Raw genomic sequence first — 57,671 nt, forward strand, 5'->3', positions numbered from 1 at the left:
TGGCCCGCATTCGAGTAGCGCTACGCCAGCGCATTTCTAGTCCGCGAACCAGAGAGCAGCGCTCATTTCGCTTTGGGGCCTGGAAGCTCAGCGTGAAGCAGCGGCGACTGATCTGTGCGGAGCGTGGCGAGGTCAAGCTTACCGCATGTGAGTTCAATCTCTTGATCGCATTTCTGGAGAACCCCCGCAACGTGCTATCCAGAGAACGGCTTTTGCTCGCGAGCCGTGTGCGTGGAGAAGAGGTGTACGATCGAAGTATCGATGTCCTAATCATGCGCTTGCGCCGAAAGCTGGAGGCTGATGCGGCCAACCCTCGCCTGGTCAAAACATCCCGTGGCGCAGGGTACTTCTTCAACGCTGACGTGGATGTTAGCTACGGAGGCACGTTNGCTGGAGGCTGATGCGGCCAACCCTCGCCTGGTCAAAACATCCCGTGGCGCAGGGTACTTCTTCAACGCTGACGTGGATGTTAGCTACGGAGGCACGTTGGCCGCGTGACAGTGAGCTATGCTGGAGATTGGGGTGACGAGGCTGATCAAGCCTTCCAACAGTACCAGCCTGATCAATTACAGCGAGAGCTACCGGTCCGGAGATCGCATCAGCCCCTCTGTCGTCAAGAGAGCTGTTCTGCTTGACCCCAGCCATGGAGCTCAACGCCCCGCGTCGGAGCGCTCCCTGCTTCTGAAGGAAGCCATTAGGTCCGCTCGGGCTTGATCGGAGGCTTGGCTGATGGACGTCGTGGTTGCTTCGCTCAGTTGCCGCCCCATGGCGCGGCTTTGCGGATTATCAGTCCTCTGCCTCTTCGCCGGTCTCAACAGCGCTGTGTAATGTTCATTGTTTATGATGACGCCCCCGCTGTTCACGAGGTTGCTCCTGTCAAGTGTACTCGTCAGTCCGTCCTGGGCCTCACGCTTCTTGCCCAAGTGCCGTTCAAACGGCGCTGGCGCGACTTGTTGAGCTCGAGAGATGGGTCCCTGCTCTCCTGCGTGGCCATGAGCTTGTGCCGCCGTCTGCGCAGCGGCGTCCCCAATGGCACGAGCCTCCATGCCGACTGCGTCTTCCGGACGAGCAGCAAGGGCAATTTCNCAGCGGCGTCCCCAATGGCACGAGCCTCCATGCCGACTGCGTCTTCCGGACGAGCAGCAAGGGCAATTTCGCGCCCGAGTGCGAACTTCCGGACATGAGTTAGTGCACTGATGTCAGCGGTTTTCATATAGCGCTTGGCATCTTCATCCAGCGACCCCTCGTGAAGCCGATCCGCAATCCCCGGCTTTTTGTTTTCAACCAGGCATTGACTGAAACGTCTAAGAGCAGACCCATAGACCTCAACGGTACGGGGTTTCGGCCCGGTCGGCGCTGCCTCGTACGCTTTGATGAGAGCCGCTGTGTACTCTCTGATGAGCACGGCGTCGGCAGGGTGGGGATTCAGGGCAGGGCGGCCCACCACTGGCGCTCCGCCCGCCCACGTCTTGAGACGACCCAGTGACCCAGCCACGGCCGAGGGGCCGCCACCCCAGATCTCGTACTCCTTGCGATCCCGATCCAGCGACGAATCGTGAAGCCGATCCGCAATCCCCGGCTTGTTATTTTCAACGAGCCAATGACCAAAGCCGAAAAGAATATCTACATGGCGCTTGACCGTGATCTCCCCGACATTACCGGCATAGAGTGCTGACCTCAGCCCTTCGACAAGGGTCGCATCGTTGGAATAAAGAGGACCCTTGTCGGGACCGGAGACCACTTTTGGGCGATCTGGCTGCACCGCCGCCGGCACAGAACGAGCATGGTCACGCAACTCGGACGGTGCGGGGGGATTCAGATCAACCACTGACGAATCCGNATGATGGCGCGCCGTTGAGTGACCCGGCTGCAGCACCGAGGCACCCAGCATCGACCCACTGCCTCCGGCGTACGGCGCCGCGGCGTGTTCTTGTCCGCTCCCTTGCATCATGGGCTGCGCCTCCCATGGCAATGCACCCAGTTGATGGGTGGGGGCCTGCATCAGCACGCGAGCGCCTGAATTGCCGATCTCGCTCAGCTGCGGCTCAGTGGCAACGTCCTGCAGACGACTGTTCGGGGTCCTTTGCCTCTTCGCTGGTCTCAACTCCGCTGTATCATGCTCACGGTTGATGAGGACCTCCTCGCTTGGTAGCTGGTTGCTCCTGTCCTGTGCAGCGATCCGCTCGTCCGGCGCGCGCTGGTCGCCGTCGCGCCAGCTCAGGGGACGAAAGGACCCTGCGGGATCCGAGGCTTGGTGATGGGGCCCAGTTGGCACGAAAGACGATGCCAGAACAGCGTCGTCTTCATTAGCTTTCCCAGGGGGGAGATACTCTGGCCAACTGTATTCCTCCTGCGGCCCGCTGCGCTGCGCAGCGGCGTCCCCCTTGCTCTCAAGACTTTGAAATTTAAATGGGTCCCCGGGAGCAACGTCTGGCGCTGACTGGCCGAGCCGCTTGATCTGCTGGTGAAACGTCCCAACGGGGCTTTCCTTAACCGCGTCTCGGGCCTGTCGGTCCATGAGTTCAAAGTTCGTAAGATTATTTGCCGTTCCGAATGTATTGTCACCCCTGAGGCGGGTTTGTAGTGCCTGCCGATTGACGACGAGGTTGTTGAGGTTCAGGTTATCTGGCTGCGATTGCAATCGCCCAACCAGCGCCCGCGTGCCGTCCACCACGTAGACTCCGCAATCCACCACGTTGCTCTGCTGGGCGATGCGGGATACGCCCACGCGGGTCTCCAGGCTGGCGCCCAGATTTTCTGCGAGCTCTTTTGCAAGCGTGTCATTGCATCCGTTGTAGGAGTCATAATGATAGGCAACCGGCCGTTCCCGGTCGCTGCGATCAACGAACAGCAGCGACCAATGGGTGCCGCGCTCCGCAAGAGTCTTACCGCCATCGCTCACTGGCACGAACAGGAAGTCGGCTGTGTCGTTACCGTTCTGATNGCTCCGCAAGAGTCTTACCGCCATCGCTCACTGGCACGAACAGGAAGTCGGCTGTGTCGTTACCGTTCTGATGGACGATGCGCTGGAATGCGCTTAGCTTGTCGCTCTCGGAGCCCAAGCGCAGATGATAATTGGCTACGAGGGGATCCACGAACCGCGTCCGGGCGGCGAGATCTGGATTGTTCCCCTGCAACTCCTGCTCCAGGAGTTGGTAATCCCTCTGGATATGTTCGTCGCCTAGCCATTCCAATGCGCCGAGCACCCGCCCGTCTTTAGCTTTCCCAGGGGGCCTCTCTGGCCGACCCAATGCCTCCTGCGTCCCGCTGCGCTGCGCAGCGGCGTCCCCAATGGCACGAGCCTCCATGCCGACTGCGTCTTCCGGACGAGCAGCAAGGGCAATTTNCAGCGGCGTCCCCAATGGCACGAGCCTCCATGCCGACTGCGTCTTCCGGACGAGCAGCAAGGGCAATTTCGCGCCCGGGTGCGAACTTCCGGAGATGAGCTAGTGCACTGATCCTCCGGTTACCACCGGAGTTCACATAGCGCTTGGCATCTTCATCCAGCGACCCCTCGTGAAGCCGATCCGCAATCCCCGGCTTTTTGTTTTCATGCAGGTATTCACTGAAACGTATAAGAGTAGATCCATAGACCTGAATGGTACCGCGATTCGGCCCGGTCGCAGGCGCTTCTTTGTACTCTTTGATGAGAGCCGCTGTGTAATCTCTGATGAGCGCGGCGTCGGCAGGGTAGGGATTCCGGACAGGGCGGTCGACCACTGGCGCTCCGCCCGCCAACGTCTTGAGACGACCCAGTGCTCTAGCCACGATCGAGGGGCCACCCCTGCTCTCGTACTCCGAGGGGCCACCCCTGCTCTCGTACTCCTTGCGATCCTGATCCAGCGACGATTCGTCAAGCCGAGCAGCAAATCCCGGCCTGTTATTGTCAAAGAGCCAACGACCAAAGCCGAGAAGAGAATTTACATGGCGCTTGACCGTGCTCTCCTTGACCTTACCCGCGTAAGCTGACCTCAGCCCTTCGACAACGGTCGCATCGTTGGAATAGAGGGGACCCTTGTCGCGACCGGAGACCCCTATTGGAGGATCTGGCTGCACCGCCGCCGGCACAGAACGAGCATGGTCACGCAACTCGGACGGTGCGGGGGGATTCAGATCAACCACTGACGAATCCGGCGCATNCACAGAACGAGCATGGTCACGCAACTCGGACGGTGCGGGGGGATTCAGATCAACCACTGACGAATCCGGCGCATGATGATGGCGCGCCGTTGAGTGACCCGGCTGCAGCACCGAGGCACCCAGCATCGACCCACTGCCTCCGGCATACGGCGCCGCGGCGTGTTCTTGTCCGCTCCCTTGCATCATGGGCTGCGCCTCCCATGGCAATGCACCCACTTGATGGGTGGGGGCCTGCATCAGCACGCGAGCGCCNGCATCATGGGCTGCGCCTCCCATGGCAATGCACCCACTTGATGGGTGGGGGCCTGCATCAGCACGCGAGCGCCTGAATTGCCGATCTCGCTCAGCTGCGGCTCAGTGGCAACGTCCTGCAGACGACTGTTCAGGGGCCTTTGCCTCTTCGCTGGTCTCAACTCCGCTGTATCATGCTCACGGTTGATGAGGACCTCCTCGCTTGGTAGCTGGTTGCTCCTGTCCTGTGCAGCGACCCGCTCGTCCGGCGCGCGCTGGTCGCCGTCGCGCCAGATCAGGGGACGAAAGGACCCTGCGGGATCCGAGGCTTGGTGATGGGGCCCAGTTGGCACGAAAGACAATGGCAGAACAGCGTCGTCTTCATTAGCTTTCCCAGGGAGCTCGCGCCCGAGTTCGGACTTCCGGAGATGAGCTAGTGCACTGATCCCACCGGAGTTGTTATAGCGCTTGGCATCTTCATCCAGCGACCCCTCGTGAAGCCGAGCCGCAATCCCCGGCTTTTTGTTTTCAACCAGGTATTCACTGAAACGTCTAGGAGCAGATCCATAGGTCTGAATGGTAGCGGGATTCGGCCCGGTCGGCGCTGCCTTGTACTCTTTGATGGGAGCCGCTGTGTAATCTCTGATGAGCGCGGCGTCGGCAGGGTCGGGATTATTCAGGACAGCGGCGCGGTCCAGCACTGGCGCTCCGCCCGCCCACGTCTTGAGATGACCCACTGCTCTAGCCACGTCCGAGGAGCCACTCTTGCTCTCGTACTCCTTGAGATCCGGATCCAGCGACTCCTCGTGAAGCCGAGCAGCAAAGCCCGGCCTGTTATTATCAAAGAGCCAACGACCAAAGCCGAGAAGAGAATTTACATGGCGCTTGACCGTGCTCTCCAATGCTGACCTCAGCCCTTCGACAATGGTCGCATCGTTGGAATAGAGAGGACCCTTGTCGCGACCGGAGACCCCTATTGGAGGATCTGGCTGCACCGCCGGCGGCACAGAACGAGCATGGTCACGCAACTCGGACGGTGCGGGGGGATTCAGATCAACCACTGACGAATCCGGCGCATCATGATGGCGCGCCGTTGAGTGACCCGGCTGCAGCACCGAGGCACCTAGCCTCGACCCACTGTCTCCGGCGTAGGGCGCCGCGGCGTGTTCTTGTCCGCTCCCTTGCACCATGAGTTGCGCCTCCCATGGCGATGTATCCACTTGAGGGCCGGGATCATGCACTGGTTCGTCCATTTGCTTTTGCAACCGAGCCCACCTTTCGGCCACCGCGGCCTCGCCAACCGCGGAGGGCGTCTCCTCAGCCCTGGCGAACGCTGGCCCGGCAGGCGCCGCCGGCACAGAACGAGCATGGTCACGCAACTCGAACGGTGAGNTCAGCCCTGGCGAACGCTGGCCCGGCAGGCGCCGCCGGCACAGAACGAGCATGGTCACGCAACTCGAACGGTGAGGGGGGATTCAGATCAACCACTGACGAATCCGGCGCATCATGATGGCGCGCCCTTGAGTGACCCGGCTGCAGCACCGAGGCACCCAGCATCGACCCACTGCCTCCGGTATGCGGTGCCAGGTGCTCGTCCCCCAGCATCATGGGCTGCGCCTCCCATGGCAATGCACCCACTTGATGGGTGGGGGCCTGCATCAGCACGCGAGCGCCTGAATTGCCGATCTCGCTCAGCTGCTTAGCTTTCCCAGGGAGCTTCTCTGGCCGACCCAATGCCTTCTGCGGCCCGCTGTGCTGCGCAGCGGCGTCCCCAATGGCACGAGCCTCCATGCCGACTGCGTCTTCCGGACGAGCAGCAAGGGNCAGCGGCGTCCCCAATGGCACGAGCCTCCATGCCGACTGCGTCTTCCGGACGAGCAGCAAGGGCAATTTCGCGCCCGAGTGCGGCGTACGGCGGGAACTTCCGGAGATGAGCTAGTGCACTGATCCACCGGTTACCACTGGAGTCCAAATAACGCCTGGCATCTTCATCCAGCGACCCCTCGTAAAGCCGAGCCGCAATCCCCGGCCTGTTGTTTTCATGCAGGTATTGACTGAAACGTCTAAGAGTAGCCGCATAGTCCTGAGTGGTTTTGGGATTCGGCCCGGTCGCAGGCTCTGCCTCGTACTTTTTGATGAGAGCCGCTTTGTAATCTCTGATGAGCTCGGCGTCGACAGGGTCGGGATTCAGGGCAGCGCGGCCCACCATTGGCGCTCCGCCCGCCGACTCTTTGAGACGACCCAGTGCTCTAGCCACGTTCGAGGAGCCACTCTCGCGCTGGTACTCCTTGAGATCCTGATCCAGCAACGGATCGTCAAGCCGAGCAGCAAATCCCGGCTTGTTATTATCAAAGAGCCAACGACCAAAGCCGAGAAGAGAGTTTACATGGTCCGTGACCGTGCGCTCCCCGATCTTACCGGCATAGAGTGCTGACCGCAGCCCTTCGACAACGGTCGCATCGTTGGAATAAAGAGGACGCTTGTCGCGACCGGAGACCACTACTGGAGGATCTGGCTGCACCGCCGCCGGCATAGAACGAGCATGGTCACGCAACTCGAACGGTGCGGGGGGATTCAGATCAACCACTGACGAATCCGGCGCATGATGATGGCGTGTTTCCCCGGGAACAACGTCCCGTACGAACACCGAGTCTGGGTTGCCTTGGTCCGGCGCGACTGGAGCCAGGGCTCTGTCGTGTAACGCTCGCGCTGACTGGCCGAGCCGCTTGATCCGCTGGTGAAACGTCCCAACGGGGCTTTCCTTAACCGCGTCTCGCGCCTGTCGGTCCATGAGTTCAAAGTTCGTGAGATAATTTGCCGTTCCAGATGTATCGTCACCCATGAGTCGGGTTTGTAGTGCCTGCCGATTGACGACGAGGTTGTTGAGGTTCAGGTCTGGCAGGTCTGCCAGGTCTGGCTGCCATCTTTGCAATCGCCCAACCAGCGCCCGCGTGCCGTCCACCACGTAGACTCCGCAATCCCACTCGTTGCTCTGCTGGGCGATGCGGGGTAAGTCCACGCGGGTCTCCAGGCTGGCGCCCAGCCTTTCTGCGAGGTGTTTTGCAAGCTTGTCATGCCATCCGCTGACGGAGTCATAATGATAGGCAACCGGCCGTTCCCGGTCGCTGCGATCAACGAACAGCAGCGACCAATGTTTGCCGCGCTCCGCAAGAGTCTTACCGCCATCGCTCACTGGCACGAACAGGAAGTCGGCTGTGTCGTTACCGTTCTGATTATGGACGATGCGCTGGAATGCGCTTAGCTTGTCGCTCTCGGAGCCCAAGCGCAGATGATAATTGGCTACGAGGGGATCCACGAACCGCGTCCGGGCGGCGAGTTCTGGATTGTTCCCCTGCAACTCCTGCTCCAGGAGCTGGTAATCCCTGTGGATATGTTCGTCGCCTAGCAATTGCAATGCGCCGAGCACCCGCCCGCTGGGGTCGCCGAAAACACCAAAAAACCCTTCGACCGCGGGGGACATCCCCTCAGGAAAGAGCTCTGGCGAGGCGGAATTCCCCGCCCGCAAGCTGGGCGGAGCGAATTCCGGTGGCCTCAGTGGCACCTCCTCGCTTGGTAGCAGGTTGCTCCTGTCCTGTGCAGCGATCCGCTCGTCCGGCGCGCGCTGGTCGCCGTCGCGCCAGATCAGGGGACGAAAGGACTCTGCGGGATCCGAGGCTTGGTGATGGTGCCCAGTTGGTACGAAAGACGATGGCAGAACAGCGGCGTCTTCATTAGCTTCCCCAGGGAGCTTCTCTGGCCGACCCAATGCCTTCTGCGGCCCGCGGTGCTGCGCAGCGGCGTCCCCAATGGCACGAGCCTCCATGCCGACTGCGTCTTCCGGACGAGCAGCAAGGGCAATTTCGCGCCCGNCCCAATGGCACGAGCCTCCATGCCGACTGCGTCTTCCGGACGAGCAGCAAGGGCAATTTCGCGCCCGAGTGCGGCGGACGGCAGGAACTTCCGGAGTTGAGCTAGTGCAATGATCCTCCGGTCACCACTGGAGTCCTTATAGCGCTTGGCATCTTCATCCAGCGACTCCTCGTGAAGCCGAGCCGCAATCCCCGGCTTGTTGTTTTCAACCAGGTATTCACTGAAACGTCTAAGAGTAGCTCCATAGTCGTGAATGGTTTGGCGATTCGGCCCGGTCGCAGGCGCTCCCTTGTACTCTTTGATGAGAGCCGCTTTGTACTCTTTGATGAGCACGGCGTCGGCAGGGTCGGGATTCAGGACAGCGCGGCCCACCATTGGCACTCCGCCCGCCGACTCTCTGAGACGACGCATTGCCACAGCCACAGTCGAGGAGCCACCACTGCTCTCGTACTCCTTGAGATCTTCATCCAGCGACTCCTCGTGAAGCCGAGCAGCAAATCCCGGCTTGTTATTTTTAAAGAGCCAACGACCAAAGCCGTAAAGAGAATTTACATGGCGCTTGACCGTTTCCTCCTTGGCCTTACCCGCGTAGAGTGACCTCAGCCCTTCGACAACGGTCGCATCGTTGGAATAAAGAGGACGCTTGCAGCCGCGACCGTCGGAGACCACTACTGGAGGATCTGGCTGCACCGCCGCCGGCACGGGGGAACGAGCATGGTCACGCAACTCGAACGGTGCGGAAGGATTCAGATCACCCACTGACGAATCCGGCGCATGATGATGGCGCGCCGTTGAGTGACCCGGCTGCAGCACCGAGGCACCTAGCATCGACCCACTGCCTCCGGCGTACGGCGCCGCGGCGTGTTCTTGTCCGCTCCCTTGCATCATGGGCTGCGCNAGCATCGACCCACTGCCTCCGGCGTACGGCGCCGCGGCGTGTTCTTGTCCGCTCCCTTGCATCATGGGCTGCGCTTCCCATGGGGCCGCGCCTTCGATGAGGCTCAGGTCTCCCTGAGACGGATGAGGATGGAACGGGTCTGGCAGAGCCGGAACGCCGGGGGCGGGAATTTGGGCAGCGGCTTGGCGCGCCTCGCCCGAGCGCTGCTCAAAGCCCTCTTGCCCGGCCTGTGCCGCTTGCTCTTGAGATGCCGGGGGCTGCACCTGCCGCCAACCTGTTACATTGGATAGGTCAAATTTGTGCCGGTTCACGCTAGCCTCACGTCCACAGATCAGCTGAGCAACCTACTCGGGCATACTTACGAGAAGCTGACGAGGTCCGCGGTCCCGGAGCGGGTAGGCCTAATTTTCTGCGCGCCGATTGCGCTGGCGCGACGTAGCCCGGCCTTTTGCCAGCTCGGCAGCTACGGCTCGCAAAGAGCGTCGTAAGGCTTGCGGAGCCGCCCCTCAGCTCCCGTCGAGGAGCAATCCACAATTCACATATTTGGAGATGGCTCGCTGGTTTACCGGTCTGCGAGCCCCTGCAAGCCCATGCTTCAGATGCCGCCCGTGCAGAGGTATTTCATTTCGAGGTAGTCCTCGAGGCAATGGCGGGAACCCTCCCGCCCGATGCCGGACTGCTTCACTCGGCCGAAAGGCGCGGCTTCGGACGACATGCGTCCCGTGTTCATACCACTATGCCATATTCCAAGGCCTCGGCCACACGCAAAACACGCTTCCGTTTGAGGCACAAATGTGGGGGAAGGCCTTAGATCGTGTCGTTGGCCTCATGCACGACCTATCCGCATCGAAGCAATCACAGGCGCCAGCCGCCCGAATGTCTCTTTCTTGCGCGATGGTCATCTCGCTGGAGACAGGACCGATAGTTCGACGTGCCATTCGCGCGATGCGTTTGCCCCCGCATCGAATTCTGCGGCCTTTCGCGACGGTATTGGCGATATGGGATTCGATTTTGGCCAGAGCCTGCCTGTCGATCAGCGCACCGATCGCCACTCCGGAGCAAAGCCCTCGCCAACGATAAGTGGCGGACTTTCTCCACGAACTCTCGACAAACACCTTCGTGAACGCCTGACTGGACGGGGGTAGCCATGCCGAACAGGTCGCATAACCACGCCATCGTTCGGCGACTGCAGCCGCGAAGCGTCTCGAACACATCGGCTCGATGCGGTTGCGTCCAGAATGCATCAGCGAGCGGCGGGAGTCTTCGCTATATTCGCCCCCGACATCCCGAGGTCCACCAGCTTGCCTGCCAAAAGGGGTGTTGCATGAAAAGACCCGCTTTCGTCGCCGTCAGCCGCGTGCCCAGGAGGACGACAGCCTCCATAGCAAGAATGCGAGATGATCATCGTATTCAGCGGCAGCGTGCCGGCCAAATTGGGTTTTCGGCAAGCCAAATAGGGCGATGCAGAAGGATGGTGAGGATTTCGCGTCCGCCACTGCGATGCATAGAGCCACCCTTCGGAACCGACCAGCGCAACAAAGCTCGTTATGCGGCGCGTAGGTTCGTAGACGCTTATCCAGTATCGAGATAACAACGCCGCTGCGCAGGAACGAACTCTGAGAGCGCACCCTGCGAGAGGTTGCGCTTGCTGACGCGCTGTGGAAGAAGCAGGGGCTCGCGCCGAAGCGCATGATCACCGACTAGCTTCGCTCGTATGGAGCGGCAAAGCGACAGATGATGCCGGACGTCGAGCACCGGTCGCACAAGGGGTTGAACAACAGAGCGGAGAATTCCCAGCGCCGCGAAAACGGGAGCGGATGATGCAGGGGTCCGATCGCCGGGAGGCCTGCAACGCTTCGTCTCGACCTTGTCAGCCGTCCGCAACCTCTTCGTCCCCCGCCCCAAACGTTCTGCACTCGCCATACATGTTCATCGCTTGCAAGCCATCGCCGAATGGAAGGCCGTGACTGGAACGCCCGCACGATTCAGCAGCAGCAGCCCTCGGCCGGCCAATTTCAGACAACGTGACAAGCCCGACCAACAAGCCTGTGTCGTCAAATCGCCAAACCGACGCAAATTGTCGGACAGGGGAGGCCGCTGAGCCTCATCCGCTTCGATGAGAGCGGCGTCGGCGGGTTCTGTCGCAAACTTTTCGGAAAGCTCATTTGCCGCAAAAAATCGCTTGCGGCATCGCGACGAGCACTGAAGTCGATCAGCATCCGCAAGAGCCAGTATGTCAGCAACCGGGCTCGAACACATCTCAACCGGTGAAAAGGTTCTCGAAGTCCGCGAGGCCCCCGCGGCGGTCATCATCATGTACGCGCTGCGGCACCTCGAAACCGCTTCCCTTGGCGTCGGATCAATCGTGTGAATCAAGGGCTTGAGCAAGCCTGGTCCCAGGAGGCGGTTTCAGGTGCATGGGGCAGTACTATTCACAAGAGGGTGCGAACGGGGCATAGCGTGCGCGCTCGAAGGCGTCAGCGGGAGCGTCAGCTACATAGTCGATAAGACGCGCTTTTTACCTCGGTCTCGGCTCGCAACGATGGATTGCTAACGGCGAACTCATGCTGGTCGGCAAGGCGATACTGGCTGGAGCATCAACTCGGCCGACGAGAGTGGCCACACCATCCTAGACAGGATCGGCCGATATTCCCGCATCGCCGCTCTGCAAAAAGCACAGCGGGCATCCAGACGTTGCCGGGTTGACTATGGGTGTCCGAACCGCGAAAAGAGGCCGCTCTTTATGAGTGGCGTGCGCTGGCAGTCTAACCCCAAGCCCCCCGCCCGGGCTGCCGGCGCGCTTCTAGGAACATCGAGGTAGATGACGAGACTCCGAACTACATTTCCAAAGCTATCGGTGGATTCACATTTCAAGCCAAATCGATTTCCTACAGCCAGGCGCGAACGTTCGATTGGAACGTTCAGAATTCACATCAAGGTGCACCGCTATTGCGTCCCGAACAGGTTCGGCTGCTCGATGACGACTACGAGATTGTTCTCNCGTTCAGAATTCACATCAAGGTGCACCGCTATTGCGTCCCGAACAGGTTCGGCTGCTCGATGACGACTACGAGATTGTTCTTATCAAAGGTCTGCCACCATTAAAATTGAGGAAGGTGCGATATTTTTCGGATCGCATTCTGAAACGCATCTTTGAAAGCCAGACAGGCGCCCTCCCGGAGCCGGCGCCCTTGACGGGAGCAGAGGAGGCGCTCTCCGCAGAATCTCAACTCGATGACCCGCTGTGTGAATTGGCGCAGGACTTTGACGATACAGTTTGATGTGAGGCTAGTATGAACCGGCGAAATAGTAATCCATCCCGTTTAACAGCTTTGTCGCAGGTGCAGGACGCCGGCTTGGAAGACGGGCAAGCGGTCCAGGCCCGGCGAGTGGGCTTTGAGCAGCACGTGTCCGAGGCGCTCCGGCCACTGTTCGATGGTCGAGCTGACGAGCCGCCTACCGGTCCAGAGGAGCTTCTGCGACTGGAAAAAGGGTTTCGCGAGGTGCTTCAGCGAGGGCAGGATCATCAAGCCGCCTCGTCTTTTTTCAGCGATCCAAGGATGCCCGCTGGACGGGATGACCCCAAGGGAAGCGTGTCGGACGCTTTCGCAGCAGCCGGCTCTAGGCACGCCGGAGTTGAGGCCGCCGCCCCGCCAGTGTTAGCTGCCAGCCAACAGCAGATCCGGCCCTCGCCAGTTGCGTTTGACCGGCCGGTATCATCCTCGGCTGCTGCAGGCGTGCGCTTGTATGCCCCTTCGATGATCTCTCGGAAGACCAGTTCCGAAAACTGCGATCAGTTGCCCGCCTTGTGCTGCCGCCTCGCCGTCGAGGTCGAAACGCCCGCGAATCAATGGAAGGTCAGCGGGCCATGGGGGCAGAGTGCAACGGCGTCTACACCGCCTATTTGAGGGGAGAGGTACACTTGGCTTTCCTGTTCCAGCAGCATCCGGCCGCACACCGACGCGATGGGGAGCTAGAATTCAAATCGGACCTTCGCAAGGCACGCACCGCGGATCAAACGCCGTTCGTTTGGGAAAAATGGCTCAGTACCGACAAAGCTTCTGTAATGGCCCTAGTGGCCTCGGTCGCGCTCTTGGTCGCGATACAGTGGCAAGACCCCCAGATCAACGAGGCGGTCCTAAGCGAACTGCGGACGATTCAGATCAACTACGCATTGCTCCAGCGAGACGTCGCCCGCGCCGACATGGCATTGGACTTCCGTTCCGTTGCTTCTACCGGGCAAGCATTAAAAAGGAACCTTCAAAACTACCAACGCCTTGTTGAGATTTCGCCCAATGAGAGCTCCGGGGTGCACTCCAGGTTGGTTGCACAGCTCAAAAATTCCCTCGAAAACACAGAAGCTGCCATCTCGGCCTCGGCCGCGCAAAATGAGCTTCTGCAAAGCTCTCTCGTACGCTTTGCTCGCTCGGCTAATCGCCTTCGGGGGGGATTGTCGAACAGGCCTGAATTTTCCAATCTGATCCTTCAATTTTCGGCCAGACCGGGATTCAGCCTCGCATTACAAATCGATCAGTCTCTCCGCCGACTTCCTCCTAGCCAGGACCAAGTCACGGAGGATGTTGCCCGCGAGGGCCGCGCTATCCTGTCCTCAATGTTGAGGTTGGACCGCGCTGTCAATCGGATCCCATCCTTCGACACGTTCGCCAAGGCTGCCGAATTGGAGCGAGAACATCTGAAAGCCTACAGCTTCGCCAGCGCGCAAGCGCAGCGTACACGACTTTTCTTTGGCTTGGTGTCCATATGCCTCTGCTTGTTTGCGACCATTCGAGCCTCCACGCTGCATGTGCGGACGAACCGGTTGGAAAGGCGGTTAGAGCTTGAAGCGGCAATGAGTGAGATCGAAGCTTGCTTCATCGACAGTCAAGCAACGAAGGCTTCGCGGCGCTTCTCCACCGAAGCAGCGCTTAGACTCATTCAATGCGTTTTCGATGCGGATCAATGCGCGCTTGCTCTGGTGGATCCGAGTATCAGCAGGAATACCGAGTACTTTGTCGCGAACAAGCGCATGCGCGTCTGGAACGCCACGCTAATCCATGAAGTCGTCTCACTTGTACACCCGGAACAGCCAGTGTTTCGCGTCGTTCCGGCGTCGGAAGTCGTTCGGACTGCCGTAGGCACTACCGGTGTTTGTCAAATTGTTGGGTGCAGGGCCTCCGATCAGCAGGCTGCGGTTTGTATCCTTGTTTTTGAAGGAGATCGCTCACCACCCTCCACAGACGACCTCCTGGTTCTGGCGAGCGCTACTGTGCGTTTAGGCAACCATCTTGAAATGCAACGTGTACACACGGAACGTAACCTTTTTGAGAGTCGATGGGAGCATGCGGAAAGGCTGACGGCTGTCGGCACAATCGCAAGCGGCGTTACACATGAATTCAATAATGTTCTAGGAGCAATAGTCGGCTACGCAGAGATGGCTAAAGGTCTTGTGCGCCGCCCCTCGAGAATTCGGGGCCACATCGGCCAAATTATCTTGGCCAGCAACCGAGCCAAGCTGATTATTGATCAAATTTTGTCACTAAGCCGAACCCGGAAGCGCGTGACGATGCCTTTCGACGTCTCGGAGAGTGTAATGGATCTCGCGCCATTGCTGCGGGTTACACTTCGTGCGGATGTTCAGTTGAACTTCAAGATCAACGAGTGGCAAACGGTGATCGAGGGCAGCCCGACCGAGATACAGCAAATCCTTATGAATCTATGCAAGAACGCGTCGGAGGCTCTCTTGAATGAGGGCCGTGTCGAGATTAGCGTTTCTCGCGCTCACGTCTGTCAAACGAAGCCCGTGGCTAAGGGCACCTTGAAACCGGGAGATTACGTTCTCCTCTCCATCAGCGACGATGGCCAAGGAATCGCAAGTTCGGTGCTTCCGCACATCTTTGAGCCCTTTTTTACCACGCGCTCTCGCGTCGGCGGGACCGGACTGGGTCTTGCTGCGGTGGACCGCCATGTGAGCGCGCTCGCAGGATGCCTTGACGTCACCTCGGCTGTTGGCCGAGGTACACGCTTCGATCTCTACTTACCGGCCTGCGCTGAGGAGCAGGTCAGAGCTGATAGCGCTTCCGGTCCATACGATGGATCACTTGGCAATGGAGAAATCATTGCAGTCGTGGAGTCCGATCCAGCAGCGTTGGAGATCTACAACGATAAGATCGCCGCGCTAGGTTATAAGCCTGTCGGCTTCGCGACCTTCGAAAGTCTTTGCGACTGGATCGAGAGCGGGAAGGCAGCCGACCTCCTAATTTTCGATCAAGCGACTTTCCTCGGGCCAGGACAGCCCGAAGCCGTACGTACCACCCTGATGACGGTGCCCATCATCGTCGTTGGTGGAAGCGACCCCATGCCGATCACATCTGGTAATCAGACCTTCGTCCTTTGGCTAGCCAAACCGGTCTCGTCCAGGACGATGGAGCATGCAATTCGTCGGATGATAATGGCGTGATGCCGCCGACGCGCTCAGGCTGCCGAGCTACCGAGGCAATCGGAGGCGGAGCCGGCTGGGATCCAGCAAATACAAGAGCGTCGGACGATCTCTGTGCACCCGGCTCATGGCGAGTTCCCCTCGAACACTGTCGTCGGCTTCCGCCCAAGGAAGGGCTCCCCGACCACAGCAAACCTGCCGCCGTGCTCGTGACCGTCAAGGACAAGTCGCCGCGCGATGGGGTCTGCGGGCCTCCATCCTTGACAAGTCACTGCGCGCTGGCGGCGACAGGCGACGGGTGATATAGGGTCGGGACGAGGAGATGGTCGCCAATCGGTCATGCCAGATGGTTGACGAAAAGCAAAGCTTGACAATCATCGCCCCATTCACGCCAAACTTCTCCTGTGCGCTCATCACTCGGCTACGGCTCCTCGCCTGCCCCGACAACGCTATCGCCGCCCGGCCGGGCAAGCGATGTCCCAGGTTCCGACGTGTTCCTTTCATGCTTGATGGACCTAGGCCCCGGCAGGGCGGGAGCATGAGGCTGGGTTCTCGGTCGCGGATCTGTGAGGCAAGCACGGGGTAAGCGAAGGCTCGACCCACCATTGGGGAGGCCGGCTTCGGCACGGAGGTGCGGCCTCGGCGTTGAGAGGCATCGGATCGGGTGTAGCAGGACTTTCGAACTAACTGCCGACAACACACTGGATAGGCTGTTCTCGTCGTTCGGTCCAGTTCACCAACGCCTGTGTCGACATTTTACGGCGCTTCACTACTCAGCGCCGCGCCCGTGAGCGCCAGCGAGTGGTCGTCGGCGGGCTCGATGGCGCTATCAGGTCGGGGACTCGACCTCTATGATCATCACCGACTTAATTCAAATTTGTCTGTATATATTGACGATTGCACCACCTTCACCTCGTAAACGGCAATGCGGGCGGATGGAGAGGGTTCTATGATATGACAAGCGATTTTTCCGCCGCCCGAGGGCATTTAGATCGAGCGTATGACTACCTTTGTGGGGATGACCCGATGAGTCAAAGGGGCCGAGAAGCCTTGGATCTGCTAATTGAGGCGGTTGCCGTCGAAGAGTTCAAGCAGCCACGCCAAAGCGCGGAGGTGCTAAGGTTTCCGATCGGGCGCCGCTGCTGAGGTAATCTCCACGGCCGCCATGTTGCTTCCGGGATCACCTCGCCGATCGCCGCGACCAGGCCGGCATGGTCGTCGGACACGGCCAGTTCGACGCCCNCCCTTGAGACCGCGTCGTTTCAAGCCGACGAGGAAGTCCTTCCAGGCCGAGCGGCTCTCGCGATTGGCCATCTCCACGGCCAGGATCTGGCGCCTTCCGTCCCAGTCGATGCCGACCGCGATCAGCACCGCCTGGCTCATCACGATGCCGGCTTCGCGCACTTTCTCGTAGCGGGCATCGAGAATGAGGTAGGGGAATGGCTCCTGAAGCGGTCGTTCGGCAAACGCCTTCAGGCTCTCGTCCAAGCGCTTGTTGATGGCCGAGATCGACGAAGCCGAGAACGCATGACCGCACAGCTCTTCCGTGATCGCCTTGACCTTGCGGGTCGACACGCCCTGCACATACATCTCCGCAAGCGTCGCAACCAAGGCCCGCTCCGAACGCTGGTAGCGCTCGAACAGCTCGGTGGAGAAGTGACCCGCCCGGTCCTGTGGAACCCGCAGCTCAAGCTTGCCCACCCGGGTGACCAGGGTGCGGCCGTAGTAACCCGAGCGATACCCAAGGCGCTCAGGCGTGCGTTCGCCCTTCGAAGCACCCAGCGCCTCCTCCATCTCGGCCTCGAGAACCTCCTGCATTACCGCACGGATCACTTCGTGCANTCCGGGTTCGAAAGCAGAATGTCTTTGACGGCAGCGCTGGTCGATTTACCTTCTGTCTTGGTCATGGTGGCGTTCCTTCCAGGGAATCGGTGACGTTGAACATCACCAGCCTGCCATGACCGCCCTCTCTCAGCGAATTTGCAGAACTCTCAGCACACTACCGAGTTGCCGAGCCGCAACCGCCTTACATGCCACTGAAAGCGCCAGCCCGATGCTGACTCGCGCCATGTGAATTAAGAAGGGAGATCGAGCCGGCTTCGAGTGAGCCCAGGCTAAGATCTAAGCTCATCCACGTGCATGATCAGCTTACGACGGGCAGTCACGGCGTGGATGTGCCCGCGGTCAGGAGGCGTATCCAAGTAAACCCGCTGGGTAGATTGCAGTTCGGGATCCGAGGCACGCCCGCTGCCCGTAGCGATTTGAGGACAGCATTGTACACGATCCAACGCAATGACCGGCCGTCCGGCCTCTCGTGCAATTTAAATTGAAACGTCTGTCTTGCCGCTGCAGGTCGGCCCGTAAATCAAATGGATTAGCATGTGTTTACCGCTTAGAAGCCCTTGTTTTCGAACTAACTGCCGACAACAAACTGGATAGGCTGTTCTCGTGGTTCGGTCCAGTTCACCAACGCCTATGTCGACATTTTAGGGCGCTTCACTACTAACGGGCACCGCACGATGGCAGCTCGTTCTCTCCGGCAAAAGATACTCCCTGTGTTAGCTTCCATGTTGTGTGCTTGCCCTCACCTGCGGGATACGGAAGGCCATCCCTAAAAGCATCGAATGCGGCAGCGACAGCGCGAATCCCAAAGCGATGCTCCCGCCGTACGCGGACAAAACCGTTTTCGAAGTCCACTATTCCGTCCTTGGCCAGCATCGCCAAACGCTCATCTGAACCGCGAAGACGGATCAAATCAGATCCGTGGGCGACACAGATTGCCGGCACGTCAGCCTCGAAATCGCACATTAATCGCTCGATGATTGCGGCTCGCAGGCGGTCGTCGTCTGTGAGGCGATGGCCCTTCGATGTCGCCAGTCGGCCAGCTGCGATGTGCCGGATGTAGAAATCCCGTGTAACTTCGTTTTGAACGTACCCCTGGCCAAAGCGGCCGATAGCCGACGCGCCGAAACCGATCAGGGTTCTGCAGGTATCGGCAGAGTAGCCCAACGAGTTACGTCGCAGGCGACCTGTTTCCTGTGCCAGCGCGAGCTCGTCGTGCGGCAAGGCGAAATGGTCGAGCCCGANGTTACGTCGCAGGCGACCTGTTTCCTGTGCCAGCGCGAGCTCGTCGTGCGGCAAGGCGAAATGGTCGAGCCCGATCTCTCGGTAGCCGGCGGCAACCAGCGTCACGGCGGCAGCCGCATGCTGTTCAGCGCGGGCAGCGCTGTGGGGAAGAAATTCCGCCTCGATGAGGCGCTGGTTCTTTATTTGGGATGGGATATGCGAGTAGCCGAACAAGGCAAGCCGGTCGGGGCGCATGGCGACCGCCGCCCTCGCCGTCTCGACGCACGACTCCACCGTTTGACGCGGCAGGCCGTAGATGAGGTCGAAGTTGATCCGGTTTACTCCATGCCGGCGCAGCATTTCCACGGCAGCCGACGTCTGGGCCTCGCTCTGGATTCGGTTGATCGCTTTTTGAACAATGGGATCGAAGCTCTGTACGCCCAGGCTCGCGCGGTTCACGCCGGCCGCTCCCAAGCCTTCCGCCATCTCGGGCGTGAGCGTGCGTGGATCGATCTCGATGGCGACCGTAGCTGTTTTCGAGATGGCGAAGCGGCATCGCAGGAACTCCATCAGAGCGAGGAACTCGGCTGGTCCGATGAGAGACGGCGTTCCGCCGCCGAAATGTATGTCGCTCACGGGCAGCGTCTTCGGCACTCGCTCGCAAACCAGACGGATCTCGTCACGCAGCGCCGCCAGATAGTTGAGGATAGGCGCATCAGGGCGGGTGATGGTGGTTGGGAAGCCGCAATACCAGCAGGCTGATCGGCAGAACGGAACGTGCAGATAGAGTGACACCGGATCCTCAGCCGGCAGGTTCCTGAGCCATGCCTCATAAGCCTCGGCGCCGACCGCCCCGGAGAACTCCGACACAGCCGGATAGATAGTGTACCAAGGCAGCCGGGCCTCTCGAAATTTCGTGGTCTGCAAAGGCACAATCCCATACTGATAACAACCAACCCTACCCACCGCGCCCGCCTGGGTCCTTGCGCTATGTCAGTCCGTTCCGTTTGGGCTCGAATCTAGATCTTTTTTAGCAATGGGCCGCAGGCGCCGCTGCCCATCACTTCGCGCTACGGCACCCTGAACGCCGTTTACGAGGCCCCGGACGCCGATGACTGGGAATCGACCAACTACGCCAATCTCGTCGGCTCGCCGGATGCGTCGACGCTGCGAGCGTCCGGCCGGCTCCGGGCCCTCAAGCGGCTCTTCGCGCCGACGCCGGGGGGGCAAGGACCTCCTTGACCAGGGCGCCAGCGTCGATTTGGTGTTGCCGGTGGCAAAAGCGTGACGGATCCGCTCTTCAATCGGATCCTGGGGGGACTGGCGCCCCTCAAAACCGGTGGCGCGGAACGAGCCCCGATCTGCATCTTGAAAGGCGCGTTTACCAGCCGATGGAGCGCCTCGACCGATCGCGTGCTCGACCGCTTTGAAGTCGCCTACACGCCCTCCCCGTATAATGCACCTGCAAACCGGCCCGTGCTCGCACAGCTGAGTGACTTCAACAAGCTGAAGCTTGCGCTGGCGGTCTTTCCGCTCGGAGTTTCAGCAATTCCTAGATGACTCACAAGATGCTAGCTCCCGTCCGCCATTCGTGCCCATTCCCAAAATACACCCGATTGCCCGCGCAGAACGGCGGACCCTTCTCGAGCACTGGCTCGCCTCAGAATGCCGCTGCCCCAGTAATGATCAACGTTTGGAAGATCATGGCGCGTGGTCGTCTCAGTTTTCATCCCCCTCCTCGGTTTCCTCGGCAAGAATCTCCCTCTCCTGCTCAAGTCTTCGAATAAGGCGATCGAACTCTTTGACCCCAATCGCGCCAGTTGAAACGAGGTGAAAGCTGGCATCTTTCGACAGCATCCCTGCCCACTCGCGCTGATCGCCGTGCGGGCTCGCCACTCGCTCGACCCCCTTGGGTTTGGCATGCGGGTCGCCGGTCAGCACCGGTGGCCATGAAAACCAATCATCCGCGTACGGGACCTTGTACGACTCCTTTGCCCAATATCGGTCATGGTCGAACCGAGGAACCCGATCCATGTCCACGCCCAGATCGTTCAATCGCTCGTAGAATCCCGTGTAATTGAAGTTCTGCGGGTCACTGTGGCCGTCCGGAATCCCGCGATCGACTTCTATATGTGGCACGATCGTGAGAACTCGATCGACCGTACGGCAAGCGCCAATATAACAAGCCGCTAGGCTCGTGTACTGCGCCGAGTTCGGAGAGCCCCCCTCCTCGTAGTCTATTTCAATGTTAATTGCCTTGCCCTTAAGGTCGAACTTAGGCAGCTTTCCGTTCTTTGGCTTCAAGCCGGACTCTGCCTTCGTCGCCCACACGTTCGTCTCTTGGAATGGCCACAAATGGACCACCTCTCCCGTTTTGAGAATTACCGCGTGCGACTTGTTACGCTTTTTCCCAATCCAAGGCTTCACTGTGTCGTAGGTGAGCTTTCCGTCCACGGTCTGGTGGAGGATGAAGTGAGTGCGCCCGGCGCAACTGCCATCCATAAGGTCACAAGCGTCCTCGAGGTCAGCCAATGGATCTGTCGAAATATCGTTAATGCCCATGTCCCACTCCTAGCAAATAAATCCCCGATACTAGCATAACGCCAATTCGGACGCAAAGTAGCCGAGGCCGGCTCGTAGCCGCACGGTCCGTTACAAGGACTCCGCCTTAAAGACCGTCTATGCCAACGGATTGGCCGAAAGACGAGGGCACTCTCGAAACCTTCCTGCACAAGCTGAGGCTGGAACTGGGCGAAGCCAAGTGAGCCAACAAGCCCTGGCTTCGGCTCAAGATCACAGGCCTTTGTTTGCCGGACCCCTACGTGGCTCTCATGGTTGAGCGCCAAACTAGGCTACAAGGTCAAACTCCGAGAGATCAATCCGGAGGCTGTAGTCATCCCACCGTCGACGCACGCTTTGAGTTCAGCGACGTCCCGCAGTGCGCCGGGTTCAACCTTACCGACCTCAGGCTCCACGCAACCACAAGAAGTTCGCCCATTTTTACATCGACCTGACCAACCAGTTCTGCGACGCCAAAACCTGCCACGTCTTCATAAACGGCAAGATCGCCTACCGCGACCAGCATCATTTGGCGACGCCGTTCGCGGAGACGCTGGAGCCGGCGGTGGAGAAGGCGCTGTTTTAGGGGGTGAGAAACCTAGGATTCAGCGCAATCGAAGAAGCCACTCCTATCTAACACCGGCAATTCCGGTCGAACATGATCAATCGCTGCCGCCAACCTGCGGCTGTTACTTGGATTTCGTACTTCTGCCGTCCTGGTTCTGAGCCCTCTTGGGATTGGAGTTCAGCGGTACGTCGCGCCAATAATATTCCGCGTAGCGCGAGAAGGCCCAAATGAAGCTGGCGGTCAGCCAAACCAGGGAGATTAGGACAAGGGACAGAAGCAAATTCTGCCACCACGGAGAAATATCTGCCCATTGCCCTGGATCATACCTGTTCAGATCGGTGGAGGAGGAGGGAAGCGCGTTTTCGACATTAATCCCGATCCAGAAGACGATGTTCGAAACAATAAAGAGCGATGTGGCCAGGTAGAGCGTGATCTCAATCCGGTTCGATATTCGATCCGCGACGGTGACATTGAGCTGATAGAAAAACTTGGAAAAGAAAGTCACGAGAAAAAGCGTTGTCGCGGCAATGACCAGCGCCGGCACCAGACGCTTTATCCATGGATCGACCACATCGATCGGGATGACGTTGAGATTGAATATCCAGTCCACGATCAGAGCGGTTCCACCGACTCCAATAGTGAAGACGAGAACCCGCGCGATCTTATCACCTTGCCGATAGAACCTTTGCAACTTTTGCCGCGCCGCATCGACATAACGGTTAGTGTCAAATCCATACTCGTCGAGGAAGGCTATGAGCGCCAGAATGATGCCGAAGAATGCATCGCCGAAGGATTTGCCGTAGACGCCGAAAAGCGCGTAAGTGATAGACACGGCTGCGACAGCCAGTTTCAGATTGAAATGTCTTGACCCCTGCGTAGCCGGTTTGTTCAGCAAATCGTTCACGGTTTCCCTCCGCTGTAACATTTCCCCGACAGCCAGAATAAGCCGGTTAGATCGAATTGCAATTGCGCGATGACGGGACGGTGTCGGTAGTAAGTTGCAACCTTTTTGGACCTTACAACCTGAATGAACCGAATTCACGCCCCTGAAATCGCTCACCTGTTAAATACTCAGAACAAGCTCGTCATTCATTACGACGTTCATTGAGCAGGATTGTTGAGCATTACCCTTTCATGAGCCCTGAACTCACGTGTGCTAGTGTGCCAGGCCTCTTGTCGCTGACCGTTCAGCGACCAGCAGGCGCGGTCTTGTCAATCACAGCTGAAATCGCCTTCTGCCACACGCCGACGAGGTCACGCGCTTTCACTACCAACTTTGCTCAACGGAAATTCTGGATCACGTTTGAGCACATGCCAATCTGAATTTTCCGCAACGATCTCTTTGATAATACTTCCGGGGTCATCCTGAGGTCACTCGCCTAGCCAGCTCAGATCGCTTCAACGTAGGCAGCGGCTCGATACCGCCCATAGCCGACCTTCACGAACAGCCCTTCCTCGCACATCCGGGAGAGGTAGCACCGTGGGATGCCGACGTCGGTGAGATCGCGAGTCCGTACCTCGCCGCGTTCTTGCGCCAGACAACGGCGCGATTCCGGAGCGATGGTGGACGCCCATCTGCGAGGTGTAGCGCTTCCGCGCGGTCCCGATCACGTTTTCGCATTTGATGCGGCAGTGCCGCGTCCCGGAGTAGCGCTATGGCGAATTCGTATTTCTCAGATTCATCGATCCCGGAGAGCCAACTTCCAAAGATTTGGCCAATCGTGAGCATTGGCGGCGGCATAAGCCGCAGCTCTTTGTGCAGCAGATGCGCGAGGTTGGCGGCTTCGGATTTGAGGACATTCCACGCACGGCCGTTTGTTCTGCCCAATTGAGCGCGGATACCGTGCCGCTCATCTACCATGGAAGCAGTCGAACGACGCCGCTCGCTGGCAAAGTGTCCGCCTTGCGCTTGCCCGATCTCATCGATTGCAAACAGGAAAGCTTCACTTCGAAACGCGCGAAACCTCTGTCGCACATACAACATAGACGCCATCGCTGACATTGTTCTAACCGGCGTCAATCACGATCATCGGATTGAACCGTGGTGGACCCTTGGCGAGCAGCGCACCGCCATCATTTAGGGGGACAAAGGAACTTGGAATCGCGCTTGTAACGACCCCGAACTTCGGTCTTCTGCTCGACAATCCGCGAACAGATGATCTTCACGCGATAAAGCGTATCGCCATCACATTCGAAGAATTCCAGCGTGAAGGGGTGGCCTGCGCACTCCATCCTACGGCCGGACCTATCGGGACTTTGAGCGCTGGTCGAGACTTATTGCCGAGCGCTGTTTGGTGCAAGGCTGCAGCGCGTAGTTGTCGAGCATCAGCTCGCCAACATGACGGCGTCGTGCCGAGCGGTGCCGCCGCATGATGCCTCAACGTCGGGCTCACCACAAACAATGCTGTCCCCATTGAACGAAACTGTCGCGAAGCGAACAGTCGAACTGTAGCCGAACGTTTTCCGTTAGTGCTTGGGTGGATCCGCAAGGCAAAAACAAGGAAGTGCGAACCAAGGTCCGCCCGCACAATTGAGCTTCAAGCCGCAGCTGGTCGTCAGGCTGGCACGTCATTTGCGGTCGAATGCAGGACCCTTTGTGATGCCTACCTCTACCAGCTGAGTTGACTGTGATGATTGTACAAAATTTTGCAGACCTCCATTTCGGCGAAAATTATGTTATCGGCAGCTAAAACCAAATATTACAACAATCAACAGAATACATTCTAGGATTTCCTTCAGGGCTTAGCTGACGGCGCAGCAAAACTGCGCACGTTTCGAAGTTGTTCACAGCATCACTCGCGTCCATCACTTTATTATTAAAGCGGAGATCGACAATGACCATTAGGAGCCTCCTCCTCGGCTCAACTGCGGCACTGATTGCCGTTTCCAACGCTCGCGCCGTCACCACCGCCGCCGAGCCTGACCCGACTGAGTACGTCAAGATCTGCGACGTCTACGGCTCGGGCTACGTCTACATTTCAGGCACCGAGACCTGCCTACGAATCGGCGGCTCTGTCCGTTACAACGTCGGATTGTTTGACCACTCAAGAACCTCGGATGTGAGGACTGGTGAGCATCAGAGCGCGTTGCAAAACAACACACGCTTCACATTGAAAACCTGGACCGGCCAGGAGACCGAACGCGGGACGTTGAAGACCTACACCGAAACCCGCGTGAACTTCGGCAGCCACCAGACATCGGTTTCGGACAGTTCTCGGTCCTATGCCTTGAACGGAGGCAGCGGCCTGACTATCGCCTGGCTTCAGCTTGGTGGCCTGCGAGTTGGTAAGGACCGGTCGGCTTTCGACATGTTTATTGGCTGCGCGGGTGATGTACTGAACCAGACGCCGGCTCCGTACGGCGCTTTCGATACCAATGTGGTTCAGTACTACTTGGACGCAGGGAACGGCTTTTCGGCCGTGGTTTCGCTGGAACAAGGCTCGGACGTGGTCGGCACAATCGACAGCTACGCTCCCCACATAGTAGGCGGCTTGAAATACGCACATGGCTGGGGAGCGATCACCGGCGTTGCAGCTTATGATAGCAACTACGAATCGGTGGCCGCCAAGGTCCGTGTCGACATCAATGTCACCAACGAACTGTTGCTATCCGGAATGTTGGGCTACGGTTCCCATGGCCAGCTCAACTATGACTCGACGAATTCGGTAGACGCTCATGGTCGCGGTTTCTATAAACCTTGGGGCGGGAACTGGGCTTTCTGGGCTGGCGCCGGTTACGAGCTCACCGAGTCAGCTTCGTTCAACCTTCAGCTCTCGGGTGATCAGCTCAACAACTATGGTGTCGCTGCGAACGTCGCCTATGCGTTCCTTCCAGATTTCACAGTTACGGCTGAACTCGACTATGACCGCTACGGAGGCTCCGCTGTCGGAAAGGTGAAAGCTTCCGAAGTGAACTGGACCAATGCCAACAAGAAGAGCAGTGTCGGCGGTATCCTGCGTTTCGAACGCTCATTCTAATGCGATGAAGCGTTGAGCTCCGAGGTCCAGTTGATGCGCGGACATTCCCCCTACATTCCGTTGATTGTGCATGCACGGCTCGGACGGCCGTCGTACGCGGCGACCGTCATAGAGGGGTTTGACGCCGTGCTCCTGAACACGGCGGTCCCGAGGGCGGCCGATCCGGTCGGCATGGCGCGTGCGTTCGGCAAAGCGGTCGATGCCGGTCGTGAAGCTTTCAGCTCGGGAATGCTCGAACGGCGCTACCCACCGACGATCGGCAGGGCCGTCTACTCATGAAGTCGTGGACGTGCCGGCTGGATTGACCGGCTGGTTCCGCTCGGCATGAGTCTGGTGCAGCTCCGGATAAAGGATATGGACGAGAAAGGACTGCAGACGGAAATCCGCCGCGCGAACGACGCCTGCGCGGTCCATGGTTGCCAAGTGAGTCAACGACATTTGGCGCACGGCAATCGTGGAAGGCTGCGACTTCGTCCATCTTGGTCAAAAGGATTTGGCTGCCGCCGATGCTGGCGATGAAATAAGTCGGATTGAAGCTCGGCCTGTCGATCCACGATCACACCGAACTGGAAACGGCGCCAGTGGCGGAACCGGAGTATGTGGCGCTCGCCCCAGTCTATCCAACAGCCTCAAGAAGATGAATGGGCGTCGCGAGGACTCGAGCGGATCAGCGGTGGAAGCACCAGGTCGCGCCGATCCCATTGGTCTGCATCGGCGGCCTCAACCTGACCGTCTCGAAGGCGTTTTTTGAGGCTGGCGCGGAAAGCGCAGCCGTGGTCACCGACTTTGCGCTGAACGACGCCCCAGAAGCGCGCACGCGAGAATGGATCGAAAGACAGAGCAATGGCGCCGAGGCGAGAACCGCATCTGCTCGTTGTTGTCGGGTCAGATTCCCGCGGTGGGGCTGGAATTGCCCGCGAGATCGAGACGATCGCTTGCCTTGACGTGCGCACCTGCCTTTGCTGTCAGCGCGCTGACGGTGCAAACCCAGGAAGACGCCTTGGAAATCCAAGTTACGCAACCCGGTCTGGTGACGGGTCAAATGCGCGTTGCGCTTCAAGCTAACAGAGTGGCCGGCACCAAGGTTGGCATGCTCGCAACGGCTGAGATCATCGTCGCTGCGGTTGCAGGCTGTGCTGCGCGAATATCGGGCGCATATCGACAGTCCAGATCCGGTGCTGGCTTCCATGTCAGGCCGAGCGCTTCTTGAAGCAAGCGCCATCCCGCATCATGAAGTAGCATCTGATGCCGCTTTGCCGTGTCGACACCCAATGTCATTGAACTGGCGCTTCTTGCCGGCTCAGTGCTACCGGTGAATGAGGCCGGCGCGCTTCAACAAGGACCCCAAGCCACCCCGTCTGCCGGACTCCTCCAAATTCGAAACACGGATGGTTCCTATCCAGACAATTGATTTTATCAATCTGCGACAATACCGCATAGCGGCGCCGGCGGAATGATCACCGGTAGCAAGACGAGCTGCTTTCAGTGGCCTGCACGACGCGCACCGCGACCGAGTACAAGCCGGCTCGTCTGCAGCCATGTTCGGATCGGCCGCATCGGTGCGCCGAATGAGATTGCCGGCGGAACGCTCTATTCGTGCAGCTGTGACGGCAGTCATCTCACCGGAGCCATCCTGCCGATGGATGGCCGGCAGTCGGTGCAGCATGGGCTGACACTGTTCACGGAATGAAGCCGCTCGCGCTTCGGACGGTTGAAATGGAGGACATTAGCTTGGAACCGATCAGTCTCGACGAGCTTCTGGCCAGCGTCGGCAAGGAAGTCGGCGTGTCGCCGTGGCGGGTGGTCTCGCAGCGGATGATCGACCAGTTCGCCGAGTCCACCGATGACCACCAGTTCATCCACTGCGATCCGGAGCGCGCCAAGCGCGAGACGCCGTTCGGCGGCACCATCGCACATGGCTTCCTGTCGCTTTCGCTTTTGTCGGCGATGACTTTCGAGACCATGCGGCCGCTCGAAAACTGCAAGATGGGTGTCAACTATGGCTTCGAATCGCTGCGCTTCCTGGCGCCGGTGAAAACCGGATCGCGCATCCGCACCCGTTTCGTACTGGCCGACGTCAAGGTCAGGCCGTCGGGCTGGGTGCAGACGGCGCTGGGCGTGACGATTGAGATCGAGGGCTCGAAAAAGCCGGCGCTGACCGCGCGCTGGTTGACGCTGACGCTGATCAAACGCCAGCCGGAGGCGGCCTGAATTGTCAACGAGCGTCAGCAGAGACGATCTTCACGTGCCGGGGCGATGTAGGCGACCAGTGCGCACCGATCGGCAACGCGGCCACGGGGGTCGGCTAGATAGAGTGGCAGGAATGCCTAATCGGGGCTCCGACTCGGAAGGGGCTTCGATGTATCGGAAGCGCTTCGGCTTTCGGCGCTGCATTCCTTCTTCACGAAGGTCCATGGAGAATTCCCGACTACGGGGTCGAAAGATCGGCTTGTGATCGGAGTGGGCAGATCCTCCCCGACTGAATCTGCCAATAGGGTGTTATCGAGTCAACCGGGTCGAACTTGAGGTCGCGGGTGTCGCTGATCGGCTGCTCGTCGAGCTCGAGAGCTGCCAGCTAAAGGCAGAACACGGCTATGAAGAGCTCCGCAGTTGATGTGGATGCCCAGAGCTGGGAGTGCACCGACGAGTTCCCAGCGGGCGAACTTGCCATTGGTAGCGCGCCAGACCAGTGGCGAGAAACCCTCGATGAGAAGGCCCCCGAGGCGCACGCGGGATGGACTACAGTGGCGTTTGGCGAGAGGGCCTTCGAAGACGAGATCGAGTGTAAGATGGACGAGCTCGACACGCGAATCGCGCAGTCCCTGCCATCGCGCCTTGTCCGCGGCGCTCGTGCGAGCGAACTGTTGGTAGATCGAGCTGACTAGATGAACCGGGATGGCATTAAAGCGGAACTGGAAGAGACGCCCTGGCCGAACTAAGCAAGATCAATCCAGCCATCGCTAAAGGTAGGCGAACACGAGACGTTCGGACTCCGTGCCGCTGAAATCCTCAAATTGAATCGGCCGGACCGTTGGAGCTATCATCACCCGCTTGGCTTCCAGAGCTACGGAGCGGGTTGATTATCTGAACGTCCTCGAAGTCCTTTTCATTGTCGGTCACTACGACACACTCGTTGGCTTCGGCTACAGCGGCAATGATTGTGTCTAGGGCGCTCCGCGAACGGCCTCTGGCTTTGCCGTTGGCCATCAGCCGCGCCCACACGAGGCCAGCTTTCTCGTCGAACGATAGCACGCGGCCAGCGAACAGCGCTTGCGGGCCTTCGGAGCCCTCGAACCAAGTTTCAAGGCTGCTGCGCTTTTTCCCCTTCGGCTTCTCTAGGATGCCTCGGCGAATTTCGGCGACAGTAAGCGAAGCAATGAAGAGGTCTTCGTCCTTCTGCGCGCCCATCCAGGCCAGCAACGAGCCCGAAGGCTCCGGCTTTATGACGTTGCTGATGATATTGGTATGAAGAAGGTAGCGCGTCACAGGTCGATCTTGCGCCCCTCTTCGCGCGGCCGGCTGAGGTCGAGATTGGAGCCAACCAGAGGCGAGCGACGCAACGCGGCGAGAATGCTGCCCGCTTTCGGTGGCTCACCCGCCACGGCTTGCTGTATGGTCCGACGAAGCTGTCGGGCATCCGGCCCGCTCTCCGTTAATTTTCGGGCAAGAGTTCGCAGCAGATCGCGGTCTGCGTCGAACGCCTGGATCTCGAACCGCGCGATGCCGCGCTCAGCCAGGCGAGAGCGATAATTCTCGATTGCTCTCTTCTGTGCAGTGTTGCCCATCGCGTGCCTCCGTTCTCTATCCGGATATATAGCCATGGCTTCTTCGGAGCACAATGTGCCCCGTCATCGGCCAGCACTGGCTCCTGCGCGACGCGCGCTATTGATAGAATTCCAGCTTGTCGAAGCACTGACTTGGCATCATTGTCGCGAAACGGAGTATTTCGCGTCAGGACAGGAACGCGATCATAGCGCGCCGAAACGGCAACAGCCGAAAAGCTTCGTGTGGTCGCCGGCGCGGCCCGCGAATCGGCTGTGTCTGCGTCGCCGAAGCCCGATCGACGCTTCGTCAATCTGGTCCGGCTGCTGGCACGACAGGCCGCACGTGATTTCGTTCAAGCCGAAACGGATAGCCAGACGCGAGACCGCGTCCCGGAGTAAGGGGCCGCCTCATGAAGGTCGCGCTTGGCGCTCGCTACTCAACTGACAATCACCGAGACGCCTCGATCGAGGATCAGTTGCGGCTCTGCTGCTTGCGTGCTGAAAAGCAAGGCTGGACAATCGTCGACAGCAATACCCACCGCGCGATCTGCGGCGGGGTCGCTGTTGCGTCCCGGCCTTCAGGAGCTGATCAGCGATGCGATGCAGGGCAAATTCCTTGATCGTGCTCGCAGAGGCGATGGATCGCCTGACCATGACCGATGCAAACCGGGAGCAGGCCAGGCTGGGCAAACGTTGCAACAGATCCTTCAAGGAAATTCATAGACTCTTAGCAACTCCGGCTCGCTGTGAATGGTAGGCTTATTGCAACGTCTGAGGTCAGTGGTTCCAAACCGTGGCCCCGCTTGTCTTCGACTGGCCGACCTGCTTGCAATTTCGGCTAAAGGCAAGAAGAGCGCCCATTTGTTTGTTCGACACAGGATATCGACGGTCGTCACGGCCACCGAGATTTGTCCGGTCGTTGGACAACCCTTCGAAATCGCAACTTCTGCGGAGAACGCGAAATGAGAAATTCGGTAGGACTTGGTCCTGAGCCATGATGACACTGGTTAGTCGCCTACGCATGGCAGCGCATCCTGACCGCCTTCGAATCCTGGGCCTTTGTGCGCATGCGGACCTAACTGTCTGCGAGCTAGCGGAGATTCTGAGCGTGTGTCGAGAGCGGGTTGCGCGACACGTCCGGCTGCTCGCCAGAGCCGACTTTCTTTGCTGCACTGAACAGCCTCCGTGGCGCTCGTACCATCTCAACGCAGGATCCAACGACGGCGGGCTGGTTCAATTATTGGTCGATCTCCTGCCCCATCGCGACGGCTATCATAAACAGGACCTGCAGCGGCTCGAAGCGGTACGAGACACGCGGCCGAAAGGGACCGCGTGCTTGATCGTGAAATAGGTCAATCCAATTGGAGCGCGAAGCTACCATGGACAACTCCGCAGACGGCGCGATCGCACAGCCGGACACCCACGGGCGGTCTTCCTTGGCCGCGGTTGATTGCCGCGTCCACGAGCTGCTTCTGAGACAGGAGCGGCAGGAGCGGACGACCCTCAAGCTCATCGCCTCAGAGAACTTTGCGTCCTCGGCCGTGCTGGAAGCGAACGGCTCAATTTTCACGAACAAGTACGCCGAGGGGTACCCCGGCGCGCGCTACTACGCTGGAAACGAGATCGTTGATGAGCTTGAGGATCTGGCCATTGGGCGCCTGAAAACGCTATTTGGCAGCGAGCATGCCAACGTCCAGCCTTATTCCGGCTCGCCGGCCAACCAGGCTGTCTATCGTGCGCTTTTGAGTCCCGGTGACAAAGTCATGGGCTTGCCCCTTCCGGAAGGGGGCCATCTGACTCATGGTTGGGCCATCAACTTTTCCGGAACTGACTATCAACGCGTGCCCTATGGACTAGATGAAAAGACACAGCAGATTGACTATGACCGCTTGCGCGAGACAGCCAAGCGGGAACGGCCGCGGCTCATTTGGGTCGGCGGAACCGCTTACCCGCGTGTCTTTGACTACGCGGCAATGGCAGAAATTGCCCTGGAAGCGAACTCCTATCTCGTAGCCGACATTGCGCACATCAGCGGCCTGATTGCCGCGGGAGCGCACCCGAATCCCGTGGGCCATTGCGACGTGGTCAGCAGCACGTCCCACAAGTCGATCCGCGGTCCCCGCGGTGGCTTCATTTTGTCAAGGAACGAAGATCGCTATCAGGCCCTGTATCATACAAAGAGCAAATACAATCTCGCCAGACGAATAGACCGGGCGGTCTTCCCTCACCTGCAAGGCGGACCTCACATGAATGCCATCGCTGCGCTAGCGGTTGCCTTGCACGAAGCCGCGAACCCGTCCTTCCGAAGCTACGGCCAACAGACGGTCAAGAATGCCAAGGCTCTGGCACATGCACTGCTTGAGCGAGGTTATGACCTGGTTACCGGGGGGACGGACAATCACATGCTGATCCTTGATCTTCGCGATCGGCCACTATCGGGCAAGGCCTATGCCGAGCGACTAGCAAAGGCAGGAATCATCACAAACTTTAATATGGTGCCTGGCGACCCGCGGCATCCGGCGGTCACAAGCGGAATTCGCCTGGGGGCGCCAGCAGTGACGTCAATGGGCATGCGCGATGTGGAAATGGTGCAAATTGCTGGCTTCATTGACTCCGTCCTCCAGCGGCCAGACGACGAAGATCTCCATGCCTGCGTGCGAAGAGACGTTGCCGACTTGTGCGCTGCGTTCGAGGTCCCGGGCATCTCCGACAAGTAAGGTGGGCCAAGCAAAATGCCCATACCACATCCAACATCCGAAGCGAGGTATTCATGGCTAGGCAGTTCGTGTTCTCTTCCGAATCGGTTGGCGCGGGGCACCCGGATAAGTTGGCCGACAACATCTCGGATGCCATCCTCGATGCCATCCTCCGCACAGATCCCAAGGCGCGCGTCGCCTGTGAAGCGTTGGTAAAATCAGGGATAGTCGTTCTGGCTGGCGAGATCACCAGCGATGCCCAGGTGGATTACAGCCAAGTTGCGCGCGATACGATTCTCGACATTGGGTACGACGACGAGGCCGTCGGCTTTGACGGCCGGCGTTGCTCCGTCGTTCATGCCCTCACCGAGCAATCGCCCGACATCAGCCAAGGCGTTGACGAGGGAAGAGGGCAAGACCTCCAGCAGGGAGCGGGAGATCAGGGCCTCATGTTCGGCTACGCATGCCGCGAAACCGATACCCTGATGCCTTTGCCGATCCAGCTCGCTCATCGCTTGACGAAACGGCAGGCGTATGTCCGGAAGGCACAACAGCTTGGCTGGTTGCGTCCTGACATGAAATCCCAAGTCTCAGTGCGCTATGAGGGGTTGCGCCCGGTCGCCCTGGATACCATCGTCGTGTCGACGCAACATGACGAGCAGGTCTCGCAAGAGACTGTCCGCGAGGGCGTCATTGAGGAAATCATAAAGCCTGTCCTGCCGACCCACCTGGAGACGGAAGGCGTCAGAATTCTGGTCAACCCGACGGGGCGGTTCGTAGTCGGCGGGCCGCGCGGCGACTGCGGTCTCACTGGACGCAAGATCATCGTCGATTCCTATGGCGGGACGGGTCGTCATGGCGGCGGCGCCTTCTCGGGCAAGGACCCGTCCAAGGTTGACCGCTCGGCTGCCTATGCAGCCCGCTATGTCGCAAAGAACATCGTCGCTAGCGGACTTGCGGACGTGTGCGAGGTGCAGCTTGCTTACGCAATCGGCGTGGCCAGTCCGGTTTCCGTCATGGTCAACACGTTCGGGACAGCCAGGGTTGAGGAAAGCAGGATCGAGCGCCTCATTCTTGAGTTGTTCGATCTCAGACCGAAAGGCATTATCAAGATGCTTGATCTCTTACGCCCTATATATCGCAATACAGCGACCTATGGCCATTTCGGCCGTGAAGAGCCTGATTTCACCTGGGAGAAGACAGACAGGGCGGACGAATTGCGTCGCGAGGCAGGACTCGCCGCCCCGTGAGAGCCGCAGGCGAACGGATTGGCAAGCGGAAAGCCCATTTCCACCGGGCAGACCCGCGCCTGGCAGGCGTGGCGAGAAGCCGGCTCGGGTTTTTTGGCGGAGACATTGATGCCGGATTATGACGTGCTTTGCATCGGCAATGCCATTGTCGACATCATCGCCCAGTGCGACGAGGNAGACATTGATGCCGGATTATGACGTGCTTTGCATCGGCAATGCCATTGTCGACATCATCGCCCAGTGCGACGAGGCATTCCTCGAGATCAACGGCATCATCAAGGGCGCGATGAACCTGATCGACACGCGCCGCGCCGAACTGCTCTACAGCCGCATGGGCCCGGCGATCGAGGCCTCCGGCGGCAGTGCCGGCAACACGGCGGCCGGCGTAGCCAGCTTCGGCGGACGCGCCGCCTTCTTCGGCAAGGTCTCCAACGATGCGCTGGGCGAAATCTATGCGCACGATATCCATGCACAGGGTGTCGCCTTCGACACCAGGCCACTCAAGGGCGAGCCGCCGACGGCGCGCTCTATGATCTTCGTCACGCCCGACGGCGAGCGCTCGATGAACACCTATCTCGGCGCCTGCGTCGAGCTTGGCCCTGAGGATGTCGAGGCCGACAAGGCATCCGGCGCCAAGGTTACCTATTTCGAGGGCTATCTGTGGGATCCGCCGCGCGCCAAGGAGGCGATCCGGCAGACGGCGAAGCTCGCACACGAGGCCGGACGCGAAGTGTCGATGACGTTGTCGGATTCGTTCTGCGTCGACCGCTACCGGGACGAGTTCCTCGAGCTGATGCGCTCGGGCACTGTCGACATCGTCTTTGCCAACAGCCACGAGATCAAGTCGCTCTACCAGACAAAATCCTTCGACGAGGCGCTGGCTCAGATCCGCAAGGACTGCAAGATTGCCGCCGTCACCCGTTCCGAAAAAGGCTCGGTGATCGTGCGCGGCGACGAGACCGTCACCATCCAGGCGACGACGATCCGCGAGCTGGTCGACACCACCGGCGCCGGCGACCTCTACGCCGCTGGCTTACTCTACGGCTACACGACCGGACGCAGCCTGCAGGATTGCGGCGATCTCGGGTCGCTGGCAGCCGGGCTGGTGATCCAGCAGCTCGGGCCAAGGCCGCGGCAGAATTTGCGCCGCGAGGCGGAACGGGCTGGGTTGCTGTAGATGCGCGGGCAACTAACCAGCCGCCCTACTGACGCGATGACCGCAGTGGCGGAACTGTGTCAAAGCTCGCTGCGATCTTCTGCATTCTAACGACGTTGTCACGCGCTTGAAGTCTTGTCCGAAATCCTTCATGGGCGACCTGCGAGGGATGTCGCAGCCCGACAGGAATCCATTAGTTGGACAATGGTGGCAGCGCAGCAGCGCAGCCAATGGGCGACTGAATATTTCACAATGTTAGACAAGCGTAAAAGCGCGATCGCATAACGACATAAACATTTGGTTATGCGTCATTGACAGGAGAGCGGATTGTTGTGATTGTCTGCGTGTCGTGGTTCTTCGCGTGCGGCGCTGCCGCAGCGAAGCTAAGAGGGAAGCCGGTGCGATGCCGGCGCTGCCCCCGCAACTGTTAGCGGCGAGCCAATCCACTCATGTCACTGAGGCGAATACCCTCGGGAAGACGGGTAGAGGCTATGACCCCGCGAGCCAGAGACCTGCCACGGCGAATTACGTCCACGGGCGGGGTGTCTCGGTGGCCGCTGCAACCGGCGTGCCGGCCTGCTAGCGCCTTCCTTGTCACCGACGCCCCCAACCATCGGGGTATGACATGACTGTCTCTCAGCAAATTCCTGTAGCAACGCTCGGCGTGCCGCGCTTCGGTCGTCGGCGAGAACTGAAATTTGCCCTCGAAAGCTACTGGTCCGGAACATCGTCCGCTGGCGACCTTCTTGCGACGTCGAAGGCGCTCCGAGCCGCTAGCTGGGAAGAGCAGCGCGATCGCGGCGTGTCGAAAATCCCGTCGAACGACTTCTCGCTTTACGACCATGTGCTCGACACCGCAGCCATGGTCGGGGCCATTCCATCCCGGTACGGCTGGAATAGCGGCGAGGTCCCACTTGACATCTACTTCGCAATGGCGCGCGGCAACCAGGGTCAGACGGAGGATTGTGGACACGCCGGTCACCAGGAGGAGGCTCATGGACCTGGTGTAACCGCGATGGAAATGACCAAGTGGTTTGACACCAACTACCACTACATTGTGCCGGAACTCGATGATGATCAGACGTTCGCCCTCTCGTCATCGAAGCCGGTCGATTACTTCCTCGAGGCTAAAGCTCTCGGCATTCACACACGCCCAGTCATCCTTGGACCCATCACCTTCCTCAAGCTGGCGAAATCGCGTGCCGAAGGGTTCGGTCCCATCGCGCTCCTACCGCGGCTGCTGCCCGTTTACGAGCAAGTCCTGCAGAGGCTGAAGCTGTCGGGAGCCGACTGGGTGCAGATCGATGAGCCAGCGCTTGTCCTCGATCTGAACCCGAACGAACGAGCTGCGTTCGAATTCGCCTATGGCCAGCTGTCGAAAGCCGCGCCCGAGCTGAAGATCATGCTGGCTACGTATTTCGGGTCGCTGGGAGACAATCTCGAAACCGCGGTTTCTCTGCCCCTGGCCGGCCTGCATATTGATCTCGTGCGCGCTCCCGAGCAGCTGGAAATGGTGGGTCGGCTCGCTCCGAAGGATCTGGTGCTCTCGCTCGGCTTGATCGATGGCCGCAACGTCTGGCGTGCGAACCTGCCCGCCATTCTCGACCGCATCAAACCGATCGTCGCCGGCTGGCCCTTGGACCGCGTCGAAATCGCGCCTTCTTGCTCGATGCTGCATGTGCCGATTGACCTGCGCATGGAGACGGAACTCGAGGCCGACATCAGGTCGTGGCTCGCCTTCGCGGCCCAGAAGACCGACGAGCTGGTCTTGCTGGCCCGGGCCCTTTCCAAAGGCAGGGATGCGGTGGCAGCCGCGTTGAAAGCTTCTGCCGAGGCTGCCGCCACTCGCTTGACGTCCACGAAGATCCATGACCCGCTTGTTGAGGGGCGGATCGCCAGCATTGACCATAGCATGAAACGACGAGAGAGCGCTTTTGGCGAGCGCTCCAGAGTCCAGGCCGGCACGCTCGGGCTGCCGCCGTTCCCGACGACGACAATCGGGTCCTTCCCGCAGACGCCGCAGGTACGCCGCGCGCGGTCCGCTCATGCGAAGGGCCAGCTCAGTTATGTCGACTACGAGATTTTCCTGAAGAAGGAGATCGAGTCAGCAATTCGTTGGCAGGAAGAGATCGGGCTGGACGTGCTGGTGCACGGTGAGTTCGAACGAAACGATATGGTACAGCATTTCGGCGAGCAGCTGTCCGGCTTCGCCTTCACTCAGCATGCCTGGGTGCAAAGCTATGGGTCGCGCTACGTGCGTCCCCCCATCATCTTCGGGGACGTATCGAGGCGCAATCCGATGACGGTGCGCTGGTGGCAATTCGCCCAGTCGCTTACGGAAAAGCCTGTGAAGGGAATGCTCACAGGCCCAGTGACCATTCTCAACTGGTCCTTTGTTCGAGACGACGTACCCCGCTCCGAAGCCTGCCGCCAGATCGCGCTCGCCATCCGCGACGAAGTGACGGATCTCGAAAGGTCCGGCGCAAGGATGATCCAGATCGATGAGGCCGCGTTTCGCGAAGGATTGCCACTGCGCCAATCTGACTGGAAAGCCTATCTCGACTGGGCTGTCGAATGCTTCCGGATCGCTTCAACGGGTGTAAAGGACGCGACTCGAATCCATACCCACATGTGCTATTCGGAGTTCAACGAGATCATCGACGCGATCGCTGGAATGGATGCGGATGTCATTCGATTGAGACGTCGCGCTCCAAGATGGAACTGCTGGACGCCTTCACGAGCTCCAAATATCCGAACGANTCATTCGATTGAGACGTCGCGCTCCAAGATGGAACTGCTGGACGCCTTCACGAGCTCCAAATATCCGAACGAGATCGGTCCCGGCGTCTATGACATTCACTCACCACGTGTGCCGGAGGTCTGCGAGATTTCGGACCTAATCATGCTTGCCCGCGAGCGACTGTCCGACGGCCAACTGTGGGTAAACCCGGACTGTGGCCTCAAAACACGCAAGTGGGAGGAGGTCCGCCCTGCCCTCATTAACATGGTCGCTGCAGCGCGCGCGCTCCGGGAGAAAGTGGCCTGAGGCTTCTCCTTCCTCACCGTGTGGTGAGCTACCGGCTGGCTCCTGTCGGCCGTGAACATGCCAAACCGGCACACTCTTGGAAATGAGCCACTCGGCGCAAATGTGCAATTTCCCTACGGCACGTGTCTTAATCCCGCAGAAATATAAATGTGGCACTACGCTATAATATTGGTTCCTTGGGGACATACAGGCCCCGCGCCTCGAACAAATCGGACACGCGTCGTTTCTCAAAGTAGACTGCTTGGCGCGTTCGCTCAGGACAATATATGGTGCTGCGTCTGTCCGCCCCCAGTTGATCGCGCAGACTACGGGCGAGGTGGCAGGGTTCGGGTATCGCTAGCGTCCCGCCAATTCGGAGATGGACGTCGCAATTCGTGTCGCCAAGTAAAAATCGCCAATCATTTTCGATTGCGAGTCCGCGGCCAGTTGGCCCTTATTTTCCTGAGATCTGCGTTACAGGCCGGGGCGTTGTCGCCGTTTCTGAGGGTAAGATGGGATAGGCGACGTCAGGTGCCTCTCCGGTCAGCGAGTTGAGGAAGGCAACAAGCAGGTCAACTTCTTCGTCCGCCAGTACTACGCCGAGCTGGGTGGTCCCCATAATGGCGACGGCCTGTTTCAGATCCCAAACCTTGCCCGAATGAAAGTATGGCGCGGTGAGTGCAACGTTGCGCAGCGGCGCCACGCGGAAGACATAGGAATCGTCGGCTGCATTGGTGACCTCAAATCGGCCCTTGTCTTTGTCCGGCAGGACTTCGGCGCTGGGCCGTTCCACGAGGCCGAATGGGTAATAGGCTTGCCCACCAACGTTGATGCCGGCATGGCAGGACGAGCAGCCTTTGTCCATGAAAAGCACCAGGCCCTGTTTCTGTTCGGAAGTCATGGCAACCTCATCACCATTCAGGAAGCTGTCGAACGGGGCAGGTGTGACCAGTGTCGCCTCGAAGGCTTCGATCGCCTTGGCGAAGTTGTCGAAGGTGACCCGATCGGCTTCAGCCGGAAAAGCTGCATCGAACCACTCGACATATTGCGGCATGGACTTGAGAGTGGCGATGAGTTGGCCCGGTGTATTGGCCATTTCGATCCCGGCTTGGACCGGTCCCTTCGCCTGAGCCTTCAGGTCTTCGGCACGACCATCCCAGAACTGGGCGATATTGAAGACAGCGTTCAGTACAGTCGGCGCGTTGCGCTGTCCCTTCTGCCAACCATGGCCAATCGAGGTTTCGTGATTGTCGTCGCCGCCGGTGGCCAGGTTGTGGCATGAATTGCACGACAAGACGCCTGACGCCGAGACGCGTGGATCGAAGAACAGTGCCTTGCCGAGAGCGATCTTTTCCGGGGTGATCGGGTTATTGGCGACTGTCGGCGTGGTGGATGGCAAAGCCGTGAAGGTGGCCAATGCCGTATCTCTGAGGTCGGTGGGGATCCAATCCGCAGCAAAGGCGGTGGGTGCCAGCAAGGTGACAGCCATCGTACTGAATAGGATTTTCATAATTGGTCTTCCTGCGTCGTCCACGCAGCCATTATGCGATCTGCGGCTCATGAACGCCCTGAGCTAGATCAGCTTGAGGGAGAGGACGGGGTCTCACACCTGTTTTCGCAGCTGAGCTGGGACCCTCTTGGAAGTGATCGCTCTTCTCGATTGGACTTCAGGGAGGAGGAGTATCCCTGGTTGGCAACCGGTTTTATGCATCAAAGCACGCCCTGAGGGCGGCTTCGTAGATTCGGTCACTGCGATCTTCCAGCCAAGGTTGAGAAAGTCGACAGCATCCGCAAGACTGGCAATCTCTTGCACGATATGCGCTGCACGCCTTGCGAAAAGTGAGCTTCTGAAACGTCAGGGTTCATTCGTTCCTCCTGACCTGCTGATTGCGTGAATCGGCCTTGTCGACACCCGCCGACTGCACATTGTGATGTCACCAGCGATGGCGGTTTCAATACCTAAGCAGCGACGGTCTATGCGACAGTATGGAGGTCGTAGCGGAATAGCCGTTCTGCCTTCATCGATCGTCACACCGGCATATAGCTCCGCTTCTACGAACATCCCATCACGCGAGGATGGCGCGGCGCTTGAGCAGGTCCACCCGCTGCAACTGCCTCACACCTTGATCCACAGATCCTAGGCGATGACGATGTTGTCGTCATCATTTGACGGGCGCGGGGCATTGGCTCATAAGCGAGCCACGGCAAACTGTGCGGTTGCCAGTGCGTAATGAAGTGAATTGGAATGATCTTCGGTTTGGGAAACACGCACGTCCGACGCAGCTTGCGTTGACAGAGGCGGTTTTAGGCGCAATAGCACCTCCGCTGGCCTATTTTGTGGAGTTCAATTGTGGTTCGGCCAAAGGCGCGGGGCGCCGGACCGGCCCCTTGTAAACGTAATCAGAGAGAGAGAGAGAGAGACCCTGCATGGAAGAAATCTTACCGCGCATCGCCACTGGTGCCGGCATCGGCCCGGCTGTCGCAGAGAAGGCCGTTGGGTTAATGCTGGGTTTCCTGCGGAGCCACGCGGCCGACGGTCCCGGCGCGCGCATGATCGAGGCCATTCCGGGAGCTTCGGAATTAGTAGCGAAGTATCATGGGGACGACCCAGAGGGTGGCGGCCTTATGGGGCTCGGGCAGCAATTGATGAGTGAGGGTCTCAGCATGGCAAAGATCGCCGCCCTCGCCAACGAGACGATCGCCTGCGCCAAGGAACATGCCGGCGACGAACTCGTGGACGAGGTCCTCAATTCCGTTCCTGGCCTTCCCCAGTTCGTCTGATTAGCGGCAGCCGGGGCGCATGACCTTGTGCGCCCGTGCCGGCCCGTTTGCGCAGCAGGCATTCTCCGCCGGGCGTTCCGCACCGATCTCGTGAGACCACCAACCGCCGGGCACGCGGAGCGAGCGCTGGAGTACTTCATTCGTCTATCGAAAAATCAACTTCAGGCGATTCGATGTGTATAATTTCTGGCGGTAAGGGTTTATCCTGAACGCTTTCGATGAAGCCCGCGAGATAGGCAAACGTATTGTATTTCTCGAGGACTAGCCGCTTCGCCTCTCTTATTGCGCCGCGACGTTCCTTCCAGAGGTCTGAGTTGATAATTTCTTGAATTTTTTGGATTACGTTCTTGTCCTCTGGGTCAATCAGAACCATAGAGTCCGAAGGGAAGAACCTCGTGATTGCCGGGCTGCCGTAATAGATCGGCATTGTTTCAGCGACGAAGCAGTCCATAAGCTTCTCTGTAAAATAGTAATCAGCACGAGTATTCTCGAACGCTATACTGTAGCGATAAGGTGCGAGTGCGTTCCATTTATCTCCAATCAGCCGAAAACCTCGGCCGAACAGGTCAAAATCGAGCTCCTTTCTTAGCCGTTCCAGAAACGCCAGCCGATACCGATGTCCTTTAAGCAGGGCGATGTTACTGGTAATCCATGAGAGCCGAAGTGGCTTATCCATGACTTCGCTGACCAGAAGTTGGTCATATGTCTTGTTTACAGACCAAGACCGAGTGATCGGTGGAGACAAAACGAATCGGCGCGCTGCATTCTGCCGAGCAACCAGCTCTGCGTCAGACGTCAGGACGATAGTATTTTTCCCCTGCCCTTCATGAAATGCACGATGAGCTTTCGTCGGCGGTTCGCCGATTGCAAAAATTGTCCTGTTGGGGCTCGCCTCGATATCAACAGGGAGCCCAAAAAGAGAAGCAGAGTTAAAGACAATATGCCAATCGGGCACGAAGGATGTCGTGCGTACAAAAGCGACATTGTTCCAGATTCCACTGCCCTTTGGAGTGAGGTGGTGGATTGCATCATCCAAAACGCCCCAAGAATCTAGACATGTAGCAACAATGGGCGCCGGGCGTTCCGTCAACAATTTCGCCGACAAAGCAGTTCCACTCCCTTCACTCGTGAAGGTACTCAATCGCCATTTAGGATTGCGGCAACATCGGGCAGCATAAACCTTCCGGGACCTGCTGTCGAGGCAATTGTCGCTTTGCACTTGACCAGGTTCTTCCTCGCTTCGTGTGGTGATCAGGCCGGCTGAGTGGCAGCATGCGTGCCTAAGGAGTTCGCAGCCGGCGCTGCCTAATGGTACATTTGATCGTCTTCAGGCGGTTGATCAGCCCTTCCGCCTCGGCCGTTCTCCACGGCAGCAATGGCATCGCGAACGGAGTCAACGTCACGGCGTAGGACCAGACCGAAACGCGTGATGGCGATGAGCCGGGTGACGCCAAGTCGATCGAAGTGCCGAGCTTGCCCAACTCACAGGCCCCGCAAAATGCCGGGGAAGGGCATGGCAAGCCTGCGCATAGTGGCAAACTCATGTCATCCCTGCTTCAGGACGTCGACCTTTCTGGCCTGGTTGATCGTCAGCACATCCGGAGGCTTCATGCAGAGGGCCTCGGCGACTACCGGCGAGATCACACGGCCGGTCGCGGCATTCTGTATGAGGACGCGTCGCTGGCTGGTTGATGCGTATGATTGATGCAGGCGGCTCACTGTCCTTGCCCGGCCTCTCGGCGCGGCGCCAACTTGCGAGAAGCCGCTCCAGATTCGAGAAGCTGCCGGTCGCCGCGCTGTTTGATATCGTGGAACAGGTGTCATCCGCAGCCATTGCCGCCTCTCTAGGACCGGCTAAGAAACGCCTCGAAATACATCGATGTCCTAAGTTTATCAGCGGCGGTTCCCAGCCCCTTTGCAAGAGCGGTTCACCGGCGATGAACTTACATCACTTTGGCCATTGCCAATGAACGTTTGTTCCATCGTCCCTGACGCCCACCATCAAGCGACCACTATCCGTCGATTTCACAGTGCAAAGAAGCAAAGCGAGACAAAAACAGCGCGCTTAGCCTCGAGGCTACTAGCAACTTCGGCGCTAAGTTAGAGCGGCACGCGCCACGCACCTCGGCAGGGTCGCCAACAACGAGTGGCTCAGCGGTCACGCCGCGAAATATGGCGCATCGATGTCGCTTCTGGACGAGCATTGGCAATAACGCAGTCAGAGACATTGTTGCTTTCAGCGGCAACCGGCCCTATGAAGCGACGCTTCGCTGACTATGTTTCACCGCCTGGAGAGTTTCATGACAGAAGAAGCCGGAAAAAACGTCGACACCCTCATTGAGCTTGCCGCCGATGTCGTGTCGGCCTACGTCTCCAACAATCCGATCCCGGTGGGGGATCTCCCTGCCCTCATCGGCCAAGTGCATGCGGCTCTGAGAGCGACGGCCGGAGGTGTCTCTGCACAAGAGCCGGTTGCCCTTACGCCCGCAGTCCCGATCAGGAAGTCGGTGACACCGGACTACATCATCTCCCTTGAGGACGGGAGGAAATTCAAATCTTTAAAGCGCCATCTGTCGACCCACTATGCGCTGACGCCGGGTGAATATCGCGCCAAATGGGGCCTGCCTGTTGATTATCCCATGGTGGCGCCGAACTACGCCGCGAAGCGTTCGTCATTGGCCAAAACGATGGGGCTCGGCCGCAAACCGAAAGCGCCGAAAGAGCCGGAAGCGCCGGTGCCAACGAAGCGAACTCGCAAGAAGGTCGCGGCTTGATTGCGGCAATTGAAATTCTTCTGCTGCGTTCCAGCCATCGGCTTGATCTGCGCGTCACAAAAAAAGGCGGGGCCAACCCCGCCTTCCTTTTCAACAACTTTGTTTCATGAGGAATTCGCGACGATGCAGCAATCTGCTGCCCTCATTTTTTGCTCGTTCCTATCGAGCGGCAGTGAGAGCTCCGCACCTACACGCCCACTCTTGCGACTTCGCAGGAGAAAATTTCAACCAGCTTTGCTCAGGCTGCCAGCTGAGGACTTGCCAGTGCGGCGGTCCTGCTCGATCTCATAGTTGATCTTCTGGCCGTCAGCGAGGGTCGAGAGGCCCGCGCGTTCGACAGCGGAAATGTGGACGAAAACATCCGGACCGCCATTGTCAGGCTGGATAAATCCAAACCCCTTGGTGCTGTTGAACCACTTTACCGTTCCAGTCGTCATATACTTGTTCCTTCTTCTACAATGCAACGTGGGCAGGCCATTAGGCCTGTCCGAGTCATAGCCGAGAGTTGGGCGCAGCAAAAAGCGAAAAATTGTTAAGCCCCGATCAGCTGGCGCACTCCATTGCGGGCGTAGCCGCCAGAAAGCACTGTCCTACACTACCGCTCGAGCGTGCCCGGAAGCGCCCAATTTCTTCCAACGCTCCTCAGCGCCACGTCGATGGCTCGTGTTTGGAGGCGCGGGACGTAAGGCCGACCGCTGCTCGTGCCGCCAGGTCAAAAGGCCGGGTAGTTCACGGAGCTGCCTTCGTGCATAACGGCTTGGAAGCGCTTTAAGGAGTTCGAGTTGGATTGTTTCAAGAGGGTCGAGGGGTTGATCGATGCGACCAGCGTGGAAGCGATCGATAGCGCGCGCGTTTTGCTGGACCAGTTCAAGGGCAAGTCAGAAACAATCGCCCAAGCGATTGACGACTTCCTGCTTGATTTCATGACCTTGCTGTTTGTGGTAGAAGCCACCCGCGAGCAGTTCCACAATCCGGCGAGGCGGTTAGCGCGCATCAGATTGAGCAAGGTCAGGCTGTTACTCACGCGATGCTCTTGACCTAAGCGACCACTCCGCCAGGCATGCATTTGCAGCCGAGCGCACCAGGCGGTATTTTACGCACATGAAATCAATTGCGACCGCTAAATTCTGCTGTTTGGTTCCCAGGGACGACGGCAAGCGCGGACAGCTTCCGTGCTGCTGTCCTGCGGCGGCAAATGTGCTGCATGCCCCCATCCAAGGCGAGCTCGACGTTTGTTTCTTACGTTGACCAAGGTCCCGCGAAAACACTCCCCTTTCCGCAGCAACTCATCACTGTTCAACCGCCTCGCGTCAGGCCATCACGCCAGACGAGAGCAACGGCATCGTTTTTCCCGCCGAGTACGATCTCGTTTGCCAGCGCCTCGCGAATGTCGCCACTCGCCGTTTTTTGATCACGTCCGTCTTCGCGCGCGAGCAGGCTCCGCGGCCGACTTAGATACGGTGCTCACGCCTCTCCCCTTCAGCACCGCCCCGGTCTGACTTTGAGGAGAGCGATCCGCTGGAGCTCCCAACATCTCAATTCTGACCGTCAGTGCAGCGGCCTTCGGAGCGCATCCTGTACCCCTTGCCCAGCAGCGCGCCGAATCGTCTTCCAAATGAAGAAGATATTCTCAGCCGTGCTCGCGTCGCCTTCAGCCCTGGCCGATGGCCCACAATGTCGGATGCACAACATGTCAGACTGACTTGTCCACATGCCTCGACCGTTTTTCTGATCTGGCACGGTGCATGCGTGGTCGTCCGCAAGGCGTCGCGGATCAAGGAAAATCCCTCCAATGACCATCCCGCCAAGAACACCGCCGCCGGTCTCTGGGCCCATCCCAAAATGAGGCTCGAGTGAGCCTTGGCCGCATGATTCATCTGGCTCGGCCTGCCCGCGATCCTCCCACGGGATCGAAGACGCAGCCCGTTCATGAAAATGAGGAACAAATCACTGCCTCGAAACTTGCCTTTCCAACCGGAGCCATCGATCACCCCCTGGCTGCGCAAGCCGTTCACTGCCACCGCCCTGGCCTGGCGACGACCGCTCCGGCTCTGGCCGCCACCGACGGCGGCAAGATTTCCTGCTCGATGATGGCATGGAACGGTCGACATGACCCCGCGCAAATCGTCACTCACATGATCTGGCACAAGGTCCGCAGCGCCGACGAGCCATTGGGCAAAACGGAACTTGCCCCTTCCCTCGAGCGTCTGATCTTCAGGGCGACGCCCAACCGCCCCGACAGCGAGTTCGACGGAGCCGTCTCAGTCAGCGGCTACAATACCGCCCTCATTGCCTATAAATCGCTTTGGGCGAGATGATGGGCTTCGAGGCCGATGGCATGTTCAACCTCATTCTCAACGACGATGATATCGAGACCGAGCGAAACGTGATCCTGGAGGAGCGCCGTTGGCGCAGAGAGACGGACCCTCAGGTCTGGTGGACGAGGAGGTCAACGCGACGTTGCGGCCGAATCAGCCCTACCGCATTCCGGTGAACGGCTGGACGCAGGAGATGGAGAAGCTGAACGGCACCGATCGGTTCACGATGTGCAACGAATACCGCCGACCGAACAACGCCGTGCTGGTGGTGGCCGGCGACGCAGAGCCTGAGACGGTGAAGGCGCTGGCCGCGAAGACCTATGGCAAGGTTGCGCGCGGGCCGGACCTGCCACCGCGCAACCGACCGGTCGAGCCCGACTAGTAGAACCGCTAGGCGTCTTGTAGCGTATTCTCCCTCCCACTTGGGTACCGTGGTCTGCTAGCTGTATGGCCGAGGCCCTATAAGGAACCTTTACGTCCGGAATACACACCGCACCTGCTATATACACCTGCTGCGTTTAGGAGGAATCGGATATTGCCCCTGTGCCTGCCGATGATCCGTCACCTGCGATCCCCTGACCTGTTTGGACCCATCGATCGCCTGCCGGCACTTGGCACGCGGATGGGCGAGCGGACATTTGAGGTTCTCAACCCGTCGACCGGCGAAGTGCTGGCAGAACTACCCGACATGGACGTCGAGGAGACATGCGTTGCGATCGACAAGGCCTATGTCGCGCAGCCTGGATGGGCAGGGTTTACCGCACGTGAGCGCAGCGACGTTCTATGGCGATGGCATCAGTTGATCATCGACCACGCCGACGATCTCGCTGCAATTCTCACCGCGGAGATGGGCAAGCCGCTTGCCGAGGCCAAGTCGGAGATATCGCATGCTGCGGCGTATCTGCAATGGTACGCCGAGGAGGCAAATCGCGTCTATGGCGAGACGATCTCCGCACCATCGGCCGACCGCCGAATGCTGGTGATCAAGCAGCCCATCGGGGTCGTGGGCACGATAACACCATGGAATTTCCCGGCCTCGATGGTGGCGCGCAAAATCTCCCCAGCCTTGGCGGCGGGCTGCACGATCGTCCTCAAGCCCGCTGAACAGACGCCGCTCGTGGCTGGAGCAATGTTCGCCCTCGCCCATCAGGCAGGCTTTCCCGAAGGCGTCGTCAACCTGATCTACGCATCCGAAGGTGACGCGGTCGGCCGCGAACTTTGCACAAATCCCAAGGTCCGCAAGATCAGCTTCACCGGGTCTACTGAGATCGGGCGCTTGCTCATGCGCCAGTGCTCAGACCAGATCAAAAAAGTCAGCCTAGAGCTCGGCGGCAATGCACCTTTCATCGTTTTCGATGACGCCGATATCGATGCCGCGGTGGACGGTGCCATCCAGGCGAAGTACCGCAATGCCGGCCAGACCTGCGTTTCAGCGAACCGCCTTTACCTCCAGTCGGGCGTTCACGACGAGTTCGTCGAGAAATTCGTTGAACGGGCTCGCCAGCTTCAAGTTGGTGACGGTTTCGCGCTCGGAGTGGACATAGGACCCCTCATCGACAAGAAGGCTTTGGCCAAGATTGAGTCCCATATTGCCGATGCCGTAGCTAAAGGCGGCGCAATTCGATGCGGGGGCAAACGCATCGGCACGAATGGCACGTTTTTCCAACCAACGGTCCTGACCGGTGTCACCAGCGAGATGACCGTCGCGCGCGAAGAGACATTCGGGCCGCTCGCACCGATTATTCGCTTCAAAGATGCCGATCAGGTCGTGCGTGATGCCAATGAAACGATCTACGGCCTCGCGGCCTATTTTTATGCCTCTAACCTGAAGCGTGTCTGGCGTGTCGCCGAGGCCTTGGAATATGGAATGGTCGGGGTAAATACCGGCCGGATGTCTTCGGAAGCGGCGCCGTTCGGTGGGATAAAACAGTCCGGGATCGGGCGGGAGGGATCCCGCCATGGCCTCGAGGACTACCTCGAAATGAAATATCTCTGCATGGGCGGCATCTGAAGCATCGGCTTGGAGGATTCACAGACGGGGTAGCCTAGCGAGCGATCTCCAAATATGTGAATTGTAGGATCGATCGGGAACTGAGGGGCGGCTCCGTACCCGAGCAACACGCATTCCTGAGGAGCGCCTCTCGACGAGACAAGCGTCTGCATGTCGGCGAAGACGGCGCGCAATGTACGGAGGATACGCTTGCGATTTAGTGGCCCTCGCCGACTATCTACAGGCGACGGGCTGTCGTTGCGCGGGTATGGTTGGAAGCTTGTGCACCATAGCTTCGTGAACGCTGGTTTTCGTGGGCAGAATTTGACCTGCCATATTCCGATTGTCAGTAGCTCAGTTGTTGTTCGGCCGACGGCCGCGCGGTACAGGCTCGCACAGAACCGAAGATACCATCAGGCAGGCATTCGCATTGGTGATCGGCGCACGATCCAGGGCGCCAGTTTGACCAAGCGGGTCGAACCGCATGACAGCCTTTACCGGCTGGAGGACGGAAATCCCGATGCCGAAGAGGATGGTCAGCGCAGTCGAGCCCACACAGCATTTGCGGCACGAACAGCAAGGGCTGGGAAGCGATCGGCCGGCCGGTCCTCCAAGGCGCAGGTCAGGGTTGTCGACGACGCGTTGGTTCAGGTCCGCTAATCTGGTCTCTATCGTTTGATAGCGGCTTTGATTGCCGCGCATCTGGTCGAGATTGGGATAGCTCACTGATGCATCTTTGGGCTCATAGTGCTTCCTCCTCATCAAGATGAGGATTGCCGGATTTGGCGTAGAACACCAACACGGGTCCGAGATCAAAGCGCGTCCCGGGCGCAAGGCGCTGGACGGACCGGGGCCATGTTTCGATTGAGACGCCATCGATGCCTCGCGCCAGCGTTCTGGCGAATCGGGGCATCAGCGGAGCGAGTGTCAGTGCCAGGATCGCAGCGGCCGTCGTCTGAAGAGCTAGCGAAGTCCGATTGCGGGCGGGATAGAAACGTCGCGCCGCCGCATAGTTTCGCGCCCGACGGTACATCACGCAATCGCGCACGAATTCGCAGACCTGAGCGGCCGCGCGCCGGACCGAGAAGCCTTCGTCCGAATATGCCCGCTCCATCGCCGCGCGATAGATCTCTATCCGAGCAAAAAAGGCGCGGTCGACTGGGCTCCAGTCGCCTGCATCGGGTACACGGCCGGCAAAATCCTGCTTGATTTCCTGGTCCAACGCATCAAGCCAGTTCAGCCAAATCCCTTGGAAGACCTCCTTCTCGGTGCGGCGCAGCCCGTCCAGCGTGAAATCCGTCCGCTCCCCTTCCGGGCGTGTCAGGCCCAAATGGAGGCGCACGACGTCGACTGTCTTTGGGCTCAGAACGTCCTTGCCCCAGACCGCGTGGCGGCAGCTGGTTGAGAACTTCTTGCCGTCGAGCAGGTAGAACTCGTTGACGTGATAGCGGATTCGCGGCGTCCAGTGGGAGAAGACCTCGGAGTAAAGAGCGGGGTAGAGTAGCGCGTGGTAGAAGGAATTATCGAAGCCGAAGAAATGGACAATCTGCCAATCGCTGCCGGGCACCTCCGCCTTCCAGTCGCGACCCAGCGAGCGGCCGAGCGCCTGGATGTTGTAAAGAAAACCGAAGGCCATCTCCGGCCAGACCCAGATCACTTGCCCCGGGAACCCTTCGGCCGGCAGGCCCCAGTCCGAGGGGTGGGTAATGGGGACTGAAAATTCGCCGCGTTGGCGTAGGCGCGCGAAGAGATCCAAGATGCGTAGCGGGACGCCTGATGACCTTAGATGCCGGTCGATATTGTCGTAGCAGCGCTCCAGGGCAAGTTCCGGACGGCGGAGGGAGCCGACCAGCGGCGCTTCGGCAGACTGCCGTGACCGCGCTGCACCCAGGTCGTGGCAAAGGTTTGGGGCGCCGCATTCCTCGCAGATGTTGCCAGCGGCGGAGCCGCCGCAATCGGGGCAGAGGCCTCTAACATCCGGCTCATAAAGATAGTCGCCTGTCACAGCATCGAAAAGCGCAGGGCTCTGGCGCAGATCTACCGCCGTGCTGCTCAGAAGAGTTCGGAAACACGCAGCTTGAAATTCGCTGTAACCGTCATCGCCCATTGTGGCTTGGAAGCTGTGGACGTCACAATCGAGAAGTGCGAGCGTGGCGCGAATCTCGTCGGAATAGTAGCGCGCCACGTTTGCAGGCGTCCATTGATCGGTAGCGGCGCGTGTCGCGACGTAGCTCTGGTAATCGTCGCTTCCGGTCAGGTGATACGCCTCGACTCCTTTCATGCGCAGGAAACGGGTATAGACGTCGGCGCCGAAATAGGGGCCAGAAAGATGCCCCAGATGCAGATCGCCATTTGGCGTTGGCGGCGCGGAGAAGACGAAGGTCGGCCCGCGTGGAGCCGTGGTCTTTGCAGCGGCATCAAGGGCGGCCTCGCCGTCTCGCCAGTAGACATCGACGAAATCCAGGTCTTTGTTCCCGTCATTGCGCAGCACATGCGCTTCAAAAGGATGGAACAGAATGACGTCGCCGGCCTCGACCGAGATTTCCCCAAGGTCAGTGGTGACCTTGCCCGCACCAGACAGGACCACGAAGGCCTCGATTTCGTCGTGCCGATGGGGCTCGGATGTGACCCCGGGTCCAACCTTTCCGAACGAAAACCCCGTGCGAGCGCTGCCCGTTCCAAGCGTAGCCGTGTCGACACCGAACGCTCGCGACAGCTCCGTTCGAGAAAAGGTGTATTTGCGCATGACAACGAACCTAAGCTTTTGAAGAGTGGGACGGACCTTTGGCTGCCAACGAACAGCCTCAAATGCACTTCATGGAGAGAAACGGCAGCCCGACCCGTTGGCGGCCCGGCCAGGATAGTGCAGCTCTGGGCCGGCAGGCGGGCGACCAAGGGGGGGCGCTAGTCGGGCTGAAGGCACACAGAAGACCGCCTGCAACCACGTCCACAATCCACGTGCCAAAGCGTCCGATGCTCCGCGAGCCCGCAAATCAGACCGCCATACCGTCCGCGCATCTTTGAGCGGTCGATCAGTTTCGTGTGCATGCCTCCGCCTGGCTGCGTGATCTCAATCGCGATAGAAAATGCCATTTGGGGGCTTGAGTTTGTCGAGATCGGCCACTTTGCCCTCGGGCGGGTTAAGGGCGCGCTTAAGCACGTTATATTCAGCGCGGGTCGGTCCACCGGTTGAAGCACGCTGGAACACCAAGTAGAGTGTCCGCCGCGAACGATTGCTTTTGTTCGGTCGTGAGTAGTGCGGTGCGTAATCGTCGAAGATGAAGATGTCGCCAGCCTTCCATACTACGGGTTCCCAGGAGAACATTTCGGCGACTTGAGGATCGATCACCCCACCGGCATCCATGGGAAACACCCCCTTCTTGTGGTTGCCGGGGCTGAAGAAAAGCCCGCCGTTTTCCTCGTCGGAGTCGTCGATGCCTATGGCAACCACCGCATGGACCATCCGATCCGGGAGTTTGTGTGGAATGTGATAAATGTCCTGATGCGGGAGATAGCCGCCGCTGTCGGGGTAGTGGAAAATCAGCAACTCCTTGAGTTTGCGCGAATCTTCGCCAAGCAACTCCTCGACCGCTGACTTTATGCGCTGATCTTCTAAGAGCAAACGACGCAATGGATCATGGAAGTCGAGAAAGTTCTCCATCTTGGAGGTGATCTTTCGATTGTCCGTCGTCTTCTCGAACCACATGAGCCATTTATCATCGCTGACGGCCCAGCGTGACATATCTTCGACAAAGGTAGAGATATCTTCCTGAGCCGCTGGATCGAAGAACCTTTCGAGCCTGACGTATCCGTCCTTCTGCCACTTTTCTCTTTGTGCATCAGTCAACATGCGAAAAGCCTCCTGTTGGAAACACTGGTTTGGTTGGACATGCCAATTAGGGCGGTCGGGCGCTGATCAAGTTGCGGGTCCACAGAGACGGACTCACGTGATGAGGGAGGCGATGCTAAGTGCGTTCCGCTCCGGCGGATATTGTCCGCAGAAGCTCGGCGCGAGACTGCCTATGTCAGGCTCAGCCGGGTCTAGGGGTTCCGCAAACTGGGCCGGATCAATCCCTTCACCCGGTTCAACCACGACACGCATTGCCAAAGGCCGGCACCATCCGCTACCTGCCGACCCAGCCATGGCCGCCAAGACCACGGCGGTCTTTCGAGTGAGCGACTTGGTACGGCCTTGGCAACCGTAGGGGAAATGCACGCCCCCAGAGTGATGCGATGCGCCGCTTGGTCGAAGGGCTTGGTCGGTCACGATGATATCGGAGAAGCCTCCGGGGTTCGCCGCAGCGCAGGCGGGCATCATTCCTAGGATGCCACCGCCGATGATCAAAAGCATACGAGTCATATTCCACTGCCCATTTCTTCGGCTGCGTGGTCGGGCCAGCTCTCGATCGAGGTATGAGTGATGAAGCCAGGATGCTCGGGGTTCGCGCATGGCGCGCGCCCAAGTAGGCTATCGAGGATGCGACGCGCGCGCCAGGCCAGCAAGCTTAGGTTCGGATCGGCCAGGCCGCGCTGCCCGAGGCTCGCATTTTGTACGAAGATGCGTCTGTCACACGGTCCGTCCCAGCTCACCGAAAAATCCTCGCGAATAGCTAATTCATTGTCGATCTGCTCCAAGCGGCCCATGATCGGTTCCAACAAGCTTGGGACCGCGTTCTCGTAACCGGTGGCCAGGATGACGATGTCAGCCGTGACTTCTTCGACCTCGTCCATGCCATGCTGCAGGGTCAGCCTGTGACCCGGTCCGGCGTTGATGCAGTGCGAGACGGTGCAGCCCGGCCGCAGTGTGATGTCGCATCGGTATGGCTCGAAAAATGCATGGCGGTACAGCGCCTGATAGATCGCGCGCAACGTGCTTTCCGAAATGCCGTCCGAAGCAAGCACGAAACGCCGCAGGAGCAGCTTACGCTGCGACTCGCTCATCGCCGCGAAGCGATCCGAAAAGCAGGGCATGAACAACTCGTTTGTGAACGGGCTGTTGTCCAGAGGCAGATAGTTTTCGCGCTGCGAGACCCAAGTGATCGAGGCAGGCCGCCGTTCGTTCGGCAGGCCGACAAGGTGCAACATCACCTCGGCTCCCGACTGGCCTCCGCCGACCACGCAGACATGCTTTCTCCGCACCTCAGGGTGGATGTGCAGTAAAACAGATGAGTGGAACAGGTTGCGTCCAATCCAGCCCTGAAATTGAGGCGGAATTTGCGCCTGCTTGCCAATGCCGACCACAACGTTTCTGGCGCCGAGAACCGCCTTATCGGTCCGCACCTGAAACTCGCCGTCAAAGCGGATTTCGCGCACTGTCTCGCCGCCGCGCACAAGTGGGTTCCTGTGGAAGACCCAGTTCAGGTATTGTTCGAACTCCACTCTGAGCACGGCTTCGAACTGTGCGTTCAGGAAGTGGTACAGACGCCCGTTCTCGTGCAGGAAGTTTACGAAAGTGTAGGCTGATCGCGGATTCACCAGCGTGACCAGATCCTTGAAGTGGCTGACCTGGAGCTCCGAGGAATCGAACGCGATGCCCGGATGCCAGCGGAAGTCGATCTGCCGATCCAGGAACAGTGCCCCTTGCCCAACTTGCTCGTGTATCTGACACGCAAGGCTCAAATTAGACGGCCCGGCACCGACCCCTACGCAAGATAACTCCACTTGCTTTCCTCCTATAGAGTCTTCGCACTAGGTGGCTTGTTCTCGGCGAATATCGGTCATAACCATTGGGCCCGGTCGCGGGCGTTTTCGAGCCCCGGTGCCGACCGGATTTGCGAGAATTGTCCTGCGCGTTCGGGTCGTCGAATGTAGACCGGAGCATTCCAGCGCGGTGACAATCGAGGGGTCAGGCCGGCGACGTGGGGCAACGACGTATGTCTTTTCCCGCGTCGCCGTCACGCGAGACGCTTTCCAAGCCCATTAAGGTGTTTGAAGCCGGCGCAGGCGCCCGCCTCAACCATGACGCGCCGGCCCTTCGGCGGCTTGATGGCAGGCGAGAGCGCGATTTTCACTGGGGCGACGGCATTTTCGGTGCGCATGATCATGGAGGACGTCTCGCTGATGCGTTCGCAGAGCCCCATGCATGGGCCGTGCCAGAGAAGGAAAAATTTATTAAACAATGGGTTGGCGGATTTGCGATCCTGTCGGAAATCCGACATTTGGGGGGACGCCTCACGGCGGCGCCCGATTTGCACGTCGATGTCGCCTTTTTCCGAATAGCTAATCGGGCACCTTCTGCACCAGAATACTTCTCATGGAGACCAGCATCATAACGGACAGTGCAGAACCTTGTGTCTCTGCCGGACAAATCGCGATGTGCCTCTCCCATTGAGGTCGGCAGTTGCAAGAGCTGCCAGACCCTTCGCCCTATCGTGCCGTTGCACTGGCTCGATCCCGACATCCTCGGAGGCGGCGATCATGAAGAGTGACGCAATCTCATGTCCGCCGCGACGCCTCTCTCATGAGGAACCAATTTTCTGTGTTGGTGTCGGATCGATGCTCTTGATGACATGGTTGCGGATGGGCGCATGCCCGACCTGAGCGCATCAATGATTGAATGATTGCGCGATCTGGGGCCTTCACCAACTGGATTGTCGAATCTCTGTAAAGATAGCGGGAAGGAGAATTGCGTTCTGACCAGTCTGCCGGTTCCAAAAGCACGACGCCGTTCGGTCCCTGCATCAATCCAGGCGGAGGAGGAGGCCGCACAGCAGTCTTTTGCGCGCCCACCGGTCGGCCAGGATGGAGCCGTCGTAAACGCAGTTATTCGATGATCGCCGCCGCAGATTCCGCAGACTGTGCCGCGCCCGACACCGGCGACGTAGTGGCCGTCGATCGCCCCGTCGCCGATGTCGATCCGAAGCTCGGCCAGTTTCGCAGTGAGCTTCACTGCTTATTCCGCAGTGCCCACCGAGCTCGCACAGGAGGTTCTCATCAGGCGGTCACGGCTGCATTCGTTGTCGGATCTTCGACGATGTCGGACATCAGACACAGCGCAATCAGGTTAATCGCATTGTTCTGATATGGTTTTCTCATTTGGCACGACACCTGCAAAGCAGTCCGCAAAACGCGCTGCGGCACGGACTGAGGAGAAATCATGCCATGATCAAGCGCGCCGAACATGCGGTCGCAGCCGCGAAGCAGACTGGGCAATGAGCGCTCCGCCACTATCAATTCAGTCCACATTTCTGAAGAGCAAGGAGAGAATATCATGGCGAGAAACCAAATGCGCGCGGCGCGGGGAGTAACAGCGGCCGTTGTCCTCATTGTGATGGGACAGCAGGCCGTCGCGGCGGACCTTGCGCAAGCGGCGAGCGTCCCGCAGGCGGGAGCCTCGGTGACGGAAGAGCCAAGCCCTTGGCAGCTCCGCCTGCGTGCGTTGGGGGTCGTCACTGAGGATTCGGGCTACGTCAATGCAGTGCCCGGCTCCGATCTTTCGTATTCGAACACCGTGACGCCGGAACTCGATATCTCCTACTTCTTCACGGACAACATCGCCGCCGAGCTCATACTCGGCACCACCTATGCTAACATCGGGGGCCAAGGTACGATCGGCGGGCTGGGCAATATCGGCAAGGTTTGGCTGCTGCCGCCCACGCTCACCTTGCAGTATCATTTTACCGATTTAGGCGCGTTCAAGCCCTATGTAGGCGCCGGCGTGAACTACACGATCTTCTATAACCAGGGTGCCGGCAGTGCCGATGCTCTCAAGGTCAAGAACACGTTCGGCACCGCGCTGCAGGTCGGATTCGACTACATGGTTGATCAGCACTGGGGCGTCAACTTCGACGTGAAGAAGCTTTTCCTTAAGCCAGACTTCGACGTCACGGTCGACGGCGCGAAGCTGACGGGAAAGGCGGAGCTCGATCCCTGGTTGATAGGCGCAGGTGTCACCTACCGCTTCTAACTACGAAAGGTGAAGACGGCTGCTGATCGCCGATCGGAAATAAGGGCGCCTCGTGCGCCCTTTTTTACGGTCTCCCTGCACGCGCGACCTGAAGAAGCCGTTGTCGAGGGGCGGCCGCCCTCCTCCAGCGGACCAAGAAGGGTAACCTCGTGGTCAATGCGGGCTCGACTAACGCCTGAAATGGAGGTGCTTAGATGCGCTTCGGACCAGGATGGCTATTGGGTATTGTTGATGGAAACCAAAGTTAGGCTCTATGCGCGGCATCATTCTCCCGGACGTCATGTTTGAGCTATGCGCCTGTGTTGAGCAATCACGGAACTCCTCGACGCCGACAAGATGCCTTGTCAGCCACGCTGCGGCAGCTGCTGTTCTTTTGCTGCAGGAGCGGCGACTGGCGCATTGGCTGCATTCCTCGGCAGGACGAGGCCTGCTTTTGCGCTGCCCCATGGCTTGACCCATGGCACGGTCACGGGCTCCAGCTCGGCAATGATGCGGTCGGTGATCTCCTGATAAAAGGCTGGCGCCGGGGCGCCTGCCCTTGCCTGCGCGAGCCTCTGTGCAGGCACAACGCTTACTGTTTGCATGCGCCGTTTCATCCTCCGCTCACCAATCGCCGCGGCTTTCCCCGCTAGCGGGGTGGGCGGCGAGTCGCGACCGGAAGGGCCCGCCGTAGTAGGCGGACCGCACCCGAAGAACCGGAACGAAGAGGAGGACCCTGAGCGGCACGCGAAGGGTTGCGGCTGCCGCGGCGGGCCTAGAAGCGAGTGCCGCCCACCCCGCTTCCGGGGAAAGGCCAACAGACAAACCGCGCCGCCGCAAAGGCGGTGGCCGTCACAGCCCGAAGGCTGCCCACGCCAAGGGGCGAAGCCGAATGGCCGAGACCGCCTGAGCTTGCCGAAGAACGCGGGCTCGGTTCACGAGCACCGGCTGCGAAGGCGCGCGGGCGTTCCTGTCAGCAGCATGAATGCCTGAAAACCTTCTGGCCGAGTCTCATCAACCGCGTTTCCGTCCCCGCTTCCAGATTATTCAGAATGAGGGTTGAGTAGATCGGCCGGATCGATTCCGAGCACTCTGGCGAGTTTCGCCACCGTATCAATGCTGGCGGCATAGACCGAGCGCTCAAGTGCGCTGACATATGTTCGGTCAATGCCAGCCTCATGCGCCAGCGCTTCCTGGGACAATTTCTTTTTGTGACGATGCCTACGCAGATTGCGGGCAAAGACCTCTCGGATTTCCATGCACGAGAAGCCACCCTCTTGTCGAGGATTTCACCACGGTGTATTCTCTACAAAGATCAGAGACAACAAAGGGCGAGCGGCTGCACGACAACATTTCGCGAGGGCAAATCCCCTGCCCGTGAACTCAAGGACGGGAATCGTGGAGTTTGGCAGCCAAACAAAGCGCACATCATCTACAGGTCACGAGCGCGACGCAATTGTGCCAGAAGCTCGCAAGGATCGATACCGAGAGCCTCGGCGACGTCGAGAAACTCAATGACGTCCAGCCGACGTTCACCACCCTCGTACTTGGCCACGAAGGATTGTGGGCGGCCCAACATATCAGCAACCTGGGTCTGGGTGGCCCCTTTGGTTTTGCGCGCCGCAATCAGCCGGCGTAGCAGCCGGCGCTGGCGAGCGATCGAAGTGATTTCGGCATCAGACGAACCGGGCCAAGAAGGAACCGGCTCATGGATCTAATCCCAGTTTCGGATTATCCCATTTTGGGATATTGTGCGGTCAAAGATCTGCGCGGCGCGGGATAGGTCTTACGGCGAGAGATGAAATGGTAGACAGATTGCTCAAACCTGCTGTTGCCGACGAGGTCCCATGGGCGGAGAGCCTGACCGCTTACGACGATGAGCACTTCACGACATATTTGAAGCTCTTAGATGCATGTGCCGGCAATGCCAGCGAAGAAGAAATGGCCCAGGCGATATTGGGAATCGACCCGGTGCAAGAGCCAGCGCGCGCCCAAAGGGCGGTTCGCAGCCATCTCGCGCGCGCCCACTGGCTGGTGGTGGCGGGGTACAAGGAGCTGTTCTCTGGCCGCCAAAAGGCCTGATGGTGGCGTTATAGAAGAAGACGCTTATAACCACCGTACATTAGCGAGCGCCCGCGTCTGACTGCACGGCGGACGCTGTCTCGAAGATGGTCACCGGGGTCGGCCCAGTCCTGCTCGACACGGGCTCTGCCGAAGAGAGCAAGGCCGATTTCGCGGTGTGATACGCCAGCGATGAAGCCGTCGAGGGCATGCAAGACTCGGCGCA

The 57,671-nt window shown here is 59.1% G+C and carries 43 protein-coding genes, 7 pseudogenes and 1 riboswitch (1 of these 51 running past the window's edge); of the genes and pseudogenes, 25 read left to right on the forward strand and 25 right to left on the reverse strand.

The window, feature by feature from the left end; translation table 11 throughout:
- The coding region (locus X726_RS146385) for a winged helix-turn-helix domain-containing protein (RefSeq protein WP_023671812.1) at positions 1-401 on the forward strand (401 nt) is incomplete at its 5' end.
- Between the two features lie 488 nt (positions 402-889).
- Here X726_RS146385 and X726_RS1000000171850 read toward each other — a convergent pair.
- The 3 genes from X726_RS1000000171850 to X726_RS1000000171860 form a co-directional block, all read right to left on the reverse strand.
- The gene (locus tag X726_RS1000000171850; RefSeq protein ID WP_023671814.1) at positions 890-2,968 is read right to left on the reverse strand and encodes a Ulp1 family isopeptidase; all 2,079 of its coding nucleotides are present in this window, start codon (positions 2,966-2,968) and stop codon (positions 890-892) included.
- A 3,102-nt stretch (positions 2,969-6,070) separates the two neighbouring features.
- Entirely contained in the window at positions 6,071-7,852 is a 1,782-nt protein-coding gene (locus X726_RS1000000172440) for a Ulp1 family isopeptidase (protein WP_023671818.1), read from the reverse strand.
- Between the two features lie 1,882 nt (positions 7,853-9,734).
- Positions 9,735-9,869, reverse strand: coding sequence for an aldehyde dehydrogenase family protein (locus X726_RS1000000171860; protein ID WP_023671820.1), 135 nt, complete (start codon positions 9,867-9,869; stop codon positions 9,735-9,737).
- Positions 9,870-10,795: 926 nt separating this feature from the next.
- Here X726_RS1000000171860 and X726_RS1000000169450 point away from each other — a divergent pair.
- Both X726_RS1000000169450 and X726_RS1000000171235 read left to right on the forward strand, forming a co-directional pair.
- Positions 10,796-11,120: pseudogene (locus tag X726_RS1000000169450) on the forward strand (DDE-type integrase/transposase/recombinase); the annotation flags it as partial.
- An 839-nt stretch (positions 11,121-11,959) separates the two neighbouring features.
- Positions 11,960-12,420 (forward strand): annotated as a pseudogene (locus X726_RS1000000171235) (type IV secretory system conjugative DNA transfer family protein); the annotation flags it as partial.
- A 42-nt stretch (positions 12,421-12,462) separates the two neighbouring features.
- On the opposite strand, the gene X726_RS1000000170660 reads toward X726_RS1000000171235, so the two are convergent.
- Positions 12,463-12,666 carry a hypothetical protein gene (locus tag X726_RS1000000170660; protein ID WP_023671823.1) on the reverse strand — a complete coding sequence of 68 codons (204 nt, stop codon included), beginning with the start codon at positions 12,664-12,666 and terminating at the stop codon, positions 12,463-12,465.
- 395 nt (positions 12,667-13,061) lie between these two features.
- Between X726_RS1000000170660 and X726_RS146345 the strand changes: the two genes are divergently transcribed.
- Positions 13,062-15,596: a two-component system VirA-like sensor kinase gene (locus X726_RS146345; protein ID WP_031215239.1), complete on the forward strand. Its 2,535-nt coding sequence runs from the start codon at positions 13,062-13,064 to the stop codon at positions 15,594-15,596.
- A 933-nt stretch (positions 15,597-16,529) separates the two neighbouring features.
- Complete coding sequence (locus X726_RS1000000171865) at positions 16,530-16,721, forward strand: hypothetical protein (protein ID WP_023679698.1); 192 nt, start codon at positions 16,530-16,532, stop codon at positions 16,719-16,721.
- 14 nt (positions 16,722-16,735) lie between these two features.
- On the opposite strand, the pseudogene X726_RS01000000167270 reads toward X726_RS1000000171865, so the two are convergent.
- The 3 genes and pseudogenes from X726_RS01000000167270 to X726_RS146340 form a co-directional block, all read right to left on the reverse strand.
- Positions 16,736-17,482, reverse strand: a pseudogene (locus X726_RS01000000167270) (IS256 family transposase); the annotation flags it as partial.
- 207 nt (positions 17,483-17,689) lie between these two features.
- A complete protein-coding gene (locus X726_RS1000000169470; protein WP_280790571.1) occupies positions 17,690-17,896 on the reverse strand; it encodes an isopentenyl transferase family protein in 207 nt (68 codons plus the stop codon).
- A gap of 181 nt (positions 17,897-18,077) precedes the next feature.
- Positions 18,078-19,568 carry a radical SAM protein gene (locus X726_RS146340; RefSeq protein WP_023671825.1) on the reverse strand — a complete coding sequence of 497 codons (1,491 nt, stop codon included), beginning with the start codon at positions 19,566-19,568 and terminating at the stop codon, positions 18,078-18,080.
- A gap of 357 nt (positions 19,569-19,925) precedes the next feature.
- On the opposite strand from X726_RS146340, the gene X726_RS146335 reads away from it, so the two are divergent.
- The gene (locus X726_RS146335; RefSeq protein ID WP_023671826.1) at positions 19,926-20,201 is read left to right on the forward strand and encodes a hypothetical protein; all 276 of its coding nucleotides are present in this window, start codon (positions 19,926-19,928) and stop codon (positions 20,199-20,201) included.
- Positions 20,202-20,360: 159 nt separating this feature from the next.
- On the opposite strand, the gene X726_RS146330 is transcribed toward X726_RS146335, so the two are convergent.
- Positions 20,361-21,203 (reverse strand): N-acetylmuramoyl-L-alanine amidase, encoded by an 843-nt coding sequence (locus tag X726_RS146330; RefSeq protein ID WP_023671827.1) that lies wholly within the window; start codon positions 21,201-21,203, stop codon positions 20,361-20,363.
- 376 nt (positions 21,204-21,579) lie between these two features.
- Here X726_RS146330 and X726_RS146325 point away from each other — a divergent pair, with 376 nt between their 5' ends.
- Positions 21,580-21,786, forward strand: a complete 207-nt coding sequence (locus tag X726_RS146325; RefSeq protein ID WP_023671828.1) for an SGNH hydrolase domain-containing protein — start codon at positions 21,580-21,582, stop codon at positions 21,784-21,786.
- Positions 21,787-21,889: 103 nt separating this feature from the next.
- Here X726_RS146325 and X726_RS146320 read toward each other — a convergent pair whose 3' ends face one another.
- Complete coding sequence (locus X726_RS146320) at positions 21,890-22,672, reverse strand: hypothetical protein (protein WP_023671829.1); 783 nt, start codon at positions 22,670-22,672, stop codon at positions 21,890-21,892.
- Positions 22,673-23,156: 484 nt separating this feature from the next.
- A complete protein-coding gene (locus X726_RS1000000172445; RefSeq protein WP_348626772.1) occupies positions 23,157-23,330 on the reverse strand; it encodes a type IV toxin-antitoxin system AbiEi family antitoxin domain-containing protein in 174 nt (57 codons plus the stop codon).
- Between the two features lie 1,272 nt (positions 23,331-24,602).
- Here X726_RS1000000172445 and X726_RS146315 point away from each other — a divergent pair.
- From X726_RS146315 to X726_RS146300, 5 genes and pseudogenes are all read left to right on the forward strand, one after another.
- Positions 24,603-25,745: a porin gene (locus X726_RS146315; RefSeq protein WP_023671831.1), complete on the forward strand. Its 1,143-nt coding sequence runs from the start codon at positions 24,603-24,605 to the stop codon at positions 25,743-25,745.
- A gap of 18 nt (positions 25,746-25,763) precedes the next feature.
- A pseudogene (locus tag X726_RS146310) lies at positions 25,764-26,024 on the forward strand (thiazole synthase); the annotation flags it as partial.
- A gap of 21 nt (positions 26,025-26,045) precedes the next feature.
- Positions 26,046-26,689 (forward strand): annotated as a pseudogene (locus X726_RS1000000169480) (thiamine phosphate synthase).
- A gap of 35 nt (positions 26,690-26,724) precedes the next feature.
- Complete coding sequence (locus X726_RS1000000171870) at positions 26,725-26,955, forward strand: hypothetical protein (RefSeq protein ID WP_245272147.1); 231 nt, start codon at positions 26,725-26,727, stop codon at positions 26,953-26,955.
- 506 nt (positions 26,956-27,461) lie between these two features.
- Complete coding sequence (locus tag X726_RS146300) at positions 27,462-27,956, forward strand: MaoC family dehydratase (RefSeq protein ID WP_031194149.1); 495 nt, start codon at positions 27,462-27,464, stop codon at positions 27,954-27,956.
- Positions 27,957-28,754: 798 nt separating this feature from the next.
- Here the strand turns inward: X726_RS146300 and X726_RS146290 are convergent.
- Both X726_RS146290 and X726_RS146285 read right to left on the reverse strand, forming a co-directional pair.
- On the reverse strand, positions 28,755-29,231 hold the full coding sequence (locus X726_RS146290; protein WP_023671838.1) for a type II toxin-antitoxin system VapC family toxin: 477 nt from the start codon (positions 29,229-29,231) through the stop codon (positions 28,755-28,757).
- The gene (locus tag X726_RS146285; RefSeq protein WP_023671839.1) at positions 29,228-29,530 is read right to left on the reverse strand and encodes a hypothetical protein; all 303 of its coding nucleotides are present in this window, start codon (positions 29,528-29,530) and stop codon (positions 29,228-29,230) included. Before X726_RS146285 ends, X726_RS146290 begins: the two co-directional genes overlap by 4 nt.
- 1,000 nt (positions 29,531-30,530) lie before the next feature.
- On the opposite strand from X726_RS146285, the gene X726_RS1000000169500 reads away from it, so the two are divergent.
- The 5 genes from X726_RS1000000169500 (at position 30,531) to metE (ending at position 37,657) form a co-directional block, all read left to right on the forward strand.
- Positions 30,531-30,860, forward strand: coding sequence for a winged helix-turn-helix domain-containing protein (locus X726_RS1000000169500; RefSeq protein ID WP_245272148.1), 330 nt, complete (start codon positions 30,531-30,533; stop codon positions 30,858-30,860).
- Between the two features lie 28 nt (positions 30,861-30,888).
- A complete protein-coding gene (gene glyA / locus X726_RS146280) occupies positions 30,889-32,226 on the forward strand; it encodes a serine hydroxymethyltransferase (RefSeq protein ID WP_023671842.1) in 1,338 nt (445 codons plus the stop codon).
- 53 nt (positions 32,227-32,279) lie between these two features.
- Positions 32,280-33,455, forward strand: a complete 1,176-nt coding sequence (gene metK, locus X726_RS146275) for a methionine adenosyltransferase (protein WP_023671843.1) — start codon at positions 32,280-32,282, stop codon at positions 33,453-33,455.
- A 184-nt stretch (positions 33,456-33,639) separates the two neighbouring features.
- Positions 33,640-34,632: an adenosine kinase gene (locus tag X726_RS146270; protein ID WP_023671845.1), complete on the forward strand. Its 993-nt coding sequence runs from the start codon at positions 33,640-33,642 to the stop codon at positions 34,630-34,632.
- 312 nt (positions 34,633-34,944) lie between these two features.
- Positions 34,945-35,146, forward strand: a riboswitch (cobalamin riboswitch).
- 90 nt (positions 35,147-35,236) lie between these two features.
- Positions 35,237-37,657: a 5-methyltetrahydropteroyltriglutamate--homocysteine S-methyltransferase gene (gene metE / locus X726_RS146265; RefSeq protein ID WP_023671846.1), complete on the forward strand. Its 2,421-nt coding sequence runs from the start codon at positions 35,237-35,239 to the stop codon at positions 37,655-37,657.
- A 433-nt stretch (positions 37,658-38,090) separates the two neighbouring features.
- On the opposite strand, the gene X726_RS146260 is transcribed toward metE, so the two are convergent.
- Positions 38,091-39,146: a cytochrome-c peroxidase gene (locus X726_RS146260; protein ID WP_023671847.1), complete on the reverse strand. Its 1,056-nt coding sequence runs from the start codon at positions 39,144-39,146 to the stop codon at positions 38,091-38,093.
- A 917-nt stretch (positions 39,147-40,063) separates the two neighbouring features.
- On the opposite strand from X726_RS146260, the gene X726_RS146255 reads away from it, so the two are divergent.
- Entirely contained in the window at positions 40,064-40,417 is a 354-nt protein-coding gene (locus X726_RS146255; RefSeq protein WP_023671848.1) for a hypothetical protein, read from the forward strand.
- Positions 40,418-40,553: 136 nt separating this feature from the next.
- Here X726_RS146255 and X726_RS1000000170675 read toward each other — a convergent pair whose 3' ends face one another.
- Complete coding sequence (locus tag X726_RS1000000170675; protein WP_156940697.1) at positions 40,554-41,507, reverse strand: glycosyltransferase family 10; 954 nt, start codon at positions 41,505-41,507, stop codon at positions 40,554-40,556.
- Positions 41,508-42,717: 1,210 nt separating this feature from the next.
- On the opposite strand from X726_RS1000000170675, the gene X726_RS146250 reads away from it, so the two are divergent.
- Positions 42,718-43,191, forward strand: a complete 474-nt coding sequence (locus X726_RS146250; RefSeq protein WP_023671851.1) for a MucR family transcriptional regulator — start codon at positions 42,718-42,720, stop codon at positions 43,189-43,191.
- 224 nt (positions 43,192-43,415) lie between these two features.
- Here the strand turns inward: X726_RS146250 and X726_RS146245 are convergent, their stop codons facing one another.
- Positions 43,416-43,628 carry a cold-shock protein gene (locus X726_RS146245; protein ID WP_023671852.1) on the reverse strand — a complete coding sequence of 71 codons (213 nt, stop codon included), beginning with the start codon at positions 43,626-43,628 and terminating at the stop codon, positions 43,416-43,418.
- Between the two features lie 345 nt (positions 43,629-43,973).
- On the opposite strand from X726_RS146245, the gene X726_RS146240 reads away from it, so the two are divergent.
- The 4 genes from X726_RS146240 (at position 43,974) to X726_RS146235 (ending at position 47,520) form a co-directional block, all read left to right on the forward strand.
- Positions 43,974-44,228, forward strand: coding sequence for a hypothetical protein (locus X726_RS146240; protein WP_023671853.1), 255 nt, complete (start codon positions 43,974-43,976; stop codon positions 44,226-44,228).
- 816 nt (positions 44,229-45,044) lie between these two features.
- A complete protein-coding gene (locus tag X726_RS1000000171875; RefSeq protein ID WP_245272145.1) occupies positions 45,045-45,509 on the forward strand; it encodes a hypothetical protein in 465 nt (154 codons plus the stop codon).
- Positions 45,510-45,597: 88 nt separating this feature from the next.
- Positions 45,598-45,891, forward strand: coding sequence for an insulinase family protein (locus X726_RS1000000171880; RefSeq protein ID WP_245264066.1), 294 nt, complete (start codon positions 45,598-45,600; stop codon positions 45,889-45,891).
- 153 nt (positions 45,892-46,044) lie between these two features.
- Positions 46,045-47,520 (forward strand): NAD-dependent succinate-semialdehyde dehydrogenase, encoded by a 1,476-nt coding sequence (locus X726_RS146235; protein WP_023671858.1) that lies wholly within the window; start codon positions 46,045-46,047, stop codon positions 47,518-47,520.
- Positions 47,521-47,853: 333 nt separating this feature from the next.
- Here X726_RS146235 and X726_RS1000000170685 read toward each other — a convergent pair whose 3' ends face one another.
- The 6 genes and pseudogenes from X726_RS1000000170685 to X726_RS146210 all read right to left on the reverse strand — a co-directional run bounded on the left by X726_RS1000000170685 (position 47,854) and on the right by X726_RS146210 (position 54,651).
- Positions 47,854-48,225: a hypothetical protein gene (locus tag X726_RS1000000170685; protein WP_156940699.1), complete on the reverse strand. Its 372-nt coding sequence runs from the start codon at positions 48,223-48,225 to the stop codon at positions 47,854-47,856.
- A 16-nt stretch (positions 48,226-48,241) separates the two neighbouring features.
- Positions 48,242-50,245 carry a class I tRNA ligase family protein gene (locus X726_RS146225; RefSeq protein WP_023671860.1) on the reverse strand — a complete coding sequence of 668 codons (2,004 nt, stop codon included), beginning with the start codon at positions 50,243-50,245 and terminating at the stop codon, positions 48,242-48,244.
- A gap of 324 nt (positions 50,246-50,569) precedes the next feature.
- On the reverse strand, positions 50,570-51,349 hold the full coding sequence (locus X726_RS146220; RefSeq protein ID WP_023671861.1) for a phytanoyl-CoA dioxygenase family protein: 780 nt from the start codon (positions 51,347-51,349) through the stop codon (positions 50,570-50,572).
- A gap of 506 nt (positions 51,350-51,855) precedes the next feature.
- Positions 51,856-53,118 carry a SidA/IucD/PvdA family monooxygenase gene (locus tag X726_RS146215; RefSeq protein ID WP_245272146.1) on the reverse strand — a complete coding sequence of 421 codons (1,263 nt, stop codon included), beginning with the start codon at positions 53,116-53,118 and terminating at the stop codon, positions 51,856-51,858.
- A gap of 265 nt (positions 53,119-53,383) precedes the next feature.
- Positions 53,384-53,543 (reverse strand): annotated as a pseudogene (locus tag X726_RS1000000169510) (iron-sulfur cluster assembly accessory protein); the annotation flags it as partial.
- 889 nt (positions 53,544-54,432) lie between these two features.
- On the reverse strand, positions 54,433-54,651 hold the full coding sequence (locus X726_RS146210) for a hypothetical protein (RefSeq protein ID WP_031215249.1): 219 nt from the start codon (positions 54,649-54,651) through the stop codon (positions 54,433-54,435).
- 73 nt (positions 54,652-54,724) lie between these two features.
- Here X726_RS146210 and X726_RS146205 point away from each other — a divergent pair, with 73 nt between their 5' ends.
- Positions 54,725-55,405: an OmpW family protein gene (locus X726_RS146205; protein WP_031215251.1), complete on the forward strand. Its 681-nt coding sequence runs from the start codon at positions 54,725-54,727 to the stop codon at positions 55,403-55,405.
- A gap of 401 nt (positions 55,406-55,806) precedes the next feature.
- On the opposite strand, the pseudogene X726_RS1000000172450 reads toward X726_RS146205, so the two are convergent.
- The 3 genes and pseudogenes from X726_RS1000000172450 to X726_RS1000000169520 all read right to left on the reverse strand — a co-directional run.
- Positions 55,807-55,960: pseudogene (locus X726_RS1000000172450) on the reverse strand (ArdC-like ssDNA-binding domain-containing protein); the annotation flags it as partial.
- Positions 55,961-56,427: 467 nt separating this feature from the next.
- Positions 56,428-56,643, reverse strand: a complete 216-nt coding sequence (locus X726_RS146195; protein ID WP_023671867.1) for a helix-turn-helix transcriptional regulator — start codon at positions 56,641-56,643, stop codon at positions 56,428-56,430.
- A 173-nt stretch (positions 56,644-56,816) separates the two neighbouring features.
- Positions 56,817-57,098 (reverse strand): helix-turn-helix transcriptional regulator, encoded by a 282-nt coding sequence (locus X726_RS1000000169520; RefSeq protein ID WP_348626773.1) that lies wholly within the window; start codon positions 57,096-57,098, stop codon positions 56,817-56,819.
- A gap of 89 nt (positions 57,099-57,187) precedes the next feature.
- Between X726_RS1000000169520 and X726_RS146185 the strand changes: the two genes are divergently transcribed.
- Entirely contained in the window at positions 57,188-57,466 is a 279-nt protein-coding gene (locus X726_RS146185; protein ID WP_023671869.1) for a DUF2285 domain-containing protein, read from the forward strand.
- A gap of 8 nt (positions 57,467-57,474) precedes the next feature.
- On the opposite strand, the gene X726_RS1000000172455 is transcribed toward X726_RS146185, so the two are convergent.
- Positions 57,475-57,671 carry the final stretch of a DUF2285 domain-containing protein gene (locus X726_RS1000000172455; protein ID WP_348626771.1) on the reverse strand. Its footprint extends 700 nt past the window's final position, so only the last 197 of its 897 coding nucleotides appear in the window; the start codon falls outside the window, past its right edge; its stop codon occupies positions 57,475-57,477.

The organism is Mesorhizobium sp. LSJC285A00 (genome assembly GCF_000503155.1).
Taxonomy (GTDB): domain Bacteria; phylum Pseudomonadota; class Alphaproteobacteria; order Rhizobiales; family Rhizobiaceae; genus Mesorhizobium.

Excerpts from the sequence above, each read along its gene's own strand:
- X726_RS1000000171860 (WP_023671820.1), bottom strand. The coding sequence starts at position 9,869 with ATGAACACGGGACGCATGTCGTCCGAAGCCGCGCCTTTCGGCCGAGTG.
- X726_RS1000000170660 (WP_023671823.1), bottom strand. The coding sequence starts at position 12,666 with ATGATCCTGCCCTCGCTGAAGCACCTCGCGAAACCCTTTTTCCAGTCG.
- X726_RS1000000171865 (WP_023679698.1), top strand. The coding sequence starts at position 16,530 with ATGACAAGCGATTTTTCCGCCGCCCGAGGGCATTTAGATCGAGCGTAT.
- X726_RS146330 (WP_023671827.1), bottom strand. The coding sequence starts at position 21,203 with ATGGGCATTAACGATATTTCGACAGATCCATTGGCTGACCTCGAGGAC.
- X726_RS146315 (WP_023671831.1), top strand. The coding sequence starts at position 24,603 with ATGACCATTAGGAGCCTCCTCCTCGGCTCAACTGCGGCACTGATTGCC.
- X726_RS146300 (WP_031194149.1), top strand. The coding sequence starts at position 27,462 with ATGGAGGACATTAGCTTGGAACCGATCAGTCTCGACGAGCTTCTGGCC.
- X726_RS146285 (WP_023671839.1), bottom strand. The coding sequence starts at position 29,530 with ATGGGCAACACTGCACAGAAGAGAGCAATCGAGAATTATCGCTCTCGC.
- X726_RS1000000169500 (WP_245272148.1), top strand. The coding sequence starts at position 30,531 with ATGGCAGCGCATCCTGACCGCCTTCGAATCCTGGGCCTTTGTGCGCAT.
- glyA (WP_023671842.1), top strand. The coding sequence starts at position 30,889 with ATGGACAACTCCGCAGACGGCGCGATCGCACAGCCGGACACCCACGGG.
- metK (WP_023671843.1), top strand. The coding sequence starts at position 32,280 with ATGGCTAGGCAGTTCGTGTTCTCTTCCGAATCGGTTGGCGCGGGGCAC.
- X726_RS146270 (WP_023671845.1), top strand. The coding sequence starts at position 33,640 with ATGCCGGATTATGACGTGCTTTGCATCGGCAATGCCATTGTCGACATC.
- X726_RS146260 (WP_023671847.1), bottom strand. The coding sequence starts at position 39,146 with ATGAAAATCCTATTCAGTACGATGGCTGTCACCTTGCTGGCACCCACC.
- X726_RS146255 (WP_023671848.1), top strand. The coding sequence starts at position 40,064 with ATGGAAGAAATCTTACCGCGCATCGCCACTGGTGCCGGCATCGGCCCG.
- X726_RS146250 (WP_023671851.1), top strand. The coding sequence starts at position 42,718 with ATGACAGAAGAAGCCGGAAAAAACGTCGACACCCTCATTGAGCTTGCC.
- X726_RS146245 (WP_023671852.1), bottom strand. The coding sequence starts at position 43,628 with ATGACGACTGGAACGGTAAAGTGGTTCAACAGCACCAAGGGGTTTGGA.
- X726_RS146225 (WP_023671860.1), bottom strand. The coding sequence starts at position 50,245 with ATGCGCAAATACACCTTTTCTCGAACGGAGCTGTCGCGAGCGTTCGGT.
- X726_RS146220 (WP_023671861.1), bottom strand. The coding sequence starts at position 51,349 with ATGTTGACTGATGCACAAAGAGAAAAGTGGCAGAAGGACGGATACGTC.
- X726_RS146205 (WP_031215251.1), top strand. The coding sequence starts at position 54,725 with ATGCGCGCGGCGCGGGGAGTAACAGCGGCCGTTGTCCTCATTGTGATG.
- X726_RS146195 (WP_023671867.1), bottom strand. The coding sequence starts at position 56,643 with ATGGAAATCCGAGAGGTCTTTGCCCGCAATCTGCGTAGGCATCGTCAC.
- X726_RS146185 (WP_023671869.1), top strand. The coding sequence starts at position 57,188 with ATGGTAGACAGATTGCTCAAACCTGCTGTTGCCGACGAGGTCCCATGG.